Here is a 55,371-nt window from a genome sequence, read left to right on the forward strand (position 1 = left end):
ATCGCCTCCGACGGCGACGGGCTTTCCTTGTCAAAAAGACGCATCACCCTGTCGACCTCCGGCGTGGTGCCGGAAATCTTCCGCACCGGCGAGGAGATCGGCGTCATGCTGGCGATCTCGCTGCACGCCACCAATGACGACCTGCGCGACCTGCTCGTGCCGATCAACAAGAAGTTCCCGCTGAAGGAGCTGATCGCCGCCTGCAAAGCCTATCCGGGCCTTTCCAACGCCAAGCGCATCACCTTCGAATATGTGATGCTGAAGGACGTGAACGATTCCCTCGACGACGCCAAGGCGCTGGTGAAGCTGCTCAGGGGCATTCCGGCCAAGATCAACCTGATCCCGTTCAATCCCTGGCCCGGCACCAACTACCAGTGCTCGGACTGGGAGACGATCGAGAAGTTTGCCGACTACATCAACAATGCCGGCTACGCTTCGCCGATCCGCACCCCGCGCGGCCGCGACATCCTCGCCGCCTGCGGCCAGCTCAAGTCGGAGTCCGAGCGCATGCGCAAGGTCGACCGTCTGGCGCTCGAAGCCATGATGATCGCGGGACACGGCGAGGCGTGAGGCGAATCATCGCCTACCTCATCCGCTTCGCCGCCATCCTGGTCGGCTATGTCGTCGCCTCGCTGGCGGCCAGCACCTTCCTCAACGTCCTGGTCCTGGCGCATCTCGGCTATACGCCGGCCGATCCGGAACCGACGGCCACCGCAACGCTCTATTTCTCGGTGCCGTTCGTGGCGCTGTTCGTCGCCTATTTCGCCTTCCTGCCGGCGGCGGTCGTCATTTTGATCGCCGAGGTGCTCGGCCGCCGCGACTGGCTGTTCTACGCGCTCGGCGGCGCCGTCATCGCCATCGTCTTTCTCGGCTTCGTGCACAATGTCGGCGATGCGAATTTCGATGTCACCGAAACCAATGCCAGGCTGGCCGTGATCGGCGCCGGCATGGTCGGCGGCATCTTCTACTGGCTCTCCGCTGGTCGCTGGGCCGGAAGCTGGCGCCGCGCGCCCTTGCTCGACGCGGAACCGTGAGCCCTACTTCGCCTGCGCCGTCAGGATCTTGAGCGCGAAGGCCGAGAACACGCCGGCGAACAGATAGTCGACCACGCGCGTGACGCGCGGGCTTGCCTTCATCGCCGCCGAGAACTTTTCCGCCGCCAGCACCATCGGCACCGTCACCGGGATCGACAGCACGATGAACATCATGCCGAGGAAGAACAGCTTTCCGGACGCGTTCGGATCGTGCGCGGAGACGAATTGCGGCAGGAAGGTCATGAAGAACAGGATGATCTTGGGGTTGAGCAGGTTGACGCCGAGCCCGGCCGCCCAGCTGCGGAACAGGGAGACTTGCGGCCCGGTCCTCTTCTCCGGCGAGAAGGCCGAACCCTTCGTCACCGCCTGCCAGGCCAGGAACACCAGATAGCCGGCGCCAAAAATCTTCAGGACGAAGAAGGCCATCGGCGAGGCGACGATCAGCGCCGAGATGCCGACCACCACCAGCGTGGTGTGGATCAGCGTGCCGGTGAGCGCACCCGCCATCGAGGCAAAGCCGGTGGCGCGGCCCTGGCTCAGCGTGCGCGAGACGAACAGCGTCATGTCCGGCCCCGGCGTGATCGCCAAGATGACGGTGGCGATGGCGAACTGGATGAGCGTCGAAGTGTCGGGAATGAAGGACATGCGTGCGGCCCTGGGTGAGATCGCACAGCCTATAACGCGACCATTTTTGCTCCGCCAGCGTCTGCCCGGGCAAACATCTGGCCCAGCCTGTGCTGGAGCCAGGCCTCTGTTCGTCTCTTGCGCCGCCCGGAAAGGCCGTGATACCTCGCCCCGCGAAGCTCTTTTCCCGCGGAACCGCCAAAAATGTCCAAGATCAAGAACGTCAAGAAAGTCGTGCTCGCCTATTCCGGCGGCCTCGACACCTCCATCATCCTGAAATGGCTGCAGACCGAGCTCGGCGCCGAAGTCGTCACCTTCACCGCCGATCTCGGCCAGGGCGGCGAGCTGGAGCCGGCCCGTAAGAAGGCCGAGATGATGGGCATCAAGGACATCCGCATCGTCGATGTGCGCGAGGAATTCGTCGCCGACTTCGTCTTCCCGATGTTCCGCGCCAACACCGTCTATGAAGGCACCTACCTGCTCGGGACCTCGATCGCCCGGCCGCTGATCTCCAAGCACTTGGTCGAGATCGCGAAAGAGACCGGCGCCGACGCGATCGCGCATGGCGCCACCGGCAAGGGCAACGACCAGGTCCGCTTCGAATTGTCGGCCTATGCGCTCAACCCCGACATCAAGGTCATCGCGCCCTGGCGCGACTGGACGTTCAAGTCGCGCACCGATCTGATCAACTTCGCCGAGCAGCACCAGATCCCGGTCGCCAAGGACAAGCGCGGCGAAGCGCCCTTCTCGGTCGACGCCAACCTTTTGCACTCCTCTTCCGAAGGCAAGGTGCTGGAGGATCCGTGGAACGAGCCGCCGGAATTCGTGCATCAGCGCACCGTTTCGCCTATGGACGCGCCCGATGCCGTCACCGAGATCGAGATCGAATTCCTCAAGGGCGACCCGGTCGCGCTCAACGGCAAGAAACTGTCGCCGGCCACCATGCTGGCGGCGCTCAACGACCTCGGCCGCGACAACGGCATCGGCCGCCTCGATCTGGTCGAGAACCGCTTCGTCGGCATGAAGTCGCGCGGCGTCTACGAGACGCCCGGCGGCACCATCTTGATCGCCGCCCACCGCGCCATCGAATCGATCACGCTCGACCGCGGTGCCGCCCATCTCAAGGACGAGTTCATGCCGCGCTACGCCGAGCTCATCTACAACGGCTTCTGGTTCTCGCCCGAGCGCGTCATGCTGCAGGCGATGATCGACAAGAGCCAGGAAGACGTCGAAGGCACGGTGCGGCTGAAGCTCTACAAGGGCAATGTCATCGTCACCGGCCGCAAGTCGAAGAAGACGCTTTATTCCGATGCGCTGGTCACCTTCGAGGACGACCGCGGCGCCTACGACCAGAAGGACGCCGAGGGATTCATTCGGCTTAATGGCCTGCGGCTGCGGACGCTGGCGGCAAGGAACCGTCGCTGAAGCTTGCTGATCTTCCCCGCAAGGGGAGCGCTGTCCTGCCAACCCGTCCTTCGTCATTCTAGGGCGGAGCAAGGAGCGAAGCGACGCGCGCAGACCCTAGAATGACGAAGGATACGTCGCCGTTTCACGCGCGAGGACCCCCTCCGTCGCTTCTGGCCACATCTCCGCCGAGGCACCCGAGAGGGGAGATACCTGCTTCCCTGCTTCCCTGCTTCCCTGCTTCCCTGCTTCCCTGCTTCCCTGCTTCCCGGCTTTCGCCAATCTCCAAGCCCAACAAAAAAGCCCGGCGCATGGCCGGGCTGTTCTGCTCAACAGAGATTCAAAGATCAATCCGCGTCGATCGCCTCGGCGATGCGGGCGATGGCCTGCTGGTAGACGCTTGCCGAATTCCAGCCGGCGATTGCGCCCATATTGGCCTCGTAGCTCGCGCCGGCATGCCAGCCATGCCCCTTGAGGAAATTGGCGGTCGAGGCGAGCGCCGTGTTGCGGTCGCGCAGGTTGCCGCTGCCGACGCCGTATTTCAGCACGTTGCCGGGCAGGAACTGGGTGTGGCCGATCTCGCCATGCATGGCGCCGACCGACGACGCGCTCAGCGCGCCGCGATCGACCAGCTTCAGCGCCGCGATGGCATGCGGGGTGAAGTAGTCCGGGCGGCGGCAGTCATAGGCGAGCGTCAGGATGGCCGACACCGTGTTCTGGTTGCCCATCGAGGCGCCGAAGCCGGTCTCCATGCCCCAGATGGCCAGCAGCACGCCCGGCGGCACGCCATAGGTCCGCTCGATGTTGGCGAACATCGCCGCGTTGGCCTTCTTCAGCGCGCGGCCTCTCGAGATGATGGCGGAAGCCCCGCGTCGCTGCATGAACGCCTCAACCGAGCCGCTGAACGCCTTGTGGATGGCGCGATCGGCCGAAATCGTCCTTGTCGCGTAGGTCGCCCCGGCCAGCGCCGAAAGGCCCCTTTGGCCGACGCCGTTGGCCTTGGCCTCGGCGGCAAAGTCCTGCTTCCAGGCGTCGAAGCCGGCGCCATTCTTGCCGCAGCTGGCCGCGGCTTCAGCGCCTGTCGCCAGCCCAAGCATCGCCACCACCGCCGCGGCGGCCACGAAAATCCGTCTTTTGGCAAAAAATGCCATGTCCTTCTCCTGGTTGCCTTGAATCACGTCCCGGTTGCGAATTTGCCAGCGAAACGTCTGGTTGTCACCGCCCTCACGGGGGACGTGACACGCGACACTGGCGAAAGAAGGGCAATTTACCTACGATCAGCCATCAGGTGTGGCGGGCTTGCCTCATGAAAGACGTTGATGTCGTGATCATTGGCGCCGGTTCCGCAGGGACTTGCCGGGGCGAAAGCGTGCCCGGCAGGTCATTGCCCAACTCGCTACGAAATAGCTTCGGAACGCCGGAGGCCCGGCGGACGTTTCGAGAGGCTTCCACCTCTTCCGCACGTTGAAAACAAGATGAAGCTGTTCGACTGTCCAAACTGCGGCCACCGCCTTTATTTCGAGAACGCCCAGTGTCTGAACTGTTCCAGCCTGGTGCTCTACGACCCGTACGAAGCACGTTTCCTGCTGGGGGGTGCGAGCGGCGTTCCCGCATGCGGCAATGCCGACGAGTGCGCCTGCAACTGGCGTGCCGAGGCTGGGCGGACTTTCTGCCGCGCCTGCGCCCTCAACCAGGTCATTCCCGACCTTTCCATCGACGGCAACCGTCGGCGCTGGATCCGGGTCGAGGCAGCGAAGAAACGCGCCATCTATTCGTTGCTGGCCTTCGGCCTGCCGGTAGTGCCCAAGACCGGCCCGGGCGACGAGATCGGCCTTGCGTTCGACTTCCTCGCCGACCCGATCGGCGCCGGTCCGGGCGGTGAGCGCATCCTGACCGGCCATGACAACGGCCTGATCACGCTCAACGTTGCCGAGGCCGATTCCGCCGAGCGCGAACGACGACGCGTCGAAATGGGCGAGAACTACCGCACCCTGCTCGGCCATTTCCGCCACGAGATCGGCCACTATTATTGGGACCGGCTGATCCATGGCGATCCCGATCGGCTTTCGGCCTTCCGCGCGCTCTTCGGCGACGAGCGGGCCGATTACGAACAGGCCCTGAAAGCTTACTACGCCAATGGCGCTCCGCCGGACTGGCAGCAGCGCCACATCTCGGCCTATGCCGCATCCCATCCCTGGGAAGACTGGGCCGAGACCTGGGCGCATCATCTCCACATCACCGACACGCTGGAGATGGTTCACGCGCTGAATTTTCCGCTTGGCCGGCTGGAGACCGTGGACGCCGACGCCATCCCGCGCGGCGACACTGGTGGCCGTCTGCACCCGGCGCCCGCCGATCCCGACCTGGATCCGGAGCCATTTGAAAGGATCCTGGCCCGCTGGCTGGTGCTGTCGGAGGCCTCCAACTCGATCAACCGCTGCATGGGCCTGCCGGATCTTTACCCCTTCGTGATTTCCGAGGTGGCGGCGGGCAAACTCGCATTCGTGCACGAGCTTTTGACAGGCGCGTCGAAAAAGGCCTGGAACAATTCGTGAGCGGGCGCAAAGCACTTTAGCCGGAACGCATAAGCCTTTGTTTCGTTTCCGATCCCGAGGGAGCGTTGAAAACGGAGAGAATAACCATGACACGCGTGTTGTTTCCGGCTCTGGCCGGTGCGCTGCTCACGATCTCAGGCGCAGCTTTCGCCGACACTCCCGTACAGGCGGTGACCGACTTGAACGTTCGCGCTGGCCCCGGGCCGCAATATCCGGTTATCGGCGTGCTGGCGGCAGGGCAGTCGGCCACGCTTAACGGCTGCATCGAAGGCAGCAAATGGTGCACGATCGCCGAAGCCGACGGCAAGGGCTGGGTCTATTCCGACTATGTGACGGGCGATTTCGGCGGCAGCCGCGTCGTCGTGACCCGTCGCCCGGCCAATGCCGAGATCGCCGTCGTCGCCCCGCCGACCGACAACATCTACACGACCGATACCTACACCGGCGCCATCGTTTCCAACGACGACGCCATCGAGTCGATCGGCAGGCCGCCGGCCGAGGTCGGCACCTATGTCGCCACGCACCGGGTCGATCCGGTCTATCTCGACGGCGAGGTGGTGACCGGCGCCACGCTGCCCGACACGGTCGAGCTGCGCGAAATCCCCGATTATCGGTATCGCTACGTCTATGTGAACAACCAGCCGGCGCTGGTCGATCCTGGCACGCGGCGCATCGTCTATGTGATGCGCTGATCGGGACCGACACCTGAAAAGACAAACGGTCGCCGGGATGGCGGCCGTTTGCTTGCGTGCCGGCAGCTCAGGCCGCTTGCATCTGTTCAAAGCTGCGCCGCATACGTTCGGGATTGGCCGAACGGTCCGAACTTCGTCATCCACGGGCGGAGCGGAAGCGAAGCGGACGCGTAGACCCGAGGATCCATGCCGTTACCTCAACCGAAGAAAGCAGCGGAGCAGAATTCTGCACCGTTTGCGGCGCCCCAAAGTCACGGAATGGATCCTCGGGTCTGCGCTCGTCGCTTCGCTCCTTGCTTCGCCCGTGGATGACGACCGCGACAAGCGTTCTGGCTAGTTCCATCAACCGTTGACGCGAATTATCTCAGCAATGTGGGACCGCCACTGTCTTCGTCGCGCATGCTACGGCGCTCCAAGCGTGCTACGCTCAACATGCCGCTTAGGTAAGTGATTAGCTGGTTGACGCCCACTTGGAAAACATCTCTCGGAGTGGCGTCGGCGGGAGCTTTCATCATCATAGAAAACTCGTGCCATTTGAGCGAAAGGCACCAACCGCGAATCGGCTCTATGTCAAACGCCGCTTCAAGTTGGTGCGCAAACTTATTACGAATTTTACCGACGGTGCGGAGATCGTCACGCACCGTCTTACAGATTAATCCCAGACAGTAAGATGCCGTTACGCGGCTTGAAAAAGTGCCCAGCGGGCAGTCGACGCCAACCAGCCTTTTCGTCTCTTTCTCATCATCTACCATAAAGTTTATGAGCATATGTTCTAAGATGTTATCGAGAAACGTCGTACCCACTATTGCAATAGCGCGTTCGTCGGCTGTTTCCCGCTCGTTGAACAGACTATGAAACGCCAACAGCGCATCGTGATGTTGCCAATACCTTTCCAAGTCCTTGCCGGTAATAATAGACCCACTTCTGACGTCAGCGGGCTTCGTTTGTTCGCCTTTCATAGGCTCACGTCCTTTTTGGTTATCCATATCCAGGATCACGATAGTGATCGGTCGGATGGAATATTGGACAAGGTAGTCGCCTTGTCTTCTGCAGTAAACTGGATAGCCACCCAAGACGATTGCGCAGAAAACGCCGATCTCCTAGACCCATGTGGCTAAAGCCTTCGGCAGGGGAGCCGCGTGACGATCGAAAATGCCGCCTTCGAGCGCTATCGCCGCTCGCCGAACGAAAAGACCAATTTGCTGCGCCTGTTTTTCGGGACTGCGATCGTCATCGCCTTCTGGATGGCGATGACGGCTCTGGTGCTGTTTGCCGGCACCTATCTCTACCTTGTCTGGCGTCTCCCCGGCCCCTCGACCGGGCGCTACATGCAGGACTTCCTGGCATCGCCCACCGGCATCCTGAGCGCTCTGACCTCCTTTGCCGGCATCTGGATCGGCCTGTGGGTGGCGATGCGTTTCGTGCATGGCGAGCCGCTGTCGGCCCTTTTTGGCGTCAGCCGCCGCGTCGCGGGCGGCGATTTCCTCAAGGGCCTGGCCGCGGTGCTGATCACCTCGCTCTTTTCGGAGGTCCTGCTCTATTGGCTGCAGCCGGAGATCGCGCGCGGGCCGATCGCCTTTTCGTCCTGGCTGCTCTTCCTGGTGCCGATCGTGCTGCTCGCCTTCCTGCAGACCTCGTCGGAGGAGATGCTGTTTCGCGGCTATCTGCTGCGCGGCCTCGCCTATCGCTTCAGCAGCCCGCTGGTCTGGGCGCTGCTGCCCGGGCTGCTGTTCGCGTCGCTGCACTGGAATTCGGCCTCGACACTTGCCATCAATGCCTGCGTGCTGGTCTCGATCGGCACCTTTGCCCTGCTGCTCACGCTCCTGGTCTATGTCACCGGCAATCTCGGCGCCGGTTTCGGCGCCCATCTCGGCAACAATCTGACCGGCTTCCTGCTGATCTCGCACCAAGAGGGCTACAATGGCTTCGCGCTGCTTAATGCCAAGCCCCTCGAAGGCCCCGGCTGGACCGGGCTGGACGCCGTTCTCATCGCCGCGATCGGCATCGTCAGCACGCTTTTGACGATGCTCTTGCTTTTGCACCGGCGCTCGCCGCTCAGGGTCGGGACGATCAAGCAAAGCCTGGGCTGAGCCGTCCCGAATCGCGGCGTTTTGGCTGGGATTTCGGCATTGTCTTTTGATGCATGCCGTTGCCGCAAAACCGCTGCGCACTTTTGCGCGACATGCATCAGCCTTGACTCCGCGGCCAATTTCCTGTCTAGAGCCGCTGAATTCCGCGACGAGTTTTCTTTCGCGAAAGCCGACCAGGACGCCGAAGCCGCTTTGAGGCGGGTGCTGTAAAGAGATCCTGGAGGCCAACACCCGGCAGCGCGATGCGCCCCCGGGTGCTTTTTGGCTTTGCGCTTTTGCTTGGCGACCCGGCGCGAACGCACTACCTCTCGGTCGAAACCCACCGAGATCAAGGACCGCAGATGTTTGAATCCCTCCAGGAGCGTCTTGGCTCCATCCTGAACGGCCTGACTGGCCGCGGCGCGCTGTCCGAGGCGGATGTCTCGGCGGCTTTGCGCGAGGTGCGCCGGGCGCTGCTCGAGGCCGACGTCGCGCTGGAAGTGGTTCGCTCCTTCACCGACAAGGTGCGCGAGAAGGCGGTCGGCGCCGCGGTGCTGAAGTCGATCAAGCCCGGACAGATGGTCGTCAAGATCGTCCATGACGAGCTGGTCGAGATGCTCGGCGCCGAGGGCGTGGCCGTCGACCTCAACGCGCCGGCGCCCGTCGTCGTCATGATGGTCGGCCTGCAGGGCTCCGGCAAGACGACCACCTCGGCCAAGATCGCCAAGCGCCTGACCGAGCGGCAGAACAAGAAGGTCCTGATGGCCTCGCTCGACACGCGGCGGCCCGCAGCACAAGAGCAGCTGCGCCAGCTCGGCGAGCAGACCAAGGTCGCCACCTTGCCGATCATCGCCGGCCAGAGCCCGGTCGATATCGCCAAGCGCGCCGTGCAGGCCGCCAGGCTCGGCGGCCATGACGTCGTCATCCTCGACACCGCCGGCCGCACCCATATCGACGAGCCGCTGATGGTCGAGATGGCCGACATCAAGAAGGTGTCGAGCCCGCACGAGATCCTGCTGGTCGCCGACTCGCTGACCGGCCAGGACGCCGTGAACCTTGCCAAGAGCTTCGACGAACGCGTCGGCATCACCGGCCTTGTGCTCACCCGCATGGACGGCGACGGCCGCGGCGGCGCTGCCCTTTCGATGCGCGCCGTGACCGGCAAGCCGATCAAGCTGATCGGCACCGGCGAAAAGATGGACGGGCTGGAGGAATTCCACCCCAAGCGCATCGCCGATCGCATCCTCGGCATGGGCGACATCGTCTCGCTCGTCGAGAAGGCCGCTGAGACCATCGACGCCGAGCAGGCGGCGGCGATGGCCAAAAAGATGCAGTCGGGCAAGTTCGATCTGAACGACCTCGCCCAGCAGCTTCAGCAGATGTCGAAAATGGGCGGCATGGGCGGCATCATGGGCATGATGCCCGGCATGGGCAAGATGAAGGACCAGCTGGCCGCCGCCGGCCTCGACGACAAGATGTTCGGCCGCCAGCTCGCCATCATCTCCTCGATGACCAAGGCCGAGCGCGCCAACCCCGATATGCTCAAACACTCGCGCAAGAAGCGCATCGCCGCCGGTTCCGGTACGGACGCGGCCGAGATCAACAAGCTGCTCAAGATGCATCGCGGCATGGCCGACATGATGAAGGCGATGGGCGGCAAGGGCAAAGGCGGCGGCCTCATGCGCGGCATGATGGGCGGCCTCGCCTCGAAAATGGGCCTTGGCGGCATGATGCCGGGCGGCATGCCCGATCTTTCCAGGATGGATCCCAAGCAGCTCGAGGCCCTGCAGAAGCAGGCGCAGGCCGCCGGTCTCGGCAAAGGCATGCCGGGCGGACTTCCCGGTGGCGGCGGACTGCCGGGCCTGCCCGGCGGCATGAAGCTTCCGGGTCTTCCGGGCCTCGGCGGCGGCGGGCTGCCCGGCCTTGGAAAAAAGAAGTGAGGGGGCGATGAACGAGGAGAAAGACATGGCCGACGCACGCGTCATCCTGGCTGGCTACCGCGCTTCGATCGACAACATCGACGCCGCCCTCATCCATATGCTGGCCGAGCGCTTCCGCTGCACCAAGGCGGTCGGCGTGCTGAAGGCCGAGCATGGCCTGCCGCCCGCCGACCCGTCGCGCGAGCAGCAGCAGATCGCCCGCCTTCGCCAGTTGGCGAAAGATGCGAACCTCGACCCGGATTTCGCGGAGAAGTTCCTGAACTTCGTCGTCCGCGAGGTGATCCGGCATCACGAACAGATCGCCGCTTCCAACGGTGTGACGAAAACGGGTTGAAGAAACCCCGACTTATTCAACGAAATCAGAGCTTTTAGGAGAAAACAAATGGCACTGAAGATCAGACTGGCCCGTGCGGGCTCGAAGAAGCGTCCTTACTACCACGTCGTCGTCGCCGACGCCCGTTCGCCGCGCGACGGCCGGTTCATCGAGTCGCTGGGTTCCTGGAACCCGCTGCTGCCGAAGGACGGCGAGCGCGTCAAGGTCGACGCCGATCGCGTCAAGCATTGGCTGTCGCATGGCGCCCAGCCGACCGACCGCGTGCTGCGCTTCCTCGACGAGGCCGGCCTTGCCAAGCGCGAAACCCGCTCGAACCCGAACAAGGCCCTGCCCGGCAAGAAGGCGCAGGAACGCGCCGCCCTGCTGAAGAAGGCCCAGGAAGATGCGGCCGCTGCCGCCGCCGCGGCGACCGCCGCGCCGGCCGAGGCTGAAGCCGCCACCGCCGAGTAATCACGGCCTTTCGCTTACAAAACGGCGGGCCCAGGCCCGCCGTTTTCTTTGGTCTGCCTGACGCCTCAGTAGCCGGATGGGCAGCGCGCCACATAAACGCGACCGTAGCGGTCGCGATATCGGCACTGGCCGCTTTCGCTGGCATGGCCGATCAGTGCGCCGGCCACCGCGCCGACCGCGCCGCCGACCACCGCGCCCTGAACCGGATTGCCTGCCACCGCGGCGCCAACTGCCGCGCCGCCCAGGCCGCCGATCGCCGCACCCTTTTCCGTTTGCGAACAGGCGCCAAGGGCCATCGTCAGCATCAGGATGGTAATTGCTTTCTTCATAATTGTTCCTCTCTCACGCGGATCGCCGTCCTCGCCGCCATGCCCTAAACTCACGAACGGCTGAATTGATCCCGACGATGATGAAGATTGGCCGGCTACGTGCCGGTGGGATTTACGCAACCGGACGCCAACTCCTTGAAAACCTGGCGGTTTTCACCGCTCGGCGAGTCGTATCAGATTGCCGAGGCCGGCCTCGAAATCCTTGCCGATCAACGTGTCGAAATTCATCAACAGGCCCATCAGCTTGGCAATGAAAGGCCTCGCGCCGCGCATCGCCCAGGTGACGGTCGTGCCCTCGCCGGACGGCGAAAGCGAGAAATCGACAGTGTTGTTGGCCCTGAACGGCTTTTCGAAAGCGAGCTTTAGCGCGACCTGCGACGACGGCACCGAATTTATGATCTCCATGCGGCCCTTGCCGGCCTTCGAATTGCCCTCCCAGGCATAGGCCGCGCCCTTGCCGCTTTCGGCGCCGGAGAGCGTGCGCTTCATCTCGGGGTCGAGTTTTTCGAAGGGCGACCATTCGAGCCAGCGCCGAAAATCGTCGATCAGCGGGAAGATCGTCTCGGCAGGCGCCTTGATGCTGGCCGAGCGGGTGACGACGAAATCGTTCGGCCGGGTCGCGGCATAGACCAGCACGGCGGCGATGATGACGGCCAGGATGAGGAGGATGGTGGCAAACATCTGTTCTCCTCCCTATCGCGAAAACGGGATCAGCGCGCGCACTCTTGCGTCGCGCAGGTAGAGCCCGCCCCACAGGATAATGCCGAGATAGACGCCGAACAGCGTATGCGAGAACAGCGGGTTGCCAGTCCGCACATGCGTCGAAATCGCGCCGCCCATATAGGCGGTGAGCAGGATGGCGCCGAGCATCGACGTGCGTGGCCATGCGTAGAGCGCGGTCGAGACCAGGCCGATGACGCCCAGCATGCGCGCCACATTTGGATCGGCCGGCCAGCCGAGCTGCGCCATCGTTTGCGTGACGACATCCAGCGGCGGCAGTTTGATGACGCCGTCGAAGATCATGAACAGGACGACGACGGCGCTGAGCGCGCGCCCGGCCCACAAAGCGCCTTTTGAAGCAGGCGCGGCTTCGGAAATGCGCATGGATATTCCCTCCTGATGGTTTCGAATGCCGGCCATTTGCCGGGTTCGATCCAAGGACGAAGGAACATGCCGCGATCCTACACGCCTTCGTCATACTCGGGCTTGACCCGAGTATCCATGCCGTGACGTCGAACGAAGAATGCAGCGCTCTAGAATGAAGCTCCAGCCAGGCGATCTTAACTTCTGGGTCTGCGCCGCGTCGCTTCGCTCCTTGCTCCGGCCTTAAAGCGCGTCGCGCTGAAGCGGATTCAGGCGACGCGCTTTAAGGCTTTGTTTTCATGCATGTCGTTATCGCAAGACGGCTGCACACTTTTCCGCGACATGCATTAGAATGACGAAGAGAACACAGCGCTTTCGACCAATCTCCGAGGGCAGAGCTCTCGTGGATCGACCTCCTAAGAGAAGTAGAACTTGTCGGCCGCGATCATCTTCGGCGGCGTCTCGTCCAGCGCCTCGAGCACGGAAATCTCGCAGACGCGGCAAAGGCCATCCAGCGCCAAGTCGTTGGCCTCGATGCCGAACGGGTCCTCGAGCTCTTCCGACAGCGCGTCGAGGCCGAAGAACGTATAGGCGATCAGCGCCGTGAACAGCGGCGTCGCCCAGCCAGTGGTCGAGATCAGGCCGATCGGCAGGAGCAGGCAGACGACATAGGCCGTGCGATGCACCAACAGCGTATAGGCGAAGGGCAAGGGCGTGCCGGCGATCCGCTCGCAGCCCGCCTGGATGGCGGCGATCGCGGCCAGCCTTTCATCGAGGATGCGGAAGCCGATCGGGTCGAGCGCGCCCGCCTCGCGCCGCGCATTGGCGCGCCGGCCCATGCGGCGGACCATGTCGTCGGCCGGATTGGTGCGGGCGACGGCCTTGTCGACCTCGTCGCCGATGAAGGCGCGGGCGTCGTTTGTGCTGTCGATTTTGCGCAATTGCCCGCGCAGCAGGTGGCAGAAGGCAAGCGCCTCCATCAGAAGCGCGCGCTGCTCGGCGCGGTCGCCGACCAGACTGGTGGTGGCGCGCGCCAGGTTGCGGATCTCGAAAACCAGCGCGCCCCAGAGCTTGCGGGCCTCCCACCATCGGTCATAGGCGGCGTTGTTGCGGAACGACAGATAGATCGACAGCGTCACGCCGACGAGCCCGAAAGGCGCGATGCTGAAAGCGCTGAGGTCGAGCTGGAAGTGCCGCGCGAGCAGCAGGATGACCGCCGAATAGAGGGCGAAGCCGAAAATCTGCGGCAGGATGCGCGGCACCACCGAGCCGCGCATGATGAAGAACAGCTGCAGGAATGTCGGGCGCGGGCGGACGATCATTGGGTGACCTTTGCAAGCCGGCTTGGCTTTGATGTCTTATTGTGCGGTCGATGCCCGCGGCGCACCCGCAAGCGACATCGAGATGTCGTCGACACGGCCGGACCGTCGGCCCTTGCATGTATTGAGACATACGACTGCGACTGCCACGAGGAGGAGCGACGATGACGGGCGAGACCAACTTGCAAAAACTGCTCGCGTCGATGACGCCGCAACTGCTTGCCGACGTCTATGTGTTCGCGACGCTGGCGCCGGGCACGCCGGTCCCTGCGAGACTCGATCCCATCATGCAATTTCGCGAGCGGGAAGGCCTGACCCTGATCACAACCGAAGACGAGGCGAAGGCCGCCGGCCTCGCCGGCACCTTCCGCTGCCGCATGATCACGCTCGACATCCACTCCTCGCTGGAAGCCGTCGGCTTCCTCGCCGCCATCACGAGACGGCTCGCGGCGGCCGGCATGGGCGTCAATCCGGTCTCGGCCTTCTATCACGACCATCTCTTCGTGCCGGCGGAGCGGGCGGAGGAGGCGCTGGCCACATTGCAGCGGTTGGCGGCTGAAAGCGGCGGGTGAACTCAGCGCCTGAGCGCATAGAGATGGTTTCGGCGACGGCTCGGCCAACAAGGAAGGCCTGCCGGATATTTCGCGATGGTGGCGGCATCGGAGCCGATGGCCGGGCGTAGGGTGATTTCGGTCCGGTCACTCATAGGCCGGCGCTGCCCCTCATCCGCCCTTCGGGCACCTTCTCCCCGTTGAACGGGGAGAAGGAAGGGCGTCCCGGCCGAAGGCCGAGCCCGCGACCGCGGGCCGCCGGTCGTCCGGCGCGCCCGCGCAGGGCCAGCCGCGGCAGCGGCGATACGGCCCGTGAGCGAGAAACCAAACGGCCGAAGGCCGAGCCCGCGACTGCGGGCCGCCGGTCGTCCGGCGCGCCCGCGCAGGGCCAGCCGCGGCAGCGGCGATACGGCCCGTGAGCGAGATTAAGCCGCCTTCTTCTTCGGCTGGATGAGGCCGCGCTCGACCAGCAGCTCGGCGATCTGCACGGCGTTCAGCGCCGCGCCCTTGCGCAGATTGTCGGAGACCACCCACATCGACAGGCCGTTGTCGATGGTCGAATCCTCGCGGATGCGCGAGATGAAGGTGGCATCCTCGCCGGCCGATTCGAGCGGCGTGATGTAGCCGCCGTCCTCGCGCTTGTCGAGCACCTGGCAGCCGGGCGCCTCGCGCAGTATCTCGCGCGCTTCATCCGCCGTGATCGGCTTCTCGAACTCGATGTTGACGGCTTCCGAATGGCCAATGAACACCGGCACCCGCACGCAGGTCGCCGTCAGCTTGATCTTGGGGTCGAGCATCTTCTTGGTCTCGGCCACCATCTTCCACTCTTCCTTGGTGAAGCCGTCGTCGAGGAAGACGTCGATATGCGGGATGACGTTGAAGGCGATGCGCTTGGTGAACTTCTTGACGTCGACCTGGTCGGCGACGAACACGGCGCGGGTCTGAGTGAACAGCTCATCCATGCCTTCCTTGCCCGCGCCGGAGACCGACTGGTAGGTGGCGACGACGACGCGCTTGATGGTGGCGACGTCATGCAGCGGCTTCAGCGCCACGACGAGCTGAGCGGTCGAGCAGTTCGGGTTGGCGATGATGTTCTTGCGTGTAAACAGCGAGATCGCGTCCGGGTTAACCTCCGGCACGATCAGCGGCACGTCCGGATCGTAGCGGAAGGCCGACGAATTATCGATGACGACGCAGCCCTGCTTGCCGATCTTCGGCGACCATTCCTTCGACACATTGCCGCCCGCCGACATGACGCAGATGTCGGTATCGGAGAAATCGTACTGGTCGAGCGCCTTGACCTTCAGCGTGCGGTCGCCGAAGGACACTTCGGTGCCCTGGCTGCGCCGCGACGCCAGCGCCACCACTTCGCTCACCGGGAAGCCGCGTTCGTCCAGAATGTTGAGCATTTCGCGGCCCACATTGCCCGTGGCGCCGACTACCGCAACCTTGAAACTCATCTGATATCTCCTGTCCCTCTCCGCTTGGTTGTTGGAGAAAACCCGCCGGCCTCATGCGGGTTCCGCCCCCGGGCCGGACCCGGGAGAGGGTGGTTAGGCCAAGGGAATCACACCGTTTTGGTGGTTTTGGCCGTAGTTTTGCTGGAACGGACGGACGCGTCTAAGCGCCCAGCCCAATGCGTTACATTGTGGCTGGGGGAGTCGAATGCAAGATGAGCCATCAAAAGGCCGCGCATCGAAAAACGATCCCGTTCGACGCGGGCTTTTACGCGGTTTGGCAGAAGAGTCAATCGGCGCTGCGCTCTCCTTCTCCCCGTCACTATACGGGGAGAAGGTGCCCGAAGGGCGGATGAGGGGCGGCGCCGACTTCGACAGTTAGCTCGTCCGGAAGTGAGGCCTGAAGCCTCGCCCCTGCCTTACCTATCAGCGGTCGCGCTGCCCCTCACCTGCCTGCCGGCATCCTCTCCCTGTATAGTGACGGGGAGAGGGGCGCTCTCGCAAGCGGTTTCGCCAGTCGGCGGCACAGCATGGTCGCGGTCCTGGTGGAGCCCATGCACTATACAAGTGAGGCCGCAAGAAGTACGAACGCCCAAATATCCTTTGGCTGGCGCAGTGCCGGCCTTGTGCTCCGCGACGAGTACAGAACCCCGAATTCCGAAAGAAGAAAATGTCCAGTTTCGAAACGATTGTTCCTGCGCTGGCAGAGGCGCTGGAAAAGCGCGGTTATTCAGCGCTGACGCCGGTGCAGAAGGCGGTGCTTGGGCCGGAGCTCGGCCAGGCCGACGCGCTGGTGTCGGCGCAGACCGGGTCCGGCAAAACCGTCGCCTTCGGCCTTGCCGTGGCACCGACGCTGCTTGGCGGGACTGAGCGTTTCGCCGGCGCCGGCGCGCCACTGGGGCTGGTCGTGGCGCCGACGCGCGAGCTGGCGCTGCAGGTGCGGCGCGAGCTGGAATGGCTTTACGAGCTGACCGGTGCCCAGATCGCCTCCTGCGTCGGCGGCATGGACATGCGTACCGAGCGGCGCGCGCTGGAGCGCGGCGCCCACATCGTCGTCGGCACGCCCGGGCGTCTGCGCGACCACATCACGCGGGGCGCGCTCGACATGTCGGCGCTGAAGGCCGTGGTGCTGGACGAGGCCGACGAGATGCTAGACCTCGGTTTTCGCGAAGACCTCGAATTCATCCTCGATGCGGCGCCCCTCGAGCGCCGCACGCTGATGTTTTCCGCCACCGTGCCGCGCTCCATCGCAACGCTCGCCCAGGGCTACCAGCGCGATGCGGTGCGGATCGCCGCCGGCGGCGAGGAAAAGCAGCATCTCGACATCGAATACCGAGCGCTCAGCGTTGCTCAGGCCGACCGGGAAAACGCCATCATCAACGTGCTGCGCTATTACGAAGCCCAGAACGCGCTGGTGTTCTGCAACACGCGCGCGGCGGTCAACCACCTGACGGCGCGCTTCAACAACCGCAATTTCTCCGTCGTGGCGCTGTCGGGGGAGCTCAGCCAGAACGAGCGCAGCCACGCGCTGCAGGCAATGCGCGACGGCCGCGCCAAAGTCTGCATCGCAACGGATGTCGCGGCGCGCGGCATCGACCTGCCCAATCTCGAGCTGGTGGTGCATGCCGACCTGCCGACCAACCCCGAGACGCTGCTGCATCGCAGTGGCCGCACGGGCCGCGCCGGGCGCAAGGGCGTCAGCGCCCTGATCGTTCCCGGAAATGCCCGCAGGCGCACCGAGCGGCTGCTTGGCAATGCCGGCATCAAGGCGACATGGGCGAGCCCGCCCTCGGCCGACGATGTGCTGCGCCGCGACGACGAGCGCATTCTGGCCGATCCCGCGCTTGCCGAGCCGATCAACGAGGAGGAGCGGTCTTTCATCGAGACGCTGCTCAACCAGCACGGCGCCGAACAAGTGGCGGCCGCCTTCGTGCGGCTTTGCCGCAGCAGCCGCTCGGCGCCTGAGGATCTGCTCGACGTCGCGCCGTTCGCGCCTTCGCATGAAAGATTGGCGGGCGAGAAATTCGCGCGCCGCGACGAAACACCCGCCCGCCGTGATGATTTCGGCGACAGCGTCTGGTTCTCGCTGTCGGTCGGCCGCCGGCAGAATGCCGAGCCGCGCTGGCTGATCCCGATGCTGTGCCGCACCGCCGGCATGTCCAAGCGCGAGATCGGCGCCATCAAGATGCAGCCGGAAGAAACCTTCGTGCAGATCGCCGCCGACTGGGCCGACCGGTTCCTCGCGGCGATCGGCCCCGACCGCAAGCTGCAGGGCAACATCGCGGTCAAGCGGATCGACGGCACGCCGGACCTGTCGCGGGCCGGCTACCAGACGCCGAAGCCGGACAAGAAACCGCATCGCGGCAAGGGTGCTTTCGACCAGAAGAGCCCCAGATTCGAGAAACGGGAGCCGGGCGAGCGACAGCCTGGCGGCGAGGCGAAACCCTGGGCGAAGAAGCCGGCAAAGGCAAAGTTCGACAAGCCGAAATCCGACCAGCCGTCAAAGCGCAAGAAGCAGAAGAAGCGGCCAGCGTAACATCGCGACGGAAGTGGGAAGCCGACCCGCGGCGAGCGCCGGGGGCAGATCGCCAACCTTGGAGATTGGCTGAAGCGTCCGCCTGGCGGTGGTGCGCCGCCATCACCCAAAGGAGGATGGCGAGCGCTTCGGCATCGTCGACCATGGCCCAGCGAAGGTCGACGGCGCCGGTTTCACCCCAGGAACTTGGCGATTATGGCGTCGCCCATTTCGGTGGTGCCGACTTCCTTCATGCCCGCCGAGAAGATGTCCTTGGTGCGCAGGCCGTCATCGAGCACGGCGGCGATCGCCGCTTCCAGCTTGTCGGCCTCGGCGACCATGCCGAAGGAATAGCGCAGGCACATGGCGAAGGACGCGATCATCGCGATCGGGTTGGCGATGCCCTTGCCGGCGATGTCGGGCGCCGAGCCGTGCACCGGCTCGTAGAGCGCCTTGCGCTTCTTGGTCTTCACATCCGGCGCGCCGAGCGAGGCCGACGGCAACATTCCGATCGAGCCGGTGAGCATGGCGGCGATGTCTGAGAGCATGTCGCCGAACAGATTGTCGGTGACGATGACGTCGAACTGCTTCGGCCAGCGCACCAGCTGCATGCCGCCGGCATCGGCCAGCATGTGGTCGAGCTTGACGTCGCTGTATCTGGCCTTGTGTGTCTGGCTGACCACCTCGTTCCACAACACGCCCGACTTCATGACGTTGCGCTTTTCCATCGAGGTGACGTGGTTCTTGCGCGTCCGCGCCAGCTCGAAGGCGACACCCGAAATGCGCTCGATCTCGAACGTGTCGTAGACCTGGGTGTCGATGCCGCGCTTCTGGCCGTTGCCGAGATCGATGATCTGTTTCGGCTCGCCGAAATAGACGCCGCCGGTGAGTTCGCGCACGATCAATATGTCGAGGCCTTCGACCACGTCCTGCTTGAGCGAGGAAGAGGCGGCCAAAGCCGGGTAGCAGATCGCGGGCCTGAGGTTGGCGAACAGCTCCATGTCCTTGCGCAGCCGCAGCAGGCCGGCCTCGGGGCGCACCTCGTAAGGCACGGCATCCCATTTCGGCCCGCCGACGGCGCCGAACAGCACCGCATCCGCCGCCATCGCCTTTGCCATGTCCGCATCGGAGATCGCCGCGCCATGCGCATCGTAAGCGCAGCCGCCAACCAAGCCCTCGTCGGTGGCGAAGCCGCTGCCGAGCTTGTCGTTCATGGCCTTGATCAGCTTCTTCACCTCGGCCATGGCTTCGGGGCCGATGCCGTCGCCGGCGAGCAGGAAGAGATTTTTCGAAGCCATGGAGAACCGTCCGGAAAGAATTGAACCGGCGCCTTGCTAAACGCCAAGTGGTTGCGGCGCAAGGGGACGAGCGCCGAGATCGTCTCAAAGAAGACCGGCAGCGCCTACCGATGCGACAGGATATTCACCAGCCGGCCGAACGGGTCGCGCACATAGAAGCGACGCACGCCCCAGGGCTCGTCGGCCGGGCCGTATTCGACGGCGAAGCCGGCCTCCTTCATGCCCGCAAGCGCCGCATCCACGTCGTCGACCTCGATCGAAAGGTCCGGCACCGGCGTGCCTGACCCGCCCTCGGCCATGATGCTCACCTGCACCTGCATCCGTTCCTGGGAGCCATAGGTGGCTATCCAGCCTTGATCCATGTGGATGTCGAGGCCAAGCACGTCATGATAGAAGCGCTTCGCCGCCGCGATGTCCCTTGTGGCGATGTTGGCTACGATGCGCCGAACCGCCATCCCTCAACTCCTATGCCGCGCGCCGCAGCGCCGTCACCTCGATCTCGATCTTCATCTCCGGCTTGTTGAGCTGGCACACGATCATCGTCGCCGCCGGGCGGATGTCGCCGAAGGCCTCGCCGAGGATCGGGAAGACCACATCAACGAAAGCCTGGTCGGTGATGTAGTAATGCGCGCGCACCACGTCGGCCATGTCGAAACCGCCATCGGCCAGCGCCTTGGCGATGGTCGCCAGGCAGTTGCGCGTCTGCGCCTCGACCGTGTCCGGCATCGTCATAGTGGCATAGTCGTAGCCGGTCGTTCCCGAGACGAAGCACCAGTCGCCCTGCACCACCGCGCGCGAATAGCCGGCTGTCTTTTCGAAGGGGGAGCCGGTGGAGATGAGCTTGCGCATGGGGGCCTCGTTGGGTTGCAGGCCTGCATTTAGCAGGCGGAGCGGCGCAGGTCGTGGGCCAAGCCGGGCGGAGCATTGTCACGAAGGCAGGCGCAAGCCTTGGAAATTGGTCTGGGCCTTTCTCCGGTCGTCATTTCAGGGCGGAGCAAGGAGCAAAGCGACGCGCGCAGACCCTGGAATCCATGCCGTAACGTCGAAGCGCCGCCAGCGGTGCAGAATTCTGCTCCGATGCACTCTACGGCAACCGTCACGGCATGGATCCTCGGGTCTGCGCTCCGCTGCGCGTCGCTCCGCCCGTGGATGACGGAGCTGACGGGTGGTCAGCAAGACACCGGCCTAAGGTATGTTGAGCTTCAGGTCAGGCCGAGTCGAAAGTGGTGGCCGAGAACCGGAGCGGAGCGTACTTAAGTACGTGAGCACCGGAAGCGTAGGAGGCCGCCACTTGCAGGCCGGCCTGACCTGAAGCTCAACATACCTTAATTCCCCGACCCTTGCGCGTCGTCATAGGCCTTCTTGATGTCCTCCGGCCAGTCCTTGACCGGTGGCCAGGCCTGCGGCTCGCCATTGTCGCCGCGGCGGGCGAAATAGACTTTCTGCTTGCCCGGATCGACCGCCATGAAGCCGTCATTGCCGCCGCAGTCATGCGGCACGCAGCCGGTGGCGTAGAAGGCGCCCGATGCCGTCTTTTCGGTGCCGCCGCCGACCAGCAGGCTGGTCGCCATGTCGGGCATGTCGTCGCCCAGCAGAGCCTGTCCAGCCTTGTAGACGGCCTCGTTGTGGAAGGCATCGATGATGTTGTCCAATTTCGACGGGTCGACGTCCTTCCAGTCGGTGCCGGGTTCGGGCGTGTAGGTCAGGTTGCCGGAGGTGGTCAGCCCTTCCGTGGGCGACCATTGCAGCGCCGGCTTGGAATCGCCCGGCAGCAGGTAGGGCACGAAATAGACGGCGCTGTCGGAGATCGCGGCCGGCGGCGCCCCGCATTCGTCCTGCTCGACCGTGGTGGTCTGGATCTCGCCGTCCTTCGGCTTCCAGACGATGACCTTGGCCGGCCCGCACTGGTTGCCGCCGTCGCCGACATCGACCAGCGCCACGTTGACGTCGCCGATCTTGACGATCCTGTCGAAGAAGACGTCGTAATTGCTGGCCAGCTGCTTGCCGTCATAGGACAGCACCTTCTCGCCATCCTGCTCCGGCTGCGTGATGGTGAGCTGGCCGCCTTCGAACGGGATCGGCGCCTGCTTGTCGTCATCCGAACCGGCCTGGTCGCTGCCCGATCCCTGGTCGGCCGCGCCTTGATCGGCCGCCGGCTGGTCGGACGCGGCGGGCGCCGGCTCCGGGGCCGGCGCGGTGGTCTGCGCATTGGCGCCGATTGTGGCGAGAAGAATTGCCGCCGACGCGCAGGCACCGGCTAAAGACAAGCGTGTCATGACTGTCCCTCCATTCAGCCGCCGCGAACCCGGCCGCTTGCGGCCGGGTCCATCTATCTCAGTGCTTTCGGGCCCTCAGGCCCAGGGACGCTGCTCGGCGTTCTTCTTCTCGAACGATGCGATGGCGCCGGCCTTCTCCATGGTCAGCCCGATGTCGTCAAGGCCGTTCAAGAGGCAATGGCGCTTGAAGTCGTCGAGATCGAAGGTGACCACGCCGCCATCCGGCCCGCGGATTTCCTTCGCCTCGAGATCGATCGACAGCGTTGCATTGGAGCCGCGCGAGGCGTCGTCCATCAGCTTGTCCAGGTCTTCCGGGCTGACGGTGATCGGCAGGATGCCGTTCTTGAAGCAATTGTTGTAGAAGATGTCGGCGAACGAGGTCGAGATCACGCAGCGGATACCGAAATCGAGCAGCGCCCAGGGCGCATGCTCGCGACTCGAGCCGCAGCCGAAATTGTCGCCGGCGACCAGGATCTGCGCCTTGCGGTAGGCCGGCTTGTTGAGCACGAAATCCGGGTTCTCCGAACCGTCCTCGTTGTAGCGCATCTCGGCGAACAGGCCGGTGCCGAGCCCGGTGCGCTTGATCGTCTTGAGATAATCCTTCGGAATGATCATGTCGGTGTCGACATTGACGATCGGCATGGGCGCGGCGACGCCGGTGAGCTTGGTGAATTTATCCATGGTCCTTGCCCGTCTTCTTGGCTTGCGGGGAACTTTGCGGGACGGTTTACACAAAGCCGGCGGCAAATGAAAGGCGACTGTCCGTGCATTGCCCTTGGGCCAATGGCGGCCATGGCGCACGGACCAGGGGCTGGAACGCTTCAAAAACGGCTTCGAAATCCTGCCCGGCTGGTGCAGTCTGCGGCCATGGCCGATCCTTCCAAAGTTCTCTACGCCAGCGAGCCCGCCCTCGATGTCGCAGAATTCCGCCGCGTGCTGGTCGAATCCGGCCTCGGCAAGGTAAGGCCTGTCGACGACGAGGCCCGGCTGCAAGCCATGCTGGACAATGCCGACCTGGTGCTGACCGCGCGGCTCGACCGGCCGGACAGGCAACTGGTCGGCGTCGCGCGCGGCATGACCGACTTCTCTTGGGTCTGCTACATTTCCGACCTCGCCGTCTCGAAGGCGGCGCAAGGGCTCGGCGTCGGCAAGGGCCTGATGGACGAGGTCAAGCGCCAGCTCGGCCCTTCGGTCGCCGTCAGCCTGATCTCGATGCCCGACGCCGTCGGCTTCTATGAGCGCATCGGCATGACGCGCATGACGGACGCTTTCTGGTTCTCCCGCAAAAGCTGACCTGAACCGCCACCGATATCGGAGCCGACTCCTGCCTGGAACCGGCGAGCCAGATCGACCCCACTCCGTCGAGCGAGTTCGCCGACCCTGGCTCCCTTCCTCTCCCTCCGGAGGGGGGAGAGGTGGCGCTGCGAAGCAGCGACGGAGCGGGGGAAGGCGCTGCTCAAAAGCGAAGCCACCTCAAGACAAGCACAATCCGGCAAGCAAGAAACCTTAGGCAAGCAGCTTGACATGCAACCAAATGGTTGCATATTAAAGCCATGAGCATGGATGCCGTCTTTCGCGCCTTGGCCGACCCGACCCGCCGGCAATTGCTGGACAGTCTCCATGCCCGGAACGGGCAGACGCTGAGCGCGCTCTGCGAGCACATGGAGATGACGCGCCAGGCGGTGACCAAGCACCTGGCGATCCTCGAGGAAGCGAATCTCGTCACCACCATGCGCCGCGGCCGCGAGAAGGAGCATTACCTCAACCCCGTTCCGATCAACGAGATCGCCGAGCGCTGGATCGGCAAGTTTGAGCGGGGGCGGCTTGCTGCCCTCAGCCACCTGAAGCAACGCCTTGAAAGGGAAGAGCCGTGAGCGAGAACAGCTTTGTTTATGTCACCTATATCCGCACGACGCCTGAAAAACTTTGGCAGGCGCTGACCGATCCGGAATTCAACCGGCAGTTCTTTCTCTGCTCCTATCAGGAGAGCGACTGGAAGGTCGGCGCGAGCTGGAAACTGGTCTTCCCCGACGGGCGCGTCGCCGACTCGGGCGAGATCCTCGAGGTTGACCCGCCAAAACGCCTTGTCATCAAATGGCGCAACGAATGGATGCCCGAGGTCAAGGAGGACGGCTATACGCGCTGCACCTTCACCATAGAGCCCGATGGCGAGCTGATGAAGCTCACCGTCATCCACGAGGCCGACGGCCCGCACAGGCTGATCCCGAACGTCGCCAAGGGCTGGCCGCTGGTTCTGGCGAGCCTCAAGAGCCTGCTTGAAACCGGCAAGGGTTTCGAGCGCCCGCCGTCAAAGGGATGAGCGTTCGTTTCGGATACGAGACAATCCTTTGTGGAGTCGAATCTGATGCTTCACTTGTCGTTACCGCAAGCCATGGCGAATGCAGACACGGTCATGGCCTCGGCCGAGCTCCCCGCCTCGCCGGACGAGGTTATCGCGGCGCTGGTCACCACTGAAGTCGAGCGCTGGTGGGGTTCGCCCGAAACCCATCGCATGACCGACTGGTCCGCCGATCTGCGCATCGGCGGCGGCTGGAACGTCACGGTTCAGGTCGCCGACGGCGGACACCTCCCCGCCGGCGGAAAATTCCTCGAAATCGAGATGCCGCGCCGCATCGTGCAGACGCGGCGCTACGATTGGGACAATCCGACGCTGGGATATCACGAGACGACGGTGGCTTATCTGCTGGAGCCGATCGACGGCGGCACGCGGCTCACCGTCTGCAATGGCGGCTTCGCGGGTTTCCCGGATGCGGCGGCCGAATATGCCGAGGGCTCGGCGCGGGTGCTTGGGTGGCTGCAGGGCTATTTCGATACCCTGCCAGATGCCTGAGCATCTCCCTTGACCTGGCAGTGGCCCTGTCCAGATTTTGGACATGGAGAACAGCCATTGTCTCGTAGGAACCGCTGGATGGAGCATACCGAAAGCGCATAGACCTTCGTTCTCGGCGGCGGGCTCGCAGCTTGAACGCTATGCGGCACGGTTTCCGGTCGTGGAGATCAATTCCTCGTTCCACAAGCCGCATCGGCGGGAAACCTATGAGCGCTGGGCGCGCTCAGTTCCGGATCATTTTCGCTTTTCCGCAAAAATCCCCAAAGCCGTGACGCATGAGCGCCGCCTGGAAGATTGCGATGATCTTCTGGACGCGTTTTTGGGTCAGGCCGCAGGACTCGATTCCAAGCTTTCGGTGCTCTTGGTTCAACTGCCGCCCAGCCTGCGGTTCGAACCCAAAACCGCCGAAAAGTTCTTCGCCGTGCTGCGCGCAAAGACCGACCGGCGCGTTGTTTGCGAGCCGCGTCACGCCAGCTGGTTCGAACCGGAAGCCGACGCTCTTTTGAGCCGCCTTCGAGTCGGTCGCGTTGCGGCCGACCCCGCTCCCGTGCCTGCTGCTGATATGCCTGGCGGCTGGCGCGATCTCGCTTACTTCCGCTTCCATGGCGCGCCGCAGGTCTACTATTCGGACTACGAGGCTGCTCAGCTGCTGGATATCAGCGGGCGGCTTGCCGAAGCCAGCGCATCGGCCGCCGAGGTCTGGTGCATCTTCGACAACACGGCACGAGGCCATGCGCTCGGCAATGCACTTTCGGTCGACGCGGCCGTTCGTCAGATGACGTTCAGCTCCCGGAACGCCCTTCCCTCGGCCACTCTCTCATAGCCGAACGCCGTGCAGTCCACCGTCCGGTAGCCGCCACGCACGATGAGCTCGGCGAGCGACTTCCCCACTGCCGGCGCCTGCTGCAGGCCGTGGCCGGAGAAACCGTTGGCGAAGAGGAAGTTCTCGACCTCCGGATGCGGCCCTATCACCGCGTTCTGGTCGAGCGTGTTGTAGTCGTAATGCCCGACCCAGGCGCGCGTCGGCTTGATCGCCTCGAAGGCCGGGATGCGGGCGGCTAAGGTCGGCCAGATCACCTCTTCGAACAGCGGCCAGTTGACGTCGAAGTCCTTCGGATCGGGAGCGACATCGCCCTCCTCCGGCTCGGCGCCGCCCGTGAGGTAGACGGAGCCTTCCGGCCGCACATAGATGCCGCTTGGATCGACCAGCAGCGGCATGTCGGCATATTTCTCGCGCGCCTCGAAGACGAAGACGTTGCGCTTGCGCGGCTCCACCGGCAGCGCCAGCCCGGCAAAACCCGCCACCTTGCCGGCGTTCGGTCCGGCGGCGTTGACGACGATGCCGGCCTCCAGCGTCTCGCCATTGTCGAGGCTGACGCCGGTCACACGATTGCCCTCGCGCGAAATGCCGGTGGCGGAAGCCGCGATGAAATCGACCTCCTTGTCGCGCAAAGCCTTGCGGAACAGCGCCAGCAGCGCATGTGCGTCGAACCAGCCCTCGCCGCTGCGGCCAAAGGCGCCGGCGGTGATGCCTTCGACCGACAGCCACGGGAAGCGGCGCGCCAGCTGCCCGGGATCCTCGAGCAGGATATCGGCGCCCTCGGCGACCTGCGTCTCGTGATTGGCCTTGAGGATCGGCAGGCCGGCCTCGCCGGCGAGGATGAGGTAGCCGCCTTCGCGAAAGCCGATATCGGCATCGGCGCCGAAGGTTTCCTTCAGCCGCCGGAACAGTTTCAGCGTGAACTGCGACAGGCGGATGTTTTCCGGGATGGAAAATTGCTGGCGGATCGAAGCCAGGGACAGCGTCGTCGCCGCGTGCGGAAACTGCGGATCGCGCTCGATCAGCGCGATCGAGCCGGTGAAGCCCTCCTCGCGCAGGTAGTAGGCGACCGAGGACCCGACGATGGCTCCGCCGATGATGACGATGTCGTAGCGCATTTTTTCTCCGATCATTCGGTCGCGTCTTCACGCAACCGGCAAGTCGATCTCGAAGCGCGTGCCGCGCTCGGAGTCAACCAGCCTGATCGTGCCATCATGCGCTTTCAGGAGGGCCAGCACGATGCCGAGCCCCATGCCGGTGCCACCGGACTCGCGCCGCGTGGTGAAGAACGGCTCGAAGATCCTGGCGCGGTTGGCGGCCGAGATGCCGTCGCCGTCGTCGCCGATCTGGACCGACGCGCGCGCGCCATCGGCTGAGGCATGGATCGCCGCCTGTCGGGCGCCGTGCCTCGCCGAGTTGTCGATGAGGTTGGCGAGCACGATGCCGAGATTCTCGGCCGAGATGCCGAGCCTGATGTCGCCGCCGCCTTCAAGCCGCGCTTCCAGCCTGGTGTCGATCGGCAACGATGCCAGGGCCGCATGAAGCGTCGTGCTGTCGCCGCTCGGTTCCAGGTTCTCGACGCGCGCCAGGTCGAGCAGCCGGCGCACCAGGAGATTGAGCCGCCCGGCATCGGTGACGATGTTGTTGGAGAAGCGCCGCCGCTCGGCCTCGTCCATCGCGCCGCCCGAATCCCTGAGCAGCTCCGCCGCGCCCTGGATCGCCGTCAGCGGCGATTTCAATTCATGCGAGACGTGGGTGGCGAAGGTCTGGATGCTGTCGGAGCGCGCCTGCAGCTTTTGCGCCATGTCGAGGAAGGCGGTCGACAGCGCCGCCATCTCGCGCGTGCCGTGATGGTCGAGCGGCCGGATTGCATCGCGGTCGCCGGCGGCGATGCGCTTCGTCCGGTCGATCAGCGCGTAGATCGGCCGGCTGACGGTGCGGATGAACACCAGCGCGATCAAAAGCGTGCCGCCGAGGATGGCGATAGCCGCCAACGTCACCTTGCCGCGCTCGCCATAGAGGTGCTTGACGATGTTGTTCGGCGTTCGCGACAGGTACACGACGCCGGCGACCCGGCCGTCGAGCTCGACCGGCATGGCGACGAAGACGCGCACCTTGGTGCCGCGGCTGACCGAATAGAGCGGCGGGGTCGGCTGGTCGGGGATGCGCAGCCTGAGCTCGCTGGCATAGGCACCGGAAAGCGCGGCCCGCACCTCTTCGATCTCGCCGAGCGACCGGCCGACCTCGTCGCCGCCGGCGATCACCACGCCGCGTGGATCGAGCAGCCGGAAACCGGCAAGCGTCGTCTTCTGCGTCTCGTCGAGAATGCCGTCGAGCCGGGCGCCTATTGCCGCGAAGGCGGGATCGGGCGTGGCGGGAAGCGCCGCCGGTCGCGATGGCATGACATCGTCCGAGGCAAGGTCGAGGCGCGGCTCGATCGGATCATAGGGATAGTTGTTGTCCCTTGCCGGATCGGCCGAGACCGGCGCCCCCAGTCTTTCCGGGGCGATGCCGGCCGCGCGCACCTCGCTGGCATAGACGGCGGCGACGACCGCCCCTTGCGCGATCAGCTCGCCCTCGGTCTGGCGGATCAGTTGATTCTCATAAAGCCGGAAGAAGAACAGCCCGACCAGCGGCAGCGCCATGACCAGGATCAGGATGACGACGACGACGGTGGCGAGCCGCGGCCGCCACCTTTCCTTGCTCAACCACCGCATCGGCCGAGCCGGAAGCCGACGCCATGCACCGTCGCGATCGCATCGATGCAGCCGACCGCGGCCAGCTTGGCCCGCACGTTGCGGATGTGGCTGTCGACCGTGCGTTCCGAGACATGGATGTTGGAGGCATAGGCATTGGCCATCACCGCGTCGCGGCCAAGCACGTGCTGCGGCCGGGCGAGGAAGCCTTTCAGGATCGCGAACTCGATCGCCGTCAAGGTGAGCGGCTTGCCGCCGAAGCTTGCTTCATGGTTTGCCGGGACGAGCATGAGCTTGCCATGCGTGAATTCACGATCGTCCGCCTCTTCCTCCACGGCGGCCGGCCGCGCGCGCCGCAGGATGACGTTGACGCGGGCGACCAGCTCGCGCGGGCTGAACGGCTTGGTCACATAGTCGTCGCCGCCCATCTCCAGACCCAGAACGCGGTCGATCTCTTCATCCCGCGCGGACAGGAACAGTACCGGCACGTCGGATTTTTGCCTGAGCCGCCGGCAGACCTCGAGCCCGTCCATCTCCGGCATGCCGATGTCGAGCACGATGAGGTCGGGCGCGCTGCGCTCGACCGCCTGGAGTGCTGCGGCGCCGTCGGCGACGGCGGCCGTCTTCATGCCGGCCTTTTCCAGCGGGAAGCAGATGATCTCGCGGATATGCGGGTCGTCGTCGGCGACGAGGATATTGTGCGGCATGAAATCAGCGGCCCGGTGCGTAGGGTTCGGTGACGGCAGGATTAGCAAGCGCGCCGTGCTTGTCGAGTGTGCGCAGCAGCCGCCAGTCGCGAAAACCCCAGGCGCGCCAGTTTTTCTGCTCCGTGCGATAGCGGAATTCGGCTATCGCGTCGGGCCCGTCGCCGACCGCGCGATCGGGGAATGTTTTCTTCTGATGCTCGAAATAGCGCCCGAGCGCCGGCAAAGCGCTCGGCCCGAGCGAGCGTATATGCCAGATGTCGAGGGGAACGCCCTTTCCGGTCATTTCAAGCGAGTGGTCGACATTGTAGTTGGCGATCGTTGCGGCGAAGTTGACGAAGCAGCAGGCATAAAGCGTCGCCGATAGTGTCACAAGATTGGCGGAGAGCAGCCATTCGCCGGATTTTTGAAGCGCGATGCGGGCGACGATGAGGGCCAGTCCCGCCGCCACCAGTCCCATCCAGATGAAGGCGGCGATGCGCAGATAGGTGAGCGCATAGACGTCGATATAGAGATCGAGCCGCAGCATCGAGGAGATTACCAGCGCGATGTTCTGCGTCACCCACAGATAGACCAGCCCGCGGATCAGCGGATCCCGGGACGATTCGCTGCCCGAGCGCAGCGCCGCCAGCACGAAGCCGGCGGCCAGCAGCGCGGTGGCGACCAGCGGATAGGCGCCACGATGCGCATAGGCGGCATAGGTCATCCCGTCGGGCAGGGCGACTCCGCCCCAGAGATAGGTGGCGTCGAGCGCGCTCTGCACCGCGAACAAGGCGTTGAAGACGATCGGCGCGCGAAGAATGGCCGCCTTGCCGAAGAGGATATCCTCGGCCTTCGCCGGTCTCGCTACGGGCGCGGCAGGCAAAACGCGCCTGACACGGAAGGCGAAGCGCGGCAGGCGCGGCCTCAGGAACGCCCAGACGCCGGCAAGCACGATCAGCCAGAAGATAAGCCGCGCGATCTCGATTTTTTCGAGGAGCGCGTGGAGGTCGATCAGCGACAGCCAGTGCTCGATGATCGGATTGGCGGCGCCGAACAGCGCCAAGAAAACGACGCCCAGCGTCAAGGGCACGATCCAGACGACAATGGCCGAGAGCTGAAGCCGCCGCTGGCCGAGTTCCCGCGCCGCCTTGCGCCAGCGGAAGAAGTCGCGGACGAAGCGGAAGGGCGCTGCGACCAGGAACAGGCTGAGCTGGCGGGCTATTCGGGCAGGTTCGTCGCGCAGCCGCCCGGCCAACGACAGCGCGAAGACCGCAAGTGCCGCGACAGCGACCAGCAGCGAAAGCGGGCTGACATTTTCGACGAGCGGCAGCAGCGCGACGAACAGCGCGGCCGGCTTCAGCCAGACCCGGCCGTCGCTGAGCGCCGACGGATGCATGGCGACGACCGTGGCGGCGAGCACGGTCGCGAAGATGAAGACGGTGATCCCGACCGGCTGGCCGTAGAAAAGAAAATCGGCCAGCGCCACCAGCAGCGCGGCGGCGCCGACGCGGCGGCAGTAGCTCGGGACAGGCGATGTCTTGCTCGCCGGCGCCGTCATGGTCATCGTCGTCATCGCCGCGCCTTCGTGGCTGTGTTACCGCCGGCGCATGCCGGCCGCGTTCTGAACGGAAGCACCGACGCCGTGAACGCGCCGCCTTTGCGGCTCGACGAGCCACCAGCCTTCGTCGCGGAGCCGGCGCGGCAGCGACCAGCGGGATCTGTGAGGTGTTCGCATGCCGGCTTTATCGCCGACGGGCACGGTGAACGCGCGGCGGAATCCCGGAGCTTTTCAGCAAGGGTTTGCAGTTTTCGTGCAAGACAGCCCGGCGCCGGCGCCCGAGACGCTCGAGTACGGCAATCGCATATGGCGTGCCAGCCCTTGGGATGTCGTCAAAGGCGATAGAGAGGGTTATTGCGCGTGAAGCTGCGATCTATCCTTCGTCATTCTAGGGCGGAGCAAGGAGCTAAGCGACGCGCGCAGACCCTAGAATGACGAAGGACAGGGAGAAGATTGCTCCCCGCCTTGCCTCATCCGCCCTCACCCTGCATAGATCGGCCATGGCTCAGGAACCCTACCGCCCGCGCCGCTCGGTGCTTTACATTCCCGCCTCGAACGACAAGGCGCTCGCCAAGATCGGCGCCTTGGCCTGCGACGCCGTCATCATCGATCTCGAGGACGCCGTCCTGCCCGCCGACAAGAAAGCCGCGCGCGACAAGATTGCCGGCATCCTTGGCCGGCGCGAAAAACGCTGCGAGATGGTGGTGCGCGTCAACCCGCTCGCCAGCGAATGGGGCGCCGACGATCTGTTGGCCATGGCCAAGGCCGAGCCCGACGGCATTCTCCTGCCCAAGATCGGCACGCCGCGCGACATCCTCGAAGCGGGCGACCTGCTCGACGACAATTTCGCCCCGGACAGCGTGAAACTATGGGCGATGGTCGAGACGCCCAAGGCGCTGCTCAACATCGGCGCCATCGCCGAGCTTGGCCGCGATCCGGCGTCGCGCCTCGCTTGTTTCGTTGCCGGAACGAATGACCTGGTGAAGGCGACCGGCATCCTGGCGACGCCCGACCGGCGCTATCTGATGCCCTGGCTGATGCAACTGGTGCTCGCCGCGCGCGCCGGCGGCCTCGACGTGATCGACGGCGTCGCCAATGATTTTCGCGACCTCGACGCCTTGGCGCGCGAATGCGCCGACGGCGCGGCCATGGGTTTCGACGGCAAGTCGCTGATCCATCCCGCCCAGATCGAACCGGCGAACCGCGCCTTTTCGCCGTCGCCCGAGGCGCTGGCCAGGGCCCGCGCGATCAGGGATGCATTCGCGCGGCCCGAAAATGCCGGCAAGGGCGTGATCGCGATGGACGGCCGTATGGTCGAGCGGCTGCATCTGGCGGAAGCCGAGAAACTTCTGGCGAAGGCGATAATCATCGGCGCATGATGCGGCGATATTCAAGACAGGCTCGAAAAATGAAACTCTACCGCTTTCTGTCCGGCCCGGACGATTCAACCTTCTGCCACAAGGTGACGGCGGCGCTGAACAAGGGCTGGCACCTGTTCGGCTCGCCGACCTACGCCTATGACAAGAAGACCAAGTCGATGCGCTGCGGCCAGGCCGTGGTGAAGGATGTCGAAGGCCAGGACTATGGCCCGGACACCAAGCTGAGCGACTGGTAGAAAGGCGGCAACCCCCACTTCGTCATTCTAGGGCGGAGCAGGAGCGAAGCTCCGTCGCGAAGACCCTAGAATCCGAAAGGCGCAGCGGATCAGAATATAGGGGACGTTTGCGGGTGTCGGGCGGCAAGTGTTCCGTTCTGCACCGCGGGTTTGGTGTTGATGGAACGGCATGGATCCTAGGGTCTGCGCGCGTCGCTTCGCTCCTTGCTTCGCCCTAGGATGACGAAGTGCGCGCTCAGCCCGCCGCCGCCTGCTCGGCCGCTTCCTCGATGCGCTCCATGTCGTCGTCCGACAGGCCGAAATGGTGGCCGATCTCGTGGATCAGCACGTGGGTGACGATGTCGCCCATCGTCTCTTCGTTCTCGGCCCAGTAGTCGAGTATGGCGCGGCGGTAGAGCGTGATGCGGTTCGGCCCCTCGCCGGTCTGCGGGTTCCAGCGCTCGGCGATGCCACGTCCTTCGAACAGGCCGAGCAGGTCGAAAGGCGTCTCCAGCGACAGGTCGTCCATGATCTCGTCGGTCGGGAAATCGGCTATCTGGATAATGATCTCGCCGGTGAGCTTGCGGAACTCGTCCGGCAGATGGGCATAGGTCTCCAGCGCCAGAAGCTCCATCTCGTCCATCGACGGCGAGAGCTGGTCGTGCCAGGTGCGTGTCTTATAGATGCGGGCCATGAAATTTCCTTTGATCCCGGCATATAGGCTTTCGCGCGGGTCGAGGCAAATGAGCCGGCTGGGCGTTCGCTTTCAGGGTAAAGGCTCGAAGGAATAAATTCCTTGTGACTCTGCTTGACTCTTCCGGACGCCTCTGGAATCTATAGGAACATAACAGGAACAATTGCTGCCGGAAGTGAACGTCATGGCGATGAGCGCCGTGGCGCGGGACACTGTTTTTGCCCTGCGCCGCCAGATCGCGAAGATCGAGGGAACGCTGCCCGAGCGCCTGCAGGCGCCGATGGCTGGCGCGCCTGGAGCGATTCCAGGAGAAATGCGAAGCGGTCTTCCGTCCGCAATTGCGGAAAAGCTGAACCGCTCTGGCGATGCCACCGGACCGGATATGACGCGGGACAGGACGATCGTCCGGCGTGGCCTCGCCGTGGCTTCGGCGGACGCCTTCCTGCATACCGGCATCGGTCGCCTCGACGCCGCCCTCGGCGGCGGCCTGCCCAAGGCGGCGCTCAGCGAAATCCATGGCCTGGAGACCCGCGACGCCGGCGCCGTCGCCGGCTTCGCGCTGTCGCTCGTAAGCCTGGTCCTCAGAGAGAAGCAGGGCCTGCCGATCCTCTGGGTCGGGACGGCGGAAATCTTCCACGAGGCCGGCTTTCCCTATGCCAGGGGCCTTCACGCCCTGTTCGGCATCGAGCCGGAGCAATTGCTGTTTTCCGAGGCGCCAAAACTGCTCGACGCACTGTGGATCGCCGAGGAGGCCGCCCGCATGACGGCCTTTGCCGCGGTCATCCTCGAGATCCGCGGCAGTCCGCAGCGGCTCGACCTCACCGCCACGCGCCGGCTGCACGCCCGCGCCCAGAATGCCGGCCGCCCGCTGCTTTTGCTGCGCCAGGCCGGCGAGGCCGCCCCCACCGCCGCCCCGGTGCGCCTCATCGTCTCGGCGGCGGCGGCGGCAAGCCGCGAAACCGTCGCCGGGCCGCTCGCCGGCTCGATCGGCCGCCCCGCCTTCAAACTCGATATCGGCAAGAGCCGCACGGCCCTGCCCGGACAATTCACACTGGAGTGGAACCCAAATGAGCACGCTTTTGCAGAAAGAACAGAGAATTCTGTCGCTGTGGTTCCCGCATCTGGCCGCGGAGCGGATCCTGCGCCAGCGCCTGGGGCGGTCCTGGCGTTCCCGGCCCCCGCATCACCTGCCGTCACCTCACCCGCCGCTTGTGATCAGCCATCGCGACAACAACACCCAGCGCATCGCGGCCCTCGACGAGCGGGCTGAGGCGCTCAGATTGAAGCGCGGCATGGGCATCGCCGATGCGCGCGCCATGCATCCCACGATCGATGTGGTCGAGGCCGACACGGAAGCCGACCGCCGGCTGCTCGAAGGCCTTGCCGACTGGTGCGACCGCTACACGCCGTTGGTGGCGATCGACGGCGAGGACGGGCTGTTCCTCGACGTCACCGGCTGCACGCATCTGTTCGGCGGCGAGCGCGCCATGCAGGACGAGATCCTCACCCGCTTCTTCCAGCAGGGTTTCGATGTCCGCGCCGGCCTCGCTTCGACGCCGGGCGCCGCCTGGGCGGCGGCGCGCTTCCATGGCGACCGCATCATCGCCGGCGGCGAGGAGGAGGCGCTGCTTTCGCCGCTGCCATTGTCGGCGCTGCGCATCGCGCCGGAAACCCGCGCCGGCCTGGAAAGCGTGGGCCTGCGCACCGCCGGCGCGGTGATGGCCGCGCCCCGCGCGCCGCTCGCCCGCCGCTTCGGCGCCACCTTGCTTCTGCGCCTCGACCAGGCGCTCGGCCGTCTCGACGAGGCCGTGTCGCCGCGCCTTCCCGTCGCGCCGCTCTCGGTCGAGCGCCACCTTGCCGAGCCGGTCGTGCTCACCGACGACATCGAGCGGCTGGTGAGCCGGCTGGCGATCGCCTTGAAGACCGACCTCGAACGCCGCGGCGAGGGCGCGCGCACGCTGGCGCTGCTTCTCTTCCGCGTCGACGGCGCCGTCAGCCGCATCGCCGTCGGCACCTCGCGCCCGATGCGCGAGCCGCGGCTGATCCAAAGACTGTTCCATGAGCGGCTCACCGCGCTGGAGCAGACCATCGACGCCGGCTTCGGCTTCGACCTCGTGCGGTTGTCCGTGCTGTCGGTCGCGGCCTTCGACTTGGCTCAGAGCGACCTCACCGGCGAGACGAACGACGATGACGCCGACATCGCGCTCTTCGCCGACCGCGTCCGCGCCCGTCTCGGCGAGGCCGCCGTGCTGAAGCCGGTGGCCGTCGAAAGCCATCTGCCGGAACGCGCCGTCAAAACCGTGCCTTTCGCCGAAGCGCCGCAAAGACGCGCCCCGGCGGCCGGCCGGGCGGCACCCCCCCGAACGGCGCCGCCGATGACCATCTATCCGCCGGAGCGGCCGGTTCGCCTGTTCCGCTCGCCCGAGCCGATCGAGGTGCCAGCGACCGAGATCCCGGAAGGTCCGCCGATGAATTTCCGCTGGCGGCGCGCGCTCTACCGCGTCGCCCGCGCCGAAGGGCCGGAGCGCATCGCCGCCGAATGGTGGCGGCAGCTGCCCGGTGAGGAGGAGGCGCCGACCCGCGATTATTACCGCATCGAGGACAGCGAGGGACGCCGCTACTGGCTCTACCGCCAGGGCCTCTACAGCAGCGCCGCGCAGGCCGCGCCGCCGCGCTGGTTCATGCATGGGGTGTTCGCATGAACGCGCTGACCGTCATTCCCTATGCCGAATTCGGCATCCGGTCGAACTTCTCCTTCCTGCGCGGCGCCTCCAAGCCGGAGGAGCTGGTGGTCACGGCGAAATTCTACGGTTTTGCCTCGATCGGGCTTGCCGACAGGAACACGGTCGCCGGCGTCGTGCGCGCCTGGCAGCAGGCCAGGGTGGAGAAGATGGCCTATCATCCCGGCTGTCGCCTGGTGTTCGGCGACGGCACGCCGGACATCCTCGCCTATCCCCGCGACCGCCAGGGCTGGGGCCATCTCTGCCGCATGCTGACCCAGGCCAATCTGCGCGACGAGAACGAGAAGGGCGCGACGCTACTCCGCTTGAGCGACCTGCTCGAATGGGGCGATCGGATGTCGCTGGCGGTCCTGCCCGGCCTGTCGGCAGGCACCGAGGACGGCTTGTCGTTTATTAGCCGGCTTAATGATCGTTTCGGCGTGGCGCTTCGGCTGGCCGTGGCACCGGATTATGCCGGCAACGATCGCTTCCGCATCGAGCAGGCGGCGTCGATGGCCGAACACGCCCGCGTCCCGCTGATGGCGACCAACGACGTGCTCTATCACGCCGCCGACCGCCGACCGCTGCAGGACGTGCTCACCGCGATCCGCCTCAACACCCCGGTTTCCGAGGTCGGGCTCGAGCTGACCGCCAATGCCGAGCGCCACCTGAAACCGCCGCTGGAGATGGCGCGGCTTTTCCGCCGCCACCCGCAGGCGCTGGCGGAGACGCTGCGCTTCGCCGACGAGCTCACCTTCTCGCTCAGCGACCTCGAATACAATTATCCGGACGAGCCGACCGAATCCGGGCTCGGACCGCAGGCCGAGCTCGAACGCCTGGCGCGGGAAGGGGCGGTCAGGCGCTATCCGGCCGGCGTTCCCGATTATGTGCTGAAACGCATCGACAGCGAACTCGCTTTGATCGAGCGCCTGAACTATGCGCGCTATTTCCTCACCGTCCACGACATCGTCAAATTTGCCCGCAGCCAGGACATCCTTTGTCAGGGCCGCGGCTCGGCCGCCAATTCGATCATCTGCTTCTGCATCGGCATCACCGAGGTCGGCCCCGAACGCATCGACACCTTGTTCGAGCGCTTCATCTCGGAGGAGCGCAACGAGCCGCCCGACATCGACGTCGATTTCGAGCATGAGCGGCGTGAAGAGGTCATTCAGTACATCTATACGAAATACAGCACCAAGCGCACCGCCTTGGCCGCCGCCGTCATCAGCTATCGCGGCCGCTCCGCCTTGCGCGAGGTGGCCAAGGCCATGGGCCTGTCGGAAGATGTCCGCAGCGCGCTGTCCAGCACCATCTGGGGCTGGTCGACCTCCGAGCTTGGCGAAAAAGAAGCCAATGCCGGCGGCCTCGACCGCACCGATCCGCTGTCCAGGCAGGTGCTTGAGCGCGCCAACGAGATCATGGGCTTTCCCCGCCATCTTTCCCAGCATGTCGGCGGCTTCGTCATCACCAGGGACCGTCTCGACGAGGTCGTGCCCATCGTCAAGACGGCGATGGAGGAGCGCAAGATGGTCGAGTGGGACAAGGACGACCTCGACGCGGTGAAGATCCTCAAGGTCGACGTGCTGGCGCTTGGCATGCTGACCTGCCTGAAGCGCGCTCTGACCTTGCTCACGCAGCATTATCCGCAGGCGCGGGACGATTACGGCCGGCCCTACAGCTTGGACTCTATCCCGCCGGAGAACCAGCGCGTCTACGACATGATCTGCCGGGCGGATACGCTGGGCGTCTTCCAGATTGAATCCCGCGCTCAGATGTCGATGCTGCCGCGGCTTAAGCCCCGCGAATTCTATGATCTCGTCATCGAGGTGGCGATCGTGCGGCCCGGTCCGATCCAGGGCGACATGGTGCATCCCTATCTGCGTAGACGACAGGGCAAGGAGAAGGCCGAATACCCCAAGCCTGAGTTGGAAGAGATCCTTGGCAAGACGCTCGGTGTGCCTTTGTTTCAGGAGCAGGCGATGAAGATCGCCATTGTCGCCGGCGGCTTCCGGCCGGGCGAAGCCGACGAACTACGCCGCGCCATGGCGACCTTCAAGCGAACCGGCACGATCGGCAACTATGAGACGCGGATGGTCGAAGGGATGGTCGAGAAAGGCTATCCCAGGGAGTTCGCCGAGCGCTGCTTCAAGCAGATCGAAGGCTTTGGCGAATATGGCTTTCCCGAAAGCCACGCCGCCTCCTTCGCGCTGCTGGTCTACGCCTCCTGCTGGTTCAAGACCTTTTATCCGGACGTGTTCTGCGCCGCGATCCTGAATTCCCAACCGATGGGTTTCTACCAGCCGGCGCAGCTCGTGCGCGACGCGCGCGACCATGGCGTCGAGGTGCGCGAGGTCGACATCAACCATTCCGTCTGGGACTGTACGCTGGAGGCCACCGCCTTCGATCCGTCCCGCATCCTCGAGCGCCACGCCTCGATGCGCGGCGTCATCGAGACGGCGCATGCCGTCCGCCTCGGCTTCCGCCAGATCAAGGGCCTGTCCGAGGAGCGCATGGATATCGTCGTTGCCCAGCGCGGCGATGGCTATCGGTCGGTCAGGGATGTCTGGTTGCGCTCGGGCCTCGATGTCGGCGAGATCGAGAGATTGGCGCAGGCTGATGCGTTCCGCTCGATCGGCCTCGACCGCCGTGCCGCGCTCTGGGAGGTGCGGGCGCTCGACGGCAGGAGCGCCGCCGAAAAACTGCCGCTGTTCGACCGGCCCGCTCTCGGCCTGCGCGAGCTGGAGCCGGAAACGAAACTGCCGAAGATGCCGCTCGGCGAGCATGTCGTGCACGATTACCGCTCGCTCGGCCTGTCGCTGAAGGAGCATCCCGTCGCCTTCCTGCGCGAAAGGCTGGATCGCGCCGGCGTCACCGCCAATGCCCGCCTGCCGTCGGTGCGCGACGGCCGCCGCGTCTCCGTCGCCGGGCTTGTGCTGGTGCGCCAGCGCCCAGGCAAGGGCAATGCGATCTTCCTCACGCTGGAAGACGAAAAATCGATCGCCAACGTCATCATCTGGCCACGCGTCTTCGACCGCTTCCGCTCCATCGTCATGGGCGCCCGCTTCATCCGCGTCACCGGCAAGCTGCAGCATGAATCGGACGTCATCCACATCGTCGCCGACCGGATCGAGGATCTGACCTCCTGGCTGAGCGTGTTGCTGGAGTCCGCCAGCCACCCGGTCATCGAGCATGATCCCGCCGAACGGCCGGTTGGATCAGAGTCCGCCGCAAGCCGCGGCCTGCCGGTCCGCCAGGATATCGCCACGCTGTCGGGCACGGCACGCCAGGTCATGCCGAAGGGGCGGAATTTTCAGTAGCAGCGATTTCCAGCACAAAAAGGAACGCAGCAGAGGCAAGAAGCGTAATCGCCGCCTGCGCAAGCACACTCATGACGGCCCGCCGAGCCGCGGCGGCCGCGGCGCCAGCATGTCCTCGGCCGAGATCGTGCGCGCCTCCGAAGGCAGCATGATCGGGATACCGTCGCGCACCGGATAGGCGAGCTTCGCCACGCGCGAGACCAGCTCGCTGCGCTCGGGGTCCCAGGTCAGCGGCCCCTTGGTCAGCGGGCAGGCCAGCAGCTCCAGCAGCTTCGGGTCGACCTCGGCCTTCCGCCCGTCACGTCCGTCAGCCATGAACCCATTCCCGTACCGGCAACCTATTGCAGGCTTGACCCAAATTCATCATCCTCGCGCGCCAGCGTTATTTCGGTGATGGCGATCAGCGTCTCGGCGCGCGTCTTCAGGTCCGGCGCTTCCAGCAGCGCCTGTTTCTCGGCCGGTCCATAGGGCGCCATCATCGACAGCGCGTTGACCAGCATGCCGTTTTCGGCGCGGCTGACGCTTTCCCAGTCGGCCTCGAGGTCGTTGGCCTGCAGATAGGCGCGAAACGCCTTGAGCAGCGCCGGCCGGTCGACCTCGGCGCCGGCCGGGTCTTCATCGAGGTCGGCCAAGAACGGCCTGATCTTGCACTGCCGGAACGGCGCCTTTGCCGCGAGCTCCTGCACGATGCGAAACCGGCATACGCCCTGCAGCGAGATCAGGTAGCGCCCGTCGCCGGTCTCGGCGAGCGAGATGATGCGCCCGGCGCAACCGACGCTGCACAGCTCGGGCTCGCCGTCATCGCGCAATGCGCCGTCAAGGCTGGGCTGGACCATGCCGATCAGCCGCGAGCCGGCCATCGCCAGGTCGATCATCTGCAGGTAACGCGGCTCGAAGACGTTGAGCGGCATGCGGCCGCCCGGCAGAAGCAGCGCCCCGGCAAGCGGGAACACCGGGATTGCCGGCGGCAGATCCTTGGCAAGCCGATAGAGTGCGTTACCGACGCGCACCGCGACCCTCCCAAAGCAACGGCGGCAAGAGCATCAAGCTGCAATCTCCTCTCGCACCGGCAAACTCGCCTTTATCGGCGTCCGGCCCCGCCCTTATCTGGCGCTGACGTCCCGCTGCGCAAGCCTGCCGGCCACGACAGCCGGCAAAAAATTCACGGCAATTCCGCGAAAAGTGCCTGGCGGTCAGGTTCGGCGACTTCGCCGTAGCCTCCCGTCCGGAATTGCGCAAAACCAAACTTAAAGCGGTTCGGCGATTCTGTGAAACGCCGAACCGTTCTAGGAAAACAGCAGCGACGAGAGCTTGCGGCGTGCCGCGAGCGTCGCCTCGTCGGTCATTCCCCAGGCCTCGAACAGTTTCAACAGCTGCGCCCTGGCGCCGTCGTCGTTCCAAGTCCGGTCGGCCTTGACGATCGCCAGCAGGTTGTCGGCGGCCGCGTTGCGCTCGCCGCGCGCGTTCTGGATCATCGCCAGGTCGAAGCGCGCCTGATGGTCGGCCGGGTCGGCGGCGAGCCGGCGCTCGAACTCGGCCGGATTGCCGAGCGCGGCCGCTTCCGCGGCAAGCGTCATCTTGGCGCGCAGCGCCGCCAGCGCCGGCGCGTCCTTCTTGTCCTCGGGCGCCCGCGCCAGAACGGCTTCGGCGCCTTCCGCATCCCCGGCATCGAACAGGATCTCGCCCAGGCCCGCGACCGCCTCGATCGTCTCCGGCGCCTGCTCGAGGATCGCATCGTAGATGTCGGCCGCGGTCTGGACGTCGCCGGCCGTACGCGCCTCCGCCGCCGCGGCAAGTGCGTCCGCGATCTGCGGCGCGCCGCCGCCCTTGCCGCCGACCTTCTGGATGAACTGGGCGATCTGGCTTTCCGGGACCGCGCCCATGAAGCCGTCGACGGGCTGGCCGTCCTTGAAGGCGATGACCGCGGGGATCGACTGGATGCCGAGCTGGCCAGCGATCGAGGGATGGTCGTCGATGTTCATCTTGACCAGCTTGACCTTGCCGCCGGCGTCCTTCACCGCCTTTTCGAGCTGCGGCGTCAGCTGCTTGCAGGGCCCGCACCATGGCGCCCAGAAGTCGACCAGCACCGGCTGGCGGCGCGATTCCTGGATGACGTCGGCGGCGAAGGTGGCGGTCGTGGTGTCCTTGATCAGGTCGACCGCCGCCGGCGCGTCGCCGAGCGAAACCTTGGCGCGGTCGCCGCCGCCATATTGCACCGTCTGGGCGTACTGGCCGCCATTGCCGCCGAACGCGCCGCTATACGGATTGTCGTCACTCATATTCTCGCCCTTTCGGTCGCGCTCTCGGCGTCGGCGCCCGGCGCGTCATTGTCGTATTTCAAAAACCGCCTTCCATGTGGCGATCAGCCCCCGAGTTTCAAGGTAACGGGACTTTCAAGGTCATGAGACTTTAAGGATAACAGGATCGTGGCCGGTTGCCTCGACGAATCTGATCAGGTCGGCGGCGGCGATCGAGGTCGTCGCCTCATTGGTCAGCGGGTGGCCGTTGATGACGTCGTGGCTCATCAACGCCTGGTCGAGCACGATCTTGACCTTCCCTTCCGTGTCGTTGATCAGGCCGAAAACGGTGACCGCGCCGGGGCTGACGCCGAGCAGCTCCATCAGCATTTCCGGCCTGCCGAAGGACACCCGGCTCGCGGCGCCGATCAGGTGGTGGATCTGTTTCAGGTCGACCACGGCGTCCTCGCCGACGGTGACGAGGAAATAATTGTCCTTCTTGTCCTTGAGGAACAGGTTCTTGGTGTGGCCACCGGGAATCTCGCCGCGCAGGCCTTGCGAATCGGCGACCGTGAACAGCGGCGGGTGCCGCACCGTCGTGACGGCAATGCCGAGATCGGCAAGAAAGGCGTTGAGCTCGGCTTCGGTCTTCGGCATCGGTCCTCGCGCGGTCGAACAGGGCTCATGCCGTTTACGGCCAACGGTGCCCTCGGGGCAAGGCTGCCGCAGCGATTCCAGGCAAGGCGAACGGCGGTTTTGCCCGGGACTCGCGACCGGCCCGGTTTTGGCCCCGCTTCGATGCTTTCGAAGCAAACTTCGCCGCGGGAGGAATTCGCTCCAAGAAGACCGTCATTTCCCTGTTGCAATCGCCGCGCTCTTCGGCCATATAGGCGCGGCTTGCGGCCCAAGGCCGCGCGAGCGGGTGTAGCTCAGGGGTAGAGCACAACCTTGCCAAGGTTGGGGTCGAGCGTTCGAATCGCTTCACCCGCTCCAGTTTCCTCAAGGAAATTAAGCACTTAGATCAGGGCCACCATAGGGTGGCCCTTTCTTTTTCACGGTTGGTCAACACCTGGTCAACACGCAACGGCTTGAATATTTTTCAGATCGTAGTGCAAGCATGCCCCGCCACCCGCGTGCGGAGAGCGTCTCACCCCTATGATTGGAGAAGTGCACCACCATATTGCGCCCAAAGATGTTCGCAGTCCCATACCGTCAAGCCTGGCGTTCCAGTTCTCCATACAAGACCATCGCGCCACGAACATCATACCCTAGCACCGAAGCATTGGCGACAAACTGGATCGCGCGTCCCAAGCTGATGGCGCCGATTCGGGTTCCAATCTTGCTGGGAGCATCGAGCAGCAGAAGCTTCAAGGCTTACGCTTCGGCGCCGCCTTCCTGGCTGGTTTTGCCGCTGGCTTTCGGCCGAGCCCGCTCGACTTCGCCAGCGCCGACCTCTGAGCGGCATAGTTTGGTGCCACCATAGGATAGTCCGACTTCAGATCCCATTTCGCCCGATACTCGTCGGGCGTCATACCGTAGTGCACACCCAGATGGCGCTTCAGCGACTTGAACCTTTTTCCGTCCTCAAGGCAGATGATGTAGTCCGGAAACACCGATCGCTTGGGATTAACAGCAGGCTCTTGCTTTGGCTGCTCAACAGCAGCAGGTTGGCGGATACCGGACAGCGACAAATGAATCGAGGCGATCAGTTCCGGCAGGCCAGCGACTGGGACGGCATTCTTGCTGACGTATGCTGAGACGATATCCGCCGTCAGCCCAACGAGATCAGCGGTTATGGCTTCGTTTTCCTCGTTCAAGTATTCACTCCTGTATGGATCTAGTCTCGCCTGGCGCAGGTCCTATTGGCCATTAATAATTAATGCCGGGATAAATCCCCCAAAGACAGGTTTGGCTTTGCTACGCTGTTAGCGCCGAAGATGCCAGAGTTGATTTGGTGAAGCGATGTTGTGCGGTATGCTCGGCGCTTAGCGCGGAGATCTGGATTGGGTCGCCGGCTTTGGGCAGCAGGTTTTGATGTTGCCCGTCTTCCTGATGCAAAATCTGGGGAATGACAAACCGAAAAAAGTCCAATCGTCTTCAGCTGCCGCCCATCGTCGCGGGCGAATGGCGCGGTGAGATCGTTGGCTCAGCCAACATCAATTTCGGCCAAGTCGTGCAACCCGGCCCGCCGCGCCAACCTGTCGAATTCACTTATGTCATACTGTCCGCTTCGCTCATCATGCCGGATGGAGCATTCAGATGGCCTGGCGTCGCCATGATCATGGCTCCCACACCTATGAAGACCGAGCATCCCGACGCAGGCGTTCTTTTTCAAACCAATGAGTTGCCGTCGCTGAGCCTGTCCCTTCACGTCACCAGGGAGCAATTTTCGGACATGCTGCCGCGATTTGAGGCGCATCGATTCAAGGATTTTTACTTCACAATAGAGGAAAAGGACGCAGAGCGCAGATGGCCAGTGCGAAGCTGGGGCATGGGAACCGCTTTGACCACCTATTGACCACACCCGCGATTGCTACGCGACATAAGATGCCTCGCTGTCGATCCTCGTCAGGCCAATCTCGACCCCCTTCCGGAGAGATCGAGAAATCCTCGAGGGTTCTCAATCGTCCGACACCTCCGGTTTTTTAATACCGCGCCTTTCGGCGTACTCGATCAATGCAATCTCAATCACCGCGGTTACGGATCGGCGTTCGGTATCGGCAATTCTCTCGGCCAACGCCAGCACTGATGGATCCAAACGTGTCGTAAATGGCTTCTTCATTAGCTGCGCGGCTTGAACTTGGCATTGAAAGGGTTCATATAAGGCTGCACGTGCATTGCACTTGCAAAATATGTGCAGCGGCTGACCGAAGCGCGGGAACGCTTCAGCCAGCCTGACCACACCAAGCTGTTAGGAGCTCGGATCATGGCTGATTCCGACAATATCATGCCTTTGTCTTTCGTCACCCGCAGGAAGGTACTTGGCGCAACGGCGATTGCAATCGTCGGGTGGGAGAGGAATGTACTTGTCGGTCAGGCGCCGGCAGCGGCCATACCCTTCGATCCCGCGCTGGCGGTTTGGCGAGAATGGCGCAAAGCTCGCGACGTCAGCCAGCGCCTCTGTGATCAGAGTGCGCAGCTAGAGCGCACGCTCGTCGAGACCGTCGGCTTCCCTTGTGCGACCGTCCGTTTGCCCAGCGGCAAGGACATGACACTTCATTCCATCAGAGCACTTCACGAGGCGCTTGGTGCTGGTGCTGACACCACCGAAAAGCGCGCAACGGCAGAGGCAGATTTTGCAGCCCATCAAGCACGCTGGGATGCCGCCGATAGGCGAATTGGCTATTCGCTCGTTGCAGACGCGGAAATGAAGGCAGGCGACCGAGCCGAAGGTCTGCTCGAGGCCTTGGCTGCGACACCTGCCACCTCCCTTGCCGGCGTGGCGGCTAAGCTGAATGCGGTGCTTCTCGAAAGTGAGGTACGGGAAGGTGGCGCCGAGTTTCCCTGGCCGCAGATCCGCTCGGCTTTCGACGACATTGATCGGATCAGACGGCAGGCGAATGCTGATGTGGTGCAACGTTCTGGCCAAATGTGAGACTTGCGCTTATCGGGCGGCGCTCGATTCCACACATTGCAAAAAGGTGTGTAGATCCAATGTTTTGATGCTTTGACACACATTGCACCAAACGGCAGCAATGTGCGAGGCTTTCCGAAAAACACAAGAGAAACAACCGTCGCAGTGGGCCGCAATGTGCGGCCTTTTATCCTGCCGTCTTAATCGGTTGTGCTTTGCGAGACTTCTGCAACATCGTCGTTTCTCTTCCAGATTGCGATAATACACGAACCTATTCTCTACGTCACGATCCAGCGTTCTGGCGTCGAGTTTCGATGCGCCGTGCAGTCTTCCGCGCTCTGCGACGGGTGTTTGGGCTGCACGAAAGCAGCGCTCGAGCTGTCGTGGCGCAATTTGCCATCGGTCTGACGGAGCAGCCTCACAGGCAATCGAGCGCGGTCCGGCTGTCTTGCGATCGGCGCGGCCGCAGGCGTTCCGTCGTTCCTGATCTGCATCGGTCCTCATCCGCCGGAGCGGATCTCCTATGTTCAACTCACGTCCATAATCGTGCAGACGTCATGCGCTTCGGCTGTCACGGTTCCGCTCACCGACGCGCTCCGAGCAGCTTGCGGTCCTTCACGTGGGTGCGTTCGGCGGCGCTGGCCGGGCTCGCGACGGTATCGCCGACACGCTGTCAAGCAACGCGAAGATTTCCGCATTTGGGTAACCGGAAGTTTTCCGCACGTTGGGACTGGCGTTGATGGCCGCGCAGACGAGCAGCTCGCCGGAGCGACCCATATGAGTCTGGCGTAGGCGGGCTGCTCGCGCACCGCGGTGGAGGGTAAAGGTGTTAGGCACGGGCCGTGTCCACGTAGATCTTGCCATAAGCCGCTGCTCGATATGGCGAAGCCGATAGCTGGGGCCGTCGGTCTGACACGCCAAGTCTGACCTTTGGCAGGTTGACCTGCCCGTCATATCGACACTGCGATGACGTGTCAGAAGCAGATCAACTGAGTAAATGGAGGAAGCCAAACATGTGGCAGAACGACATCCTAGTGTTGCCCGACGATCTGATCGCCTTCGCCTGGTCGGCACCAATGCGGGAGTTGGCAACGAAGCTCGATCTGTCGGACGTCGGGCTAAAGAAGCTTCTGACGAGATGCGGGGTTGTGTCACCGCCGCAAGGGTATTGGAACAAGGTTCGTGCCGGAAAGAGGGTGCCAGCATTGCCCAAAGCGCCACCGCGGCGCGCCGGTGAATTGGGCCGTGTGAGTGTCGATGCTCGCTTTGCAAGAGTGCTGCCGGTTGCGGCCCCTCTTCCATCCACCGGGCCATTCGCGTCGACGGCTGTTCCAGAGGACCTCGACAAACTCCATGCACAGGAGTTGCAGGCGATCGGCAAAGTGTCCGTGCCGCAGACGTTAGACAGGCCGCACAAAGGGCTTGTCCAAATGCTCAAGCGCGAGCAGCGTCGGCGCGACAAAAATGCAGAGCGCGAGTGGACTTGGGACGAACCCAAATTCGACACACCGCTCGGCAAGCGGCGTCTGAGAATCCTCAACGCGTTGTTTCTTGCGCTAAGCAAGCGCGGCCATGACGGAGATGCCTACGACCACGACGGCGAGATCCATGCGCGAGCAATCATCGGCGATACGCTTCTGGGCCTGGATCTACAGATAATCGGCAGCCACCGGACGGTGCGCCAACAGGGCTACCTGCGGCCGGCGCCCGACCTGCCTGCTTCGACGCTGCTCACTCTGCGCGTCAACTCGGGGTTTGACCGCAAGGACACCGTGTCTTGGGAGGATGATGGTGAAACCAGGCTGGAATCGAAGATCGCCGAGATTGCGGCCGCGATCATTGTGGTTGGAGAGAAAAAATTTCGGCTTAGCCTGCGTGAAGCCGAGGAGCGTGCAGAGCGAGAGCTAGTTGAAAAGGAAAAAAAGCGCCAAGAACGGCTGGCACAACTCAATCAGCAGCGCCTGCAAAACCTGCGGACCAGCGGAGAGCTGCTACGCCAGGCTCATGATATCCGTGCACTTGTCGAGAACGTGCGGCGCGCGATCGATGAGGGTTCTGTTGATATAGATGCTTCGTCGGTGGAAGCTTGGCAGCAATGGGCACTCGCAGAAGCAGACAGGATTGATCCGGTACGGTCCGGTCAAATTTTGACGCACCTCAATGAGCCGTCGCTATGAGCACCAAGCGGCTTCTGGCAGACAGTCTGGCGGCAGCCAAACGTCGCCGAAAGCGCCACCGTGACACCGACGTCAAGAAGCGCAAGAGTGCCAGCGAACACTATGGTCTCTCCTCTAGGGAACGTCCCCGTAGCATATTGCGTGGCGCAAATGATGATCGAAGAACTCAAATATCCCGGTGAGCTTGCTTCGTCGCAGCAGGTTCACGAACTGGCGGAAGAATACCGCAAAGCGGCAAACCTGCTCCTTCAACTCGGCCGACCCGGCAAACCGCTCACCCGGCGCGCCATTCAGATTGTCGGCAATACACTCGATCGAACTCTATCTGACCGCACTTTTGCCTCACCGTGGGCACAATCCGAATCAGATCCGCAAAATGCAGCACGACCTACCTCGTCACGTGGTATCGGCAACGTGTGAGCGTCGCGTCGCCGGCCCGAACTCCAGCGGAGCACGGCCTCGCTGGGGCATCACCCAGCCACTTCTGTCCCAGACGCGCGTCTTCAAAGTCGGTCCGAAGGGGGTCAAATCGCTATCGATCCAAGTATCTGACTTTGATGCCTGCTTCTGTCAGCATCTCGATTGATACAGCAAACCCTTCGCCCCACTGGGGGTCGTCCATATCCGGTTCCATAGCAATCAATTCCACGATACCCGCTTGTACGATCGCTCGTGCGCAATCCACGCAAGGAAACCACGGAACGTACATCCTTGTGCCGCTTAGTGAGACGCCTGCTCTGGCAGCGGCATATATTGCGTTTCTCTCGGCATGCTCCGTCCACAAATACTTCGCAGGCCGTTGATGGCGGGCGGCCACCTCGTCGTCAAGGCCACGGGGAAAGCCGTTAAATCCAATTGCACGAACGATATTGTCTTCGCCAACGACAACACAACCGACTTGACGGCTCCTGTCCTTGCTCCATCCGCCAACATGCCTGGCCAAGGTCATGAAGCGCAAATCCCAGTCAGCCACGAGCCGCCTCTTGCGCGCTTGGTTTTTCCCCAGAGTCATAGAGTCGTTCGGCCTCCGCCAAACATCGACGCCAAACATCCCGATCGGCGGTACTTTCGACACTGAGGAACAATGCCCTGACAACCTTCGCAACGAAAGGGAGCCAATCAACACTGGTGACTTCAGGATCTAGAAGGAGCGAACTCCTGAGTTCTGCCGCTATCTTGTGCTGATTGCTTATGGCCGAAGCCCGGCCGCCTATTCCATCACCGACCGCTTTTCTAAGCTCGCCCTCCGCTCGTGATGCCAGTTCGACAATCGAGCGTATTGCTCCGTATCTCACTGAGCCGTCCGGGTCACTATCAAGCAACTCAAACAGCTTCTCTGCCGCCACTGCATCAGGCACCGCGCCCAAAACATGAGCGATACGCCAACGCACCGTGCTGTTCTGTTCGTCCGCTAGCCAGCTCGCAAGGATGCCAGAAGTGCCAACTTCAAGGATTGTTCGTCTGGCGACGTTGGCTACCGTCCACCCCACAATGGAGTCAGCCGCTCTGATTGCCGAGAGAGTCTCATTTCCGAGAGCAGACTGGGCAGTGAGACAGAAGATCCCCCTCCACGTGTTGAACCAGGTTTCTGCTGATTCAATTGCCGTCAACGCCTCGAACAGGCCGTCGATCGACCTAGCCTCTCGAAATTGCCTGGCATCAGACAACTGCATGAGTGAGAGTGCGTCGTTAGCTTTTTGGCGTGTCGCGAGAACCCTGTCGAACCGCTTTTCAGCCAGCATAGCGAAGATCATCGTCCGCATCTCAGTGCCAACGATCGCATCTGCTTCGCGAGCTTGGGCCAAGGCATATCCGGCTGCGTATAGATTCCAGTCGTAAAGCTGCCTCAGGAACGGATCTGCGCGTTCGGCTGGCAGTTGTTCAAAAACCATCTCCACCGCATCGAACGAGCTGGCCTCAAACGTGAGCTCTGAGAGGCATTGGGGAGTCCAGTTTTCAGTTGGCCATTGCGCGAAATGCCTTGCCGCCAAAAAATCATGTATGAGATGGTGTCGAAAGTAGCATTTGCCATCGCCCGTCGACACAAGCGTTTGGGAACGCTCCATCGCAGCGACGGGCTCGACGCCGGCTATCTGGAGAAATTGAGAGCGATCAAAGACCCGGGAGCGCGAACTTCGATACGCATCGTATGCTGCGGCAGCAACCGGATCCAGATCGTTCGGCTTCAGGCCGCCATGCACCAGCAGAAATTCTTCGCTGGCCTCCGCTCGTCTGGTAGCACCCAAACCGTAGCGCATCGCCGCATCGAGAAAGAACGGCGAAGAGAGAATATCGCCAAACCCTGGATCGGCAGCCCTGCCAAGGTGCTGCCTAACTTGGGCGTCTGTGAGAGGAAGAACCATGCCTAAAGACCATCGCGGTGCGTTCGGTAGATCTCTTCTGATGAGCCGGTCGACAACAAGCACAGAAAGATTGATCTGCTCACGGACCATTTCATCAAGAAGCTGCAGGATCTGCGACCCGACCGTCGAAGTGATCTCGTTCAGGCCGTCAACGAAGAGGATTTTGCGCACGCCGGGAGGAAGGCGATCAATCTCGGCGGCACCCACTCGGAGCTGGCCGAAGCTCCTCACGAGAAAATCAGCGGCATCGCCGATCTCCTTGGACGTCCATTCTTTCCATTTGTCGTAGTCAGCACCTGTCCATTGTCTGAGATCAATCAAGACAGGAAGAATGCCTTGCTTGTGGGCCTTCCGGTATAACCTCCGGAGTAACCAGGTTTTTCCGTCACCGCCTCGACCGCACAGCAGCGCACGACCCTTGGCCAATACGGAATCAAGGATCCGATTTTCATCTATGGTTTCAGAATAGGTCCCCGCAAACAGATCGGAATAATCTCTCGCCCAGCCAGTCCGCAAGCTGAACTGTACCTCGGTGAGAGGCCAATCTTGACTGAGGTCGCCGGCACGCGTCATCAGTTCCCTGACGTTGTCCGAGGGGGCCATTTCAGTGGGTTCCCCTGTCTACCGGTAGACGCCGGACAAATTCGCACGCAACAAGGGCTGCCGTGTAGGCGGCAAAGGGTTTCCAGCCAGCCCGCATTGTATCGTTGTCAGCTGCGCTGACGAGGTCAGATATCCCGCGGATAACGACATATCTCGGATGGTACCAGAAAGAGCTGCGGCCGTCGCACACCGCACGTGCAATGCCGATCGATTCCATATCGACGGCAAGAGCCTTGTCGAATGGTTTGAGAAGCTCTTGCTGAACCTGGCTTTTCACGTCACCGAGCACTTTCTCACCGGATACGATGCTTCCGATATGTATCTTAAATTCACCATCCTCCGGTGGGGATGTTCCGCCAAGATTGTCGTTGATCCGGAAGGTCTTCTGAATGGGGGTGCCAATCGATTTCCTGAGGGCGACGGAGGGATGATCAATGGCAAAGCTCCTCATAAGAGCGCCCTTGTTCGGCTCCAACTTGAGGAACTCGACGTAGGTAACCTGATCCGCGATCAACACATCGCCTGGCTTGATGCCATCACGTCCTTTGTCCTCGTGGTTGCAAAGGCCACCGGCGACACCAAGAAGAATTATGACCTGCGGTCGAAGCTCCTCCATGAGAACCGAAATGTCCCCCATGACGGGCACATTCGAGCGATCCGTCGCCTGCATCAGGACGATGTCCCAGGTGTCCCGGCCACTGGCATCAGTTGTGAAGTACGGCGTCCCGGAAATGTTGTCGGTTAGTCCGAACACATCTCGCGCCGCCCCGAATTCTTCATCGATGATCGTGACCAAGGCAATCCGCGCTCGTCCTACCCTTCCGAAGGGCGGAGAATTGGCCCCTTGTCCCGTTTGCGATATGCCAGCGGTGTTACGCAATTGTGACAAGGTAGAGCCCAAACGGCTGGCCAGCCGCTGCGTTGCGGTCCTGAAATCTTCGATATTCACGTATAAAGCCCCTCGCCCAACAGAAGGTCGTTGCCTGCTTGCCCAATTCATCAAGTTACATGGAAGGGAAGGCTTTGCAACCAAAATTCACGATTTGTTCTTTAGCTGTAGCGGCGATTGTATATTTGACAGATCCATCTCGCAGGCATTAAAATTTTTGGATTCGTTGGCTCTAGGACCAATGGGCAACCTATCAACCTAAACCGACCCACGTTTCTATCGCTAAACCAACCGACATCCGCGCGCGAAAGCTGACGACGCGCTATCCATAGGTCCGCATTCATGGGAGGTATTCCATGTCTGTGGTAGATGTCGCTGCCGTGCTGAGCATAACAGCGAGTGTTGTCGGGATCATCGCGTCTCTTCTCGCAATTCATCAACGGCGAAAATGACAGACGCGGCCCGCTCGTCCAGAGGCGGGCCGTTCGCTATTTGGGGCGTAACCCTTTCCGCGGCTGGTCGCGCCTATCTGAATACGGCATATTCTGAATAGCACGATTCGGATCCGAATCGCGGTCGTCACCTTCCAGCGACGTTGCCCTACGAGCCCGGGGCAACGGCCCCGGGAAGGAGGTGATTGCGATGCAGATGCGTTTCGTGTGGGACGAGGTAAAAACCGTCTTCGTGCGGGAATACCTTCGCTTCCGGTGCGGCAAGTGGGAGACCGTCGTCTCCCACTTTAGGAGGCCGCCACGGGCCAACGTGGCGAGCCTCCAGTAAAGCGTAAAATCGAGTCCTAGAGTATGGGTCTGGCCGCTTCTGATCATCGGGGCGGCCAGATCATCCTGTCGTTTTATCCTGCACTCCGACCCATTGAGAGTCACGTGTCGAATCGCAGTTACTCATTTTCTACTCAGTTTTGAGTAATTTTCAACTCAGATTTGCACATATCTGCCGAACCCACTAGTCTCGCCGTGTGGCAGACGACAAGGCATCATCAGAGCGTTTTCAGGCGATGCTGTCCGCCAGGACGGTCGCCTACCTGAAGGCGCTTGCCAGAAAGGGAACGCATGGTTCCAGCGTCCCTGCGGTCGGCCGATCCCTTATCGAGCAAGGCATTCGTCAGGCAATAGTCGAGAAGTTTATTGCCGCGGAGGATGGCGACGTCTCCGATTAGATCCGTGGCTCGCCAGCCGACAGGGCGGCTTGTTCTTAGCTCCAGAACCAGCACTCGCTCCGCCCGGAACACAGTTTCAAGTTTGGGTACGCACGGCTTTTGCGCCGTGATTGCAGTCACTATATTCGATCGAAAATAGCATGCGCTTCGGGGGGCTATGACAAAGGCGGGATGGGAAATTCGCGGGGGATCACTTTACCTCATCGACGAGGCAGCGAACGCGCGCCTTCTGTCTGCAAACGAGATTTACAGTGCTCTCGTCGAAAAACAGCCTTTTGCCGACTGGATACCGACGAGCGTCGATGGCCTTCGTGCCTCCCGTTACCCTCTTGTGCCGACCCTGACTATTTGGGAAGGCAGCGATATCCAAGCGCCGTCTTACAGCATCGTATCCACTAGCCGGGGGGTCGAGGTCCCTCTCGATCTGGCGGACATGGAACGCGGTCACAAGGTGGCTGAAGGTATTTGGTATCCAATCGAGCCGGCTGCGAGCGCAGAAATCCTAGAGCTGATGCGAGGCACGGGGGTGACGCTCGGTGCTGCAGGGTCCCTCAGGGCCTTTCTGGCAATCCGCAAGGCTGCGGGCGCAGGAGCGTCAATCGAGGACCGGACATCTGGCCGGGCGATTTCGCCGCTCGCCTTCGCGCCATCAGGCGACGATGTTCCGGCCGGCATTCAGGCAACTCTTTATCCATACCAGATTTCCGGCTGGCGCTGGTTGAAGTTCCTCCTTGCAGAGGGAGTTGGCGGACTTCTCGCCGACGAAATGGGCTTGGGCAAGACCCTGCAAATCATCAGCGCCCTCAGCGACTCTGGTAGCTCGCCTCTGAAACCTGCGCTGATTATCGCTCCAGGGTCGTTGTTGGAGAACTGGCGCCGCGAAATCTCCAAATTTGCCCCGCACCTCACGGTGCTCAAGCATCACGGAGCGCTTCGCACTGGTCGGCCTTCAGAACTGAAGGATTACGATGTTGTCGTTACCTCGTACGACAATGCGGTCCGCGACAACAGTCTGCTAAACATGATTGTCTGGAAGGTGATCGTTCTGGACGAAGCGCAGTTTATACGGAATCCCGATGCCCAGCGAACCCGCGCCGTAAAACGGCTCCAGCGCGAAGCTGGCCTTGCTGTGACCGGTACCCCCGTTGAAAACCGTCTGCTCGATCTGTGGTCGATCGTGGATTTCGTTCTGCCTGGCTATCTGGGCGATGCAAAAGCCTTCGAGACAGGGTTTTCAGATGACGTTGATGGCGCCGCACGACTAGAACCACTGGTGTCGCCTCTCATATTGCGTCGCCGCATTTCCGAGGTAGCGCAGGATCTGCCGGGCCGCATCGACATTCCGCAGGTTGTCGAACTGGATGAAGGTGAGGCGGCTGCCTACGAAGCCGAACGAGGGCGCATTTATACGGAGTACGGCGCAGCTGCCACGCTCGTTGCACTGACATCCTTGCGCCGCTTCTGCGCTCATCCTGGCCTTATGAGTGGTAGCGCGGGCAAGGTCGATCCGATGTCCTTCTCGAAGTTCAGGCGCATGGAAGAGATCGTGGAGGAGATTTTCGCACGGGGTGAGAAGGTGATCATCTTTACGTCGTTCACCGCAATGGCCGATATGATCGCCAGCCACATCATGAGCCGTTTCGGGGCCTTTAGCGGGGTCATCGACGGCCGCCTGCCCATTGACGATCGTCAGCCTATGATTGATCGCTTCAGCGCGGTTCGCGGCGGCGCTGCGCTCGTGCTGAATCCCAAAGCTGGGGGAGCAGGCCTCAACATCACAGCGGCCAATCACGTTATACACTACAACCCGGAATGGAATCCGGCGCTTGAAGACCAGGCGTCTGCAAGAGCTCACCGGCGTGGCCAGCAATTGCCAGTGACAGTTCACAGGCTCCTGGTCGCCGATACGGTCGAGGACGTGGTAGATGAGCGTCTCACCCGGAAGAGAGCAATTTCCGGTACTGCAGTGATCGGCCTCGAAGGCAAGGACGATGACTACGGCGACATCGTCGCAGCGTTGATGCGATCACCATCAAGAGGGGCGAACCGGTAGGAAATGGCAGAGCGTACGATTGCAAAGGTTCTGAGCGCCAACGATACGGGGGAGACAGGAGGCCATCAAGCCGGGATTCTGGTTCCAAAGGAGGAGAGGTTGCTTTCATTCTTCCCTCGCCTCGACCCAACTCTGTACAACCCGAGATGCCATCTGATGTTCCTCGATGACGGCGGAACTTTCTGGGAATTTGCCTATATATACTACAACAACGCTCTTTTTGATGGTACGCGCAATGAGTACAGATTGACCAGGATGACCAAATACATCCGTCAGGCAAATCTGGTGGTCGGTGATGAAATAATTCTGACGAGGGACGATGACAATCGCTATCGCGTCACCCATCAGCGGAAGAAGCAGACGAAGCAGACCAAAGGCGTCCTTAAGCTCGGTACGGGCTGGCGCGTAGTCGAAATCTAGGGGGGAATGATGAGCAGTATTGAGGAAATCGAGTTACCACCGGACCCGGAGCGAGTCATCGTCGGCCTGCGCGACACGGGCTATGAGTTCGACACCGCCGTGGCAGATATCGTCGATAACTCGATTGCCGCGAATGCGACTCACGTTCAGCTTTGGCTCGCTGCCGATCTGCGCGGTAATATCCGCCTGATGATTGCCGACAACGGCGACGGAATGAACCGGGACGGCCTGATCAATGCCATGCAATATGGCTCGAAAGCTCGTCCCAGTGCCGCAAGCCTCGGAAAATACGGCCTTGGCCTGAAGACTGCCTCGACGGCATTCTGCAAGAAGCTCTCTGTTATTTCCCGGCCGGACGGCAATACGCCGGCGCTCATGGCAACTTGGGACCTCTACCATGTCGCCAAGGTCAACAAGTGGGCGCTTCTCCTCAACGAGGAGTGCGATTCGGAAGCGCTCGAAAACCTTGATGCTGTGGCTCCCGGACACGCGGGCACCGTGGTGCTTTGGGAACATGTTGATCGGCTGCTCAAGGAGTATCAGGACCCTGCCGGCGCGCCTGCCCGCAAGGCGCTGAAAGCTAGGGAAGACTATCTTCGTGAGCATCTCTCGATGGTCTACCAGCGCTTTCTCGATCCAGAAGACTCCCGGGCGAAAAACGTCGTCATGGAGCTGAACGGTAAGCCTGTCGTGGCATGGGACCCGTTCCAGTCGAAGGTGTCCGAGCTGGTTGCCAATGAAACCATCGAGCCTGAGCTGTCAGATGGACGGACTGCCTCGTTCACAGCGCGGGCCTACATCCTGCCCCGGCGGGAGGAGTTTCCGAATGACAACGCGGCTACTGCTGCGAAGCTTTCGAATGACCGACAGGGTATATACATCTACCGCGAGAACCGGCTGATCCATGATGCCGACTGGCTGGGTCTCTACCAGAAAGAGCCACATCTTACGGGCTTGCGTGTCGAATTCTCGTTTGATCATCGGCTCGACGATGCCTTTCATCTCGATATCA

57 protein-coding genes and 1 tRNA gene (2 of these 58 only partly in view) are annotated in these 55,371 nt (G+C 63.0%); 30 read left to right on the top strand and 28 right to left on the bottom strand.

Translation table 11 applies throughout. From position 1 onward, the window contains the following. Together rlmN and FJ957_RS27770 are read left to right on the top strand one after the other, a co-directional pair. Positions 1 to 570, top strand: the 3' portion of a protein-coding gene (gene rlmN / locus FJ957_RS27765; protein ID WP_140836020.1) for a 23S rRNA (adenine(2503)-C(2))-methyltransferase RlmN. It extends 663 nt beyond the left edge of the window; only the last 570 of its 1,233 coding nucleotides appear in the window; the start codon falls outside the window, past its left edge; its stop codon occupies positions 568 to 570. Then, on the top strand, positions 567 to 1,034 hold the full coding sequence (locus FJ957_RS27770) for a hypothetical protein (protein WP_140836021.1): 468 nt from the start codon (positions 567 to 569) through the stop codon (positions 1,032 to 1,034). The genes rlmN and FJ957_RS27770 overlap by 4 nt, the downstream gene beginning before the upstream one ends. A gap of 3 nt (positions 1,035 to 1,037) precedes the next feature. Here the strand turns inward: FJ957_RS27770 and FJ957_RS27775 are convergent, their stop codons facing one another. Continuing rightward, positions 1,038 to 1,679: a LysE family translocator gene (locus FJ957_RS27775; RefSeq protein ID WP_140647866.1), complete on the bottom strand. Its 642-nt coding sequence runs from the start codon at positions 1,677 to 1,679 to the stop codon at positions 1,038 to 1,040. 183 nt (positions 1,680 to 1,862) lie between these two features. Here FJ957_RS27775 and FJ957_RS27780 point away from each other — a divergent pair, with 183 nt between their 5' ends. Next, positions 1,863 to 3,083 (top strand): argininosuccinate synthase, encoded by a 1,221-nt coding sequence (locus FJ957_RS27780; RefSeq protein WP_140836022.1) that lies wholly within the window; start codon positions 1,863 to 1,865, stop codon positions 3,081 to 3,083. A 326-nt stretch (positions 3,084 to 3,409) separates the two neighbouring features. On the opposite strand, the gene FJ957_RS27785 is transcribed toward FJ957_RS27780, so the two are convergent. Beyond that, positions 3,410 to 4,213: a lytic transglycosylase domain-containing protein gene (locus tag FJ957_RS27785; RefSeq protein WP_140836023.1), complete on the bottom strand. Its 804-nt coding sequence runs from the start codon at positions 4,211 to 4,213 to the stop codon at positions 3,410 to 3,412. A 324-nt stretch (positions 4,214 to 4,537) separates the two neighbouring features. Here FJ957_RS27785 and FJ957_RS27790 point away from each other — a divergent pair, with 324 nt between their 5' ends. Both FJ957_RS27790 and FJ957_RS27795 read left to right on the top strand, forming a co-directional pair. Further along, entirely contained in the window at positions 4,538 to 5,617 is a 1,080-nt protein-coding gene (locus FJ957_RS27790) for a putative zinc-binding metallopeptidase (RefSeq protein WP_140836024.1), read from the top strand. Between the two features lie 86 nt (positions 5,618 to 5,703). Then, on the top strand, positions 5,704 to 6,309 hold the full coding sequence (locus FJ957_RS27795) for a DUF1236 domain-containing protein (RefSeq protein ID WP_140647871.1): 606 nt from the start codon (positions 5,704 to 5,706) through the stop codon (positions 6,307 to 6,309). 359 nt (positions 6,310 to 6,668) lie between these two features. On the opposite strand, the gene FJ957_RS27800 is transcribed toward FJ957_RS27795, so the two are convergent. After that, the gene (locus FJ957_RS27800; RefSeq protein WP_140836025.1) at positions 6,669 to 7,307 is read right to left on the bottom strand and encodes a hypothetical protein; all 639 of its coding nucleotides are present in this window, start codon (positions 7,305 to 7,307) and stop codon (positions 6,669 to 6,671) included. 141 nt (positions 7,308 to 7,448) lie between these two features. Between FJ957_RS27800 and FJ957_RS27805 the strand changes: the two genes are divergently transcribed. The 4 genes from FJ957_RS27805 to rpsP all read left to right on the top strand — a co-directional run bounded on the left by FJ957_RS27805 (position 7,449) and on the right by rpsP (position 11,102). Then, positions 7,449 to 8,399 (top strand): type II CAAX endopeptidase family protein, encoded by a 951-nt coding sequence (locus FJ957_RS27805; RefSeq protein WP_140836026.1) that lies wholly within the window; start codon positions 7,449 to 7,451, stop codon positions 8,397 to 8,399. 341 nt (positions 8,400 to 8,740) lie between these two features. Then, the gene (gene ffh / locus FJ957_RS27810; RefSeq protein ID WP_140836027.1) at positions 8,741 to 10,318 is read left to right on the top strand and encodes a signal recognition particle protein; all 1,578 of its coding nucleotides are present in this window, start codon (positions 8,741 to 8,743) and stop codon (positions 10,316 to 10,318) included. 7 nt (positions 10,319 to 10,325) lie between these two features. Further along, positions 10,326 to 10,652: a chorismate mutase gene (locus tag FJ957_RS27815; RefSeq protein WP_140836028.1), complete on the top strand. Its 327-nt coding sequence runs from the start codon at positions 10,326 to 10,328 to the stop codon at positions 10,650 to 10,652. Positions 10,653 to 10,700: 48 nt separating this feature from the next. Beyond that, the gene (gene rpsP / locus FJ957_RS27820; RefSeq protein ID WP_140658644.1) at positions 10,701 to 11,102 is read left to right on the top strand and encodes a 30S ribosomal protein S16; all 402 of its coding nucleotides are present in this window, start codon (positions 10,701 to 10,703) and stop codon (positions 11,100 to 11,102) included. A gap of 65 nt (positions 11,103 to 11,167) precedes the next feature. Here rpsP and FJ957_RS27825 read toward each other — a convergent pair whose 3' ends face one another. The 4 genes from FJ957_RS27825 to FJ957_RS27840 form a co-directional block, all read right to left on the bottom strand. After that, complete coding sequence (locus FJ957_RS27825; protein WP_140836029.1) at positions 11,168 to 11,431, bottom strand: YMGG-like glycine zipper-containing protein; 264 nt, start codon at positions 11,429 to 11,431, stop codon at positions 11,168 to 11,170. A gap of 153 nt (positions 11,432 to 11,584) precedes the next feature. Beyond that, a complete protein-coding gene (locus FJ957_RS27830) occupies positions 11,585 to 12,112 on the bottom strand; it encodes an SRPBCC family protein (RefSeq protein ID WP_140836030.1) in 528 nt (175 codons plus the stop codon). A 12-nt stretch (positions 12,113 to 12,124) separates the two neighbouring features. Beyond that, a complete protein-coding gene (locus tag FJ957_RS27835; protein WP_140836031.1) occupies positions 12,125 to 12,535 on the bottom strand; it encodes a DoxX family protein in 411 nt (136 codons plus the stop codon). A gap of 395 nt (positions 12,536 to 12,930) precedes the next feature. Then, complete coding sequence (locus FJ957_RS27840) at positions 12,931 to 13,836, bottom strand: bestrophin family ion channel (protein ID WP_140836032.1); 906 nt, start codon at positions 13,834 to 13,836, stop codon at positions 12,931 to 12,933. Positions 13,837 to 13,997: 161 nt separating this feature from the next. Between FJ957_RS27840 and FJ957_RS27845 the strand changes: the two genes are divergently transcribed. Further along, entirely contained in the window at positions 13,998 to 14,405 is a 408-nt protein-coding gene (locus FJ957_RS27845) for an ACT domain-containing protein (protein WP_140836033.1), read from the top strand. Positions 14,406 to 14,809: 404 nt separating this feature from the next. Here the strand turns inward: FJ957_RS27845 and FJ957_RS27850 are convergent, their stop codons facing one another. After that, a complete protein-coding gene (locus FJ957_RS27850; protein WP_140836034.1) occupies positions 14,810 to 15,844 on the bottom strand; it encodes an aspartate-semialdehyde dehydrogenase in 1,035 nt (344 codons plus the stop codon). 667 nt (positions 15,845 to 16,511) lie between these two features. On the opposite strand from FJ957_RS27850, the gene FJ957_RS27860 reads away from it, so the two are divergent. Continuing rightward, on the top strand, positions 16,512 to 18,377 hold the full coding sequence (locus FJ957_RS27860; RefSeq protein ID WP_140836036.1) for a DEAD/DEAH box helicase: 1,866 nt from the start codon (positions 16,512 to 16,514) through the stop codon (positions 18,375 to 18,377). A gap of 173 nt (positions 18,378 to 18,550) precedes the next feature. On the opposite strand, the gene leuB is transcribed toward FJ957_RS27860, so the two are convergent. The 5 genes from leuB to leuD form a co-directional block, all read right to left on the bottom strand. Further along, a complete protein-coding gene (leuB, locus tag FJ957_RS27865) occupies positions 18,551 to 19,654 on the bottom strand; it encodes a 3-isopropylmalate dehydrogenase (RefSeq protein WP_140836037.1) in 1,104 nt (367 codons plus the stop codon). Between the two features lie 104 nt (positions 19,655 to 19,758). Beyond that, positions 19,759 to 20,109, bottom strand: coding sequence for a VOC family protein (locus FJ957_RS27870; RefSeq protein ID WP_140836038.1), 351 nt, complete (start codon positions 20,107 to 20,109; stop codon positions 19,759 to 19,761). A gap of 10 nt (positions 20,110 to 20,119) precedes the next feature. Continuing rightward, positions 20,120 to 20,503, bottom strand: a complete 384-nt coding sequence (locus FJ957_RS27875; protein WP_140836039.1) for a RidA family protein — start codon at positions 20,501 to 20,503, stop codon at positions 20,120 to 20,122. 476 nt (positions 20,504 to 20,979) lie between these two features. After that, complete coding sequence (locus FJ957_RS27880; RefSeq protein WP_140836040.1) at positions 20,980 to 21,930, bottom strand: hypothetical protein; 951 nt, start codon at positions 21,928 to 21,930, stop codon at positions 20,980 to 20,982. 75 nt (positions 21,931 to 22,005) lie between these two features. Next, positions 22,006 to 22,611 (bottom strand): 3-isopropylmalate dehydratase small subunit, encoded by a 606-nt coding sequence (gene leuD / locus FJ957_RS27885; protein WP_140647189.1) that lies wholly within the window; start codon positions 22,609 to 22,611, stop codon positions 22,006 to 22,008. A gap of 186 nt (positions 22,612 to 22,797) precedes the next feature. Here leuD and FJ957_RS27890 point away from each other — a divergent pair, with 186 nt between their 5' ends. From FJ957_RS27890 to FJ957_RS27910, 5 genes are all read left to right on the top strand, one after another. Then, a complete protein-coding gene (locus tag FJ957_RS27890) occupies positions 22,798 to 23,223 on the top strand; it encodes a GNAT family N-acetyltransferase (RefSeq protein ID WP_140836041.1) in 426 nt (141 codons plus the stop codon). A 260-nt stretch (positions 23,224 to 23,483) separates the two neighbouring features. Next, complete coding sequence (locus FJ957_RS27895; RefSeq protein WP_140836042.1) at positions 23,484 to 23,804, top strand: metalloregulator ArsR/SmtB family transcription factor; 321 nt, start codon at positions 23,484 to 23,486, stop codon at positions 23,802 to 23,804. After that, complete coding sequence (locus FJ957_RS27900) at positions 23,801 to 24,250, top strand: SRPBCC family protein (RefSeq protein WP_140836043.1); 450 nt, start codon at positions 23,801 to 23,803, stop codon at positions 24,248 to 24,250. The genes FJ957_RS27895 and FJ957_RS27900 overlap by 4 nt, the downstream gene beginning before the upstream one ends. Positions 24,251 to 24,295: 45 nt before the next feature. Then, entirely contained in the window at positions 24,296 to 24,781 is a 486-nt protein-coding gene (locus FJ957_RS27905) for an SRPBCC domain-containing protein (protein ID WP_140836044.1), read from the top strand. Between the two features lie 43 nt (positions 24,782 to 24,824). After that, positions 24,825 to 25,604: a DUF72 domain-containing protein gene (locus tag FJ957_RS27910; RefSeq protein ID WP_140836045.1), complete on the top strand. Its 780-nt coding sequence runs from the start codon at positions 24,825 to 24,827 to the stop codon at positions 25,602 to 25,604. Here FJ957_RS27910 and FJ957_RS27915 read toward each other — a convergent pair. Genes FJ957_RS27915 through FJ957_RS27930 form a run of 4 tightly spaced genes read right to left on the bottom strand, consistent with a single transcriptional unit; the run spans position 25,553 to position 30,556 of the window. Beyond that, positions 25,553 to 26,719: an FAD-binding oxidoreductase gene (locus FJ957_RS27915; protein ID WP_140836046.1), complete on the bottom strand. Its 1,167-nt coding sequence runs from the start codon at positions 26,717 to 26,719 to the stop codon at positions 25,553 to 25,555. The two genes, FJ957_RS27910 and FJ957_RS27915, sit on opposite strands and share 52 nt — an antisense overlap. Before the next feature lie 27 nt (positions 26,720 to 26,746). Beyond that, positions 26,747 to 28,318 (bottom strand): ATP-binding protein, encoded by a 1,572-nt coding sequence (locus FJ957_RS27920; protein ID WP_140836047.1) that lies wholly within the window; start codon positions 28,316 to 28,318, stop codon positions 26,747 to 26,749. Then, positions 28,306 to 29,004 carry a response regulator transcription factor gene (locus tag FJ957_RS27925; protein ID WP_140836048.1) on the bottom strand — a complete coding sequence of 233 codons (699 nt, stop codon included), beginning with the start codon at positions 29,002 to 29,004 and terminating at the stop codon, positions 28,306 to 28,308. The genes FJ957_RS27920 and FJ957_RS27925 overlap by 13 nt, the downstream gene beginning before the upstream one ends. Positions 29,005 to 29,008: 4 nt before the next feature. Further along, positions 29,009 to 30,556 carry a DUF4173 domain-containing protein gene (locus FJ957_RS27930; protein WP_246685984.1) on the bottom strand — a complete coding sequence of 516 codons (1,548 nt, stop codon included), beginning with the start codon at positions 30,554 to 30,556 and terminating at the stop codon, positions 29,009 to 29,011. Positions 30,557 to 31,041: 485 nt separating this feature from the next. On the opposite strand from FJ957_RS27930, the gene FJ957_RS27935 reads away from it, so the two are divergent. Together FJ957_RS27935 and FJ957_RS27940 are read left to right on the top strand one after the other, a co-directional pair. Continuing rightward, positions 31,042 to 31,920 (top strand): CoA ester lyase, encoded by an 879-nt coding sequence (locus FJ957_RS27935; RefSeq protein ID WP_181180740.1) that lies wholly within the window; start codon positions 31,042 to 31,044, stop codon positions 31,918 to 31,920. Between the two features lie 29 nt (positions 31,921 to 31,949). Next, entirely contained in the window at positions 31,950 to 32,156 is a 207-nt protein-coding gene (locus tag FJ957_RS27940; RefSeq protein WP_140647198.1) for a DUF1737 domain-containing protein, read from the top strand. 235 nt (positions 32,157 to 32,391) lie between these two features. Here FJ957_RS27940 and FJ957_RS27945 read toward each other — a convergent pair whose 3' ends face one another. Beyond that, entirely contained in the window at positions 32,392 to 32,829 is a 438-nt protein-coding gene (locus FJ957_RS27945) for a metallopeptidase family protein (RefSeq protein WP_140647199.1), read from the bottom strand. Between the two features lie 184 nt (positions 32,830 to 33,013). On the opposite strand from FJ957_RS27945, the gene FJ957_RS32365 reads away from it, so the two are divergent. Genes FJ957_RS32365 through FJ957_RS27960 form a run of 3 tightly spaced genes read left to right on the top strand, consistent with a single transcriptional unit; the run spans position 33,014 to position 38,866 of the window. Beyond that, positions 33,014 to 34,099, top strand: coding sequence for a hypothetical protein (locus FJ957_RS32365; protein WP_140836050.1), 1,086 nt, complete (start codon positions 33,014 to 33,016; stop codon positions 34,097 to 34,099). Then, a complete protein-coding gene (locus FJ957_RS27955) occupies positions 34,041 to 35,531 on the top strand; it encodes a DUF6504 family protein (RefSeq protein ID WP_140836051.1) in 1,491 nt (496 codons plus the stop codon). Before FJ957_RS32365 ends, FJ957_RS27955 begins: the two co-directional genes overlap by 59 nt. After that, the gene (locus FJ957_RS27960) at positions 35,528 to 38,866 is read left to right on the top strand and encodes an error-prone DNA polymerase (RefSeq protein WP_140836052.1); all 3,339 of its coding nucleotides are present in this window, start codon (positions 35,528 to 35,530) and stop codon (positions 38,864 to 38,866) included. Before FJ957_RS27955 ends, FJ957_RS27960 begins: the two co-directional genes overlap by 4 nt. Before the next feature lie 69 nt (positions 38,867 to 38,935). Here FJ957_RS27960 and FJ957_RS27965 read toward each other — a convergent pair whose 3' ends face one another. The 4 genes from FJ957_RS27965 to FJ957_RS27980 form a co-directional block, all read right to left on the bottom strand. Next, positions 38,936 to 39,181 carry a Trm112 family protein gene (locus tag FJ957_RS27965; protein ID WP_140783197.1) on the bottom strand — a complete coding sequence of 82 codons (246 nt, stop codon included), beginning with the start codon at positions 39,179 to 39,181 and terminating at the stop codon, positions 38,936 to 38,938. A gap of 23 nt (positions 39,182 to 39,204) precedes the next feature. Continuing rightward, positions 39,205 to 39,876, bottom strand: a complete 672-nt coding sequence (locus tag FJ957_RS27970; RefSeq protein WP_140659057.1) for an LON peptidase substrate-binding domain-containing protein — start codon at positions 39,874 to 39,876, stop codon at positions 39,205 to 39,207. A 276-nt stretch (positions 39,877 to 40,152) separates the two neighbouring features. Next, complete coding sequence (trxA, locus tag FJ957_RS27975; protein WP_140836053.1) at positions 40,153 to 41,145, bottom strand: thioredoxin; 993 nt, start codon at positions 41,143 to 41,145, stop codon at positions 40,153 to 40,155. 120 nt (positions 41,146 to 41,265) lie between these two features. Further along, a complete protein-coding gene (locus FJ957_RS27980) occupies positions 41,266 to 41,760 on the bottom strand; it encodes a prolyl-tRNA synthetase associated domain-containing protein (protein ID WP_140836054.1) in 495 nt (164 codons plus the stop codon). 261 nt (positions 41,761 to 42,021) lie between these two features. On the opposite strand from FJ957_RS27980, the gene FJ957_RS27985 reads away from it, so the two are divergent. Then, positions 42,022 to 42,096, top strand: a tRNA-Gly gene (locus FJ957_RS27985). Positions 42,097 to 42,315: 219 nt separating this feature from the next. Here FJ957_RS27985 and FJ957_RS27990 read toward each other — a convergent pair. Together FJ957_RS27990 and FJ957_RS27995 are read right to left on the bottom strand one after the other, a co-directional pair. Then, positions 42,316 to 42,474, bottom strand: a complete 159-nt coding sequence (locus tag FJ957_RS27990) for a hypothetical protein (RefSeq protein WP_181180742.1) — start codon at positions 42,472 to 42,474, stop codon at positions 42,316 to 42,318. Continuing rightward, complete coding sequence (locus tag FJ957_RS27995) at positions 42,471 to 42,920, bottom strand: MucR family transcriptional regulator (RefSeq protein WP_140836055.1); 450 nt, start codon at positions 42,918 to 42,920, stop codon at positions 42,471 to 42,473. Before FJ957_RS27995 ends, FJ957_RS27990 begins: the two co-directional genes overlap by 4 nt. Positions 42,921 to 43,171: 251 nt before the next feature. On the opposite strand from FJ957_RS27995, the gene FJ957_RS28000 reads away from it, so the two are divergent. Continuing rightward, positions 43,172 to 43,621 (top strand): hypothetical protein, encoded by a 450-nt coding sequence (locus FJ957_RS28000; protein ID WP_246685985.1) that lies wholly within the window; start codon positions 43,172 to 43,174, stop codon positions 43,619 to 43,621. A gap of 102 nt (positions 43,622 to 43,723) precedes the next feature. Here FJ957_RS28000 and FJ957_RS28005 read toward each other — a convergent pair whose 3' ends face one another. Further along, a complete protein-coding gene (locus FJ957_RS28005; RefSeq protein ID WP_140836056.1) occupies positions 43,724 to 43,885 on the bottom strand; it encodes a toxin-antitoxin system HicB family antitoxin in 162 nt (53 codons plus the stop codon). Between the two features lie 144 nt (positions 43,886 to 44,029). Between FJ957_RS28005 and FJ957_RS28010 the strand changes: the two genes are divergently transcribed. The 3 genes from FJ957_RS28010 to FJ957_RS28020 all read left to right on the top strand — a co-directional run bounded on the left by FJ957_RS28010 (position 44,030) and on the right by FJ957_RS28020 (position 47,274). Beyond that, positions 44,030 to 44,698 (top strand): hypothetical protein, encoded by a 669-nt coding sequence (locus tag FJ957_RS28010; protein ID WP_140836057.1) that lies wholly within the window; start codon positions 44,030 to 44,032, stop codon positions 44,696 to 44,698. 992 nt (positions 44,699 to 45,690) lie between these two features. After that, positions 45,691 to 46,854 (top strand): hypothetical protein, encoded by a 1,164-nt coding sequence (locus FJ957_RS28015; RefSeq protein ID WP_140836058.1) that lies wholly within the window; start codon positions 45,691 to 45,693, stop codon positions 46,852 to 46,854. A 153-nt stretch (positions 46,855 to 47,007) separates the two neighbouring features. Further along, complete coding sequence (locus FJ957_RS28020) at positions 47,008 to 47,274, top strand: hypothetical protein (RefSeq protein ID WP_181180743.1); 267 nt, start codon at positions 47,008 to 47,010, stop codon at positions 47,272 to 47,274. Positions 47,275 to 47,386: 112 nt separating this feature from the next. On the opposite strand, the gene FJ957_RS28025 is transcribed toward FJ957_RS28020, so the two are convergent. The 3 genes from FJ957_RS28025 to FJ957_RS28035 are packed head-to-tail and all read right to left on the bottom strand — an operon-like array spanning position 47,387 to position 50,769. Beyond that, positions 47,387 to 47,827: a dCMP deaminase family protein gene (locus FJ957_RS28025; protein WP_140836059.1), complete on the bottom strand. Its 441-nt coding sequence runs from the start codon at positions 47,825 to 47,827 to the stop codon at positions 47,387 to 47,389. After that, positions 47,820 to 49,820: a HEAT repeat domain-containing protein gene (locus tag FJ957_RS28030; RefSeq protein ID WP_140836060.1), complete on the bottom strand. Its 2,001-nt coding sequence runs from the start codon at positions 49,818 to 49,820 to the stop codon at positions 47,820 to 47,822. The genes FJ957_RS28025 and FJ957_RS28030 overlap by 8 nt, the downstream gene beginning before the upstream one ends. Before the next feature lies 1 nt (position 49,821). Continuing rightward, complete coding sequence (locus FJ957_RS28035; RefSeq protein WP_181180744.1) at positions 49,822 to 50,769, bottom strand: hypothetical protein; 948 nt, start codon at positions 50,767 to 50,769, stop codon at positions 49,822 to 49,824. A 916-nt stretch (positions 50,770 to 51,685) separates the two neighbouring features. Between FJ957_RS28035 and FJ957_RS28040 the strand changes: the two genes are divergently transcribed. The 4 genes from FJ957_RS28040 to FJ957_RS28055 form a co-directional block, all read left to right on the top strand. Next, the gene (locus FJ957_RS28040) at positions 51,686 to 51,886 is read left to right on the top strand and encodes a hypothetical protein (RefSeq protein WP_140836062.1); all 201 of its coding nucleotides are present in this window, start codon (positions 51,686 to 51,688) and stop codon (positions 51,884 to 51,886) included. Between the two features lie 157 nt (positions 51,887 to 52,043). Then, entirely contained in the window at positions 52,044 to 53,939 is a 1,896-nt protein-coding gene (locus FJ957_RS28045; RefSeq protein WP_140836063.1) for a DEAD/DEAH box helicase, read from the top strand. A 3-nt stretch (positions 53,940 to 53,942) separates the two neighbouring features. After that, complete coding sequence (locus tag FJ957_RS28050; protein ID WP_140836064.1) at positions 53,943 to 54,359, top strand: EcoRII N-terminal effector-binding domain-containing protein; 417 nt, start codon at positions 53,943 to 53,945, stop codon at positions 54,357 to 54,359. A 9-nt stretch (positions 54,360 to 54,368) separates the two neighbouring features. Beyond that, positions 54,369 to 55,371 carry the 5' portion of an ATP-binding protein gene (locus FJ957_RS28055; RefSeq protein ID WP_140836065.1) on the top strand. 608 nt of this gene lie beyond the right edge of the window, so the window shows 1,003 of its 1,611 coding nt (coding positions 1–1,003); the start codon lies at positions 54,369 to 54,371; its stop codon lies beyond the right edge, outside the window.

The sequence above is a fragment of the Mesorhizobium sp. B2-4-6 genome (genome assembly GCF_006442775.1).
In the GTDB taxonomy this organism is placed as follows: domain Bacteria; phylum Pseudomonadota; class Alphaproteobacteria; order Rhizobiales; family Rhizobiaceae; genus Mesorhizobium.

Coding starts and splice junctions, on each gene's coding strand:
- FJ957_RS27775 (WP_140647866.1), bottom strand. CDS start 1,679: ATGTCCTTCATTCCCGACACTTCGACGCTCATCCAGTTCGCCATCGCC.
- FJ957_RS27780 (WP_140836022.1), top strand. CDS start 1,863: ATGTCCAAGATCAAGAACGTCAAGAAAGTCGTGCTCGCCTATTCCGGC.
- FJ957_RS27785 (WP_140836023.1), bottom strand. CDS start 4,213: ATGGCATTTTTTGCCAAAAGACGGATTTTCGTGGCCGCCGCGGCGGTG.
- FJ957_RS27790 (WP_140836024.1), top strand. CDS start 4,538: ATGAAGCTGTTCGACTGTCCAAACTGCGGCCACCGCCTTTATTTCGAG.
- FJ957_RS27795 (WP_140647871.1), top strand. CDS start 5,704: ATGACACGCGTGTTGTTTCCGGCTCTGGCCGGTGCGCTGCTCACGATC.
- ffh (WP_140836027.1), top strand. CDS start 8,741: ATGTTTGAATCCCTCCAGGAGCGTCTTGGCTCCATCCTGAACGGCCTG.
- FJ957_RS27815 (WP_140836028.1), top strand. CDS start 10,326: ATGAACGAGGAGAAAGACATGGCCGACGCACGCGTCATCCTGGCTGGC.
- rpsP (WP_140658644.1), top strand. CDS start 10,701: ATGGCACTGAAGATCAGACTGGCCCGTGCGGGCTCGAAGAAGCGTCCT.
- FJ957_RS27825 (WP_140836029.1), bottom strand. CDS start 11,431: ATGAAGAAAGCAATTACCATCCTGATGCTGACGATGGCCCTTGGCGCC.
- FJ957_RS27830 (WP_140836030.1), bottom strand. CDS start 12,112: ATGTTTGCCACCATCCTCCTCATCCTGGCCGTCATCATCGCCGCCGTG.
- FJ957_RS27835 (WP_140836031.1), bottom strand. CDS start 12,535: ATGCGCATTTCCGAAGCCGCGCCTGCTTCAAAAGGCGCTTTGTGGGCC.
- FJ957_RS27840 (WP_140836032.1), bottom strand. CDS start 13,836: ATGATCGTCCGCCCGCGCCCGACATTCCTGCAGCTGTTCTTCATCATG.
- FJ957_RS27845 (WP_140836033.1), top strand. CDS start 13,998: ATGACGGGCGAGACCAACTTGCAAAAACTGCTCGCGTCGATGACGCCG.
- FJ957_RS27850 (WP_140836034.1), bottom strand. CDS start 15,844: ATGAGTTTCAAGGTTGCGGTAGTCGGCGCCACGGGCAATGTGGGCCGC.
- FJ957_RS27860 (WP_140836036.1), top strand. CDS start 16,512: ATGTCCAGTTTCGAAACGATTGTTCCTGCGCTGGCAGAGGCGCTGGAA.
- leuB (WP_140836037.1), bottom strand. CDS start 19,654: ATGGCTTCGAAAAATCTCTTCCTGCTCGCCGGCGACGGCATCGGCCCC.
- FJ957_RS27870 (WP_140836038.1), bottom strand. CDS start 20,109: ATGGCGGTTCGGCGCATCGTAGCCAACATCGCCACAAGGGACATCGCG.
- FJ957_RS27875 (WP_140836039.1), bottom strand. CDS start 20,503: ATGCGCAAGCTCATCTCCACCGGCTCCCCCTTCGAAAAGACAGCCGGC.
- FJ957_RS27880 (WP_140836040.1), bottom strand. CDS start 21,930: ATGACACGCTTGTCTTTAGCCGGTGCCTGCGCGTCGGCGGCAATTCTT.
- leuD (WP_140647189.1), bottom strand. CDS start 22,611: ATGGATAAATTCACCAAGCTCACCGGCGTCGCCGCGCCCATGCCGATC.
- FJ957_RS27890 (WP_140836041.1), top strand. CDS start 22,798: ATGGCCGATCCTTCCAAAGTTCTCTACGCCAGCGAGCCCGCCCTCGAT.
- FJ957_RS27895 (WP_140836042.1), top strand. CDS start 23,484: ATGAGCATGGATGCCGTCTTTCGCGCCTTGGCCGACCCGACCCGCCGG.
- FJ957_RS27905 (WP_140836044.1), top strand. CDS start 24,296: ATGCTTCACTTGTCGTTACCGCAAGCCATGGCGAATGCAGACACGGTC.
- FJ957_RS27910 (WP_140836045.1), top strand. CDS start 24,825: ATGGAGAACAGCCATTGTCTCGTAGGAACCGCTGGATGGAGCATACCG.
- FJ957_RS27915 (WP_140836046.1), bottom strand. CDS start 26,719: ATGCGCTACGACATCGTCATCATCGGCGGAGCCATCGTCGGGTCCTCG.
- FJ957_RS27920 (WP_140836047.1), bottom strand. CDS start 28,318: ATGCGGTGGTTGAGCAAGGAAAGGTGGCGGCCGCGGCTCGCCACCGTC.
- FJ957_RS27925 (WP_140836048.1), bottom strand. CDS start 29,004: ATGCCGCACAATATCCTCGTCGCCGACGACGACCCGCATATCCGCGAG.
- FJ957_RS27930 (WP_246685984.1), bottom strand. CDS start 30,556: ATGACGACGATGACCATGACGGCGCCGGCGAGCAAGACATCGCCTGTC.
- FJ957_RS27935 (WP_181180740.1), top strand. CDS start 31,042: ATGGCTCAGGAACCCTACCGCCCGCGCCGCTCGGTGCTTTACATTCCC.
- FJ957_RS27940 (WP_140647198.1), top strand. CDS start 31,950: ATGAAACTCTACCGCTTTCTGTCCGGCCCGGACGATTCAACCTTCTGC.
- FJ957_RS27945 (WP_140647199.1), bottom strand. CDS start 32,829: ATGGCCCGCATCTATAAGACACGCACCTGGCACGACCAGCTCTCGCCG.
- FJ957_RS32365 (WP_140836050.1), top strand. CDS start 33,014: ATGGCGATGAGCGCCGTGGCGCGGGACACTGTTTTTGCCCTGCGCCGC.
- FJ957_RS27960 (WP_140836052.1), top strand. CDS start 35,528: ATGAACGCGCTGACCGTCATTCCCTATGCCGAATTCGGCATCCGGTCG.
- FJ957_RS27965 (WP_140783197.1), bottom strand. CDS start 39,181: ATGGCTGACGGACGTGACGGGCGGAAGGCCGAGGTCGACCCGAAGCTG.
- trxA (WP_140836053.1), bottom strand. CDS start 41,145: ATGAGTGACGACAATCCGTATAGCGGCGCGTTCGGCGGCAATGGCGGC.
- FJ957_RS27980 (WP_140836054.1), bottom strand. CDS start 41,760: ATGCCGAAGACCGAAGCCGAGCTCAACGCCTTTCTTGCCGATCTCGGC.
- FJ957_RS28000 (WP_246685985.1), top strand. CDS start 43,172: ATGACAAACCGAAAAAAGTCCAATCGTCTTCAGCTGCCGCCCATCGTC.
- FJ957_RS28005 (WP_140836056.1), bottom strand. CDS start 43,885: ATGAAGAAGCCATTTACGACACGTTTGGATCCATCAGTGCTGGCGTTG.
- FJ957_RS28010 (WP_140836057.1), top strand. CDS start 44,030: ATGGCTGATTCCGACAATATCATGCCTTTGTCTTTCGTCACCCGCAGG.
- FJ957_RS28015 (WP_140836058.1), top strand. CDS start 45,691: ATGTGGCAGAACGACATCCTAGTGTTGCCCGACGATCTGATCGCCTTC.
- FJ957_RS28020 (WP_181180743.1), top strand. CDS start 47,008: ATGATCGAAGAACTCAAATATCCCGGTGAGCTTGCTTCGTCGCAGCAG.
- FJ957_RS28030 (WP_140836060.1), bottom strand. CDS start 49,820: ATGGCCCCCTCGGACAACGTCAGGGAACTGATGACGCGTGCCGGCGAC.
- FJ957_RS28045 (WP_140836063.1), top strand. CDS start 52,044: ATGACAAAGGCGGGATGGGAAATTCGCGGGGGATCACTTTACCTCATC.
- FJ957_RS28050 (WP_140836064.1), top strand. CDS start 53,943: ATGGCAGAGCGTACGATTGCAAAGGTTCTGAGCGCCAACGATACGGGG.